Source organism: Hymenobacter terricola, from assembly GCF_017921975.2.
GTDB classification, from domain to species: Bacteria; Bacteroidota; Bacteroidia; order Cytophagales; family Hymenobacteraceae; genus Hymenobacter; species Hymenobacter terricola.
This window is the reverse complement of sequence record NZ_JAGEMO020000028.1, coordinates 1-47,939: the sequence shown is the minus strand read 5'-3', so window position 1 is coordinate 47,939 and position 47,939 is coordinate 1. Positions and strand designations below refer to the sequence as shown.

Genomic DNA, 47,939 nt, shown 5'->3' with positions numbered 1-47,939 from the left:
CTACCATCCGGCCCATTGCCTGGAAAAAGAAGTAGCCCCGACCAGTTGAGGGGCCGAGGCTACGCAGGATGAACCCAAAGGCTCTCCTTAAAGGCGCCTAAAGGTAAAAAAACTTGCTCACTTCCTTGCTTTTTAACACAGTATCTCCTGTACTCTGCCGGGCATGACAGTGCAGGTATGCATCGGGCGAAGCCGCCGGTACTTTTAGCCCATAAGCTCCTTTACACCCGCTCCGCCCCATGAAAAAAAGCTTCCTGGCTGCCGTTGCCACGGGCACATTGTTGGCTTCAGCCGCCGCCGCCCAGGCTCCCCAAACCACGTTTAAGTTCGATTTTGGCCCCGGCAAAGTTGCGCCCGGCTACCAGCAGGTGCTGCCCACGGCCGCGTACTCCGATGCCAGCGGCTATGGCTTCGATTTCGGCACCACCGTCACGGGCACCGACCGCGGCGGCAAAGATGCCCTGCGCAGCGACTTCGTGAGCAGCAAACAGCCCTTTTACTTCTCCGTCGATTTGCCCGAGGGCAACTACAACGTGACCGTGACCTTGGGCGATGCCAAAGGCGCTTCTTCCACGTTCCTCAAAGCCGAATCCCGCCGCCTGCTGCTCGAAACCACCGCCACCAAACCCGGCCAGCTCCTCACCCAAACCTTCACGCTCAACGTGAAGAGCCGCCGCATCAACGACACCGAGACGGTGAGCCTCAAGCCCCGCGAGCTGCACAAGCTGGACTGGGACGACAAGCTGACCCTGGAGTTCGACGGCGCCAATCCCTGCCTGGTCGCGCTGCAAATAGTGCCCGCCCCGCAAGCCGTAACGGTTTTCCTGGCCGGCAACTCCACCGTGGTGAACCAGGACGACGAGCCCTGGGCGGCCTGGGGCCAGATGCTGCCGCGCTTCCTCAAGCCCGGCGTGGCCGTGGCCAACCACGCCGAATCGGGCCTCACGCTGGGCAGCTTCCTGGGCTCGAAGCGCCTGGCCAAGGTGCTGCGCGTGATGAAGCCCGGCGACTACCTGTTCATCGAGTTCGGCCACAACGACCAGAAGGACAAGGGCGAGAACGACGGGGCCTGGAAATCCTACTCCGAGCGGTTGCACCTCTTCGTGCAGGAAGCCCGCAAGAAGGGCGGCATTCCGGTCCTCGTCACCTCCACCAGCCGCCGCACCTTCGGGGCCGATGGCCGGATTGAAAACAGCCTCGGCGACTTCCCCGCCGCCGCCCGCAAAGTGGCCGAAGAAGAGAAAGTGGCGTTGATTGACCTCAATGCGATGTCGGCGAAATTCTACGAAGCTTTGGGGCCGGAAGAATCGAAAAAGGCCTTCGTGCACTACCCCGCCAACACTTACCCCGGCCAACCCCAGGCGCTGGCCGACAACACCCATTTCAACCCCTACGGCGCCTACGAGCTGGCCAAATGCGTGGTCGAAGGCATCAAAGCCAACCAGCTGGGCCTGGTGAAATTCCTGAAAAACGACACGCCCGCCTTCGACCCCGCCCGGCCCGATGCGCTGGCCAACTGGGGTTGGCTGGACAGCCCGCGCAGCGCCGTGACCAAGCCGGACGGGAATTAAGAGCCAGCAATTCCGGCAGGTCATGCTTCGGCTGTGGAATGTGCTGCGTGACGGTCAAAATTTGGCTCAATGAAAATACTCCATCGTTTCCTGTGCCTTGCCCTGCTGCTTGCGCCCGGCTTGGCCGGGGCCCAAAAAACTGTTGCAGCAACAGCTTCAAAAGCTACTGTCTCCGCCAACGCTGCCGCTACTTTTCCGGCACCCAAGCCGCTGTTCCGCGACCCGATTTATGACGGGGCGGCCGACCCGGTACTCATCTGGAACACGCAGGCGAAGAAGTGGTGGATGTTCTACACCAACCGCCGCGCTACCGACACCACCGCCACCGGCGTAACCTGGGTGCACGGCACGCGCATCGGCATCGCCGAATCGGGCGACGGCGGCACCACCTGGACCTACCGCGACACGGCCAACATCGGCTACCGCCCCGACCCCGGCTACACGCATTGGGCCCCTGATATTGTGGAGGATAAGGACGCCTATTACATGTTCCTGACCTACGTGCCCGGCACGTTCACCGATTGGCAGCATCCGCGCGTCATCGTGCAGCTCACCAGCACCGATTTAACGAACTGGAAGTATGTGCAAACCATGCCGCTCGTCACCGATAAAGTTATTGATGCCAGCATCTTCAGGCTGCCCGATGGCACCTGGCGGCTGTGGTACAACAACGAGCGGGACCATAAATCCATCTACTACGCCGACAGCCCCGACCTGCGCCACTGGACCGACCTCGGCCGGGCCCTGAACGAGCGCGGTGAAGGCCCCAAAGTATTCCGCTGGCACGAGCAGTACTGGATGATAATCGACCAGTGGAAGGGCATGGCCGTCTACCATTCCGACGACCTGCTGCACTGGCAGCCCCAGCCTGAACGCATCCTCGAACTCCCCGGTCAGGGCCGCGACGACCAGGCCATCGGCGGGCATTGCGACGTGGTGGTGAGCGGCAGCCGTGCCTTTCTGTTCTACTTCACCCACCCCGGCCGCAGCAAGGCCAGCCCCGCGCCGGCCAACAGCATTGCCGCAAAACGCAGCGTGATTCAAGTGACGGAGCTGGAATTTAAGGACGGTAAACTGACCTGCTACCGAGATAAACCAACGTTTGTGCAGCTGCTGTCGCCGCCGAAAAAATAGTGCCGTCCTCAGGTGGTTTTGCGGTAGTTGAGCATGGCCCAGGTGTTGAGGACCACGGCGAAAATGGCCTCGTAGCCCAGCTGGTGCGACACGTCGCGCAGGCTGCTGCCCTTCAGAATAATCATGCGCACGACTTCGATAAAGTGCGTCACCGGCGAGCAGTAGGCGATGTAGCGCGCCCAGGGCGGCATGCTGTCGAGGGAAGTGAACAGACCGCTCATGAGGATGAAAATCATGATGAAGAAAAACGCCACGAACATGGCCTGCACCTGCGTTTCGCTGTAGGTCGAAATCAGCAGCCCGAAGCCCAGCAGCGCCACCAGGTACACGCCCGCAAACAGGTACAGCACCGGAATGCTGCCCACCGGAATGATGCCGTAGAGCACCCGCGCAATGGTGAGCCCAATGGTGAAAACCACCATGCCCAGCACCCAGAACGGAATCAGCTTGCCGAGAATAAACTGCCACTTCCGGATGGGCGACACGTTAATCTGCTCGATGGTGCCGATTTCCTTTTCGCGCACGATGTTGAGGGCCGTGAGGAAGCCGCCCACCATGGTGAGCAGCAGCACCAGAATGGCCGGCACCATGAAGAAGCGGTACTCGCCCAGCGGGTTGTACCAGTTCGAGGACGTGACGTCGATGGCGGCGGCCGGCGCGGGGCTCTGCCACTCCAGGCGCACGGCCTGGTTAAAATCGCCGATGATGCGCGTGAGGTAGGCGCCGCCCAGCCCGGCGCGGGTGCCGTTGATGGCGTCCACGGCCAGGGAAAGCTGCTGCGAGCCCTCGCGCACGAGGTTGCGCTCGAAGCCGGCCGGGATTTCCAGCACGAGGTCAGCGGTGTTGGCTTCCACCAGTCGCAGGCCCTGTTTGAACGACGGGCTGGCCGCCACAATGCGGAAATACCCCGACGAGCCCACCTTGGCAATCAGCCGGCGCGAGTAGCTGCTGTGGTCGTTGTCGACCACGGCCAGGTTGATGTTTTTGACGTCGTAGTTGGCCGCCTGGGGCATGATGACCAGCTGAATCGAGGGCAGGATAAAAATCACGGCCAGGATGCTTTTGTCGCGGAAAATCTGCCGGAACTCCTTACGCAGCAGGAAAAACAGGATTCTCATGCCAGTCGAATGTTAAAGTTGCGCAAGCTGATGCCCAGCAGGGCCACCGACATGCCCGCGAGGATGAGCGTTTCCTTCCAGATGGCCCCAAAGCCCAGGCCCTTCAGCATCACGGCTTTCACGATGAGGTAGTACCAGTGCGCGGGCACGACATTGGGCGCCCAGCGCAGAAAAACGGGCAGGTTTTCCAGCGGAAACATGTAGCCCGTGAACAGCAGTGTGGGCAGCATCATGCCCATCATCGAAAGCAGCATGGCCATTTGCTGCGTGGAGGTGACGTTGGAAATCAGCAGCCCCAGCGACAGGCAGGCGATGATGAAAACCGTGGTTTCGAGGTACAGCAGCAGCACGCTGCCCCGCACCGCCACGTCGAGCACGAACACCGACAGCAGCAAAATCAGCGTGAAATCGAGCAGCGAAAGCACCAGGTAAGGCACCGCTTTGGCAATGAGCACCAGCAGCGGCCGAAACGGCGACACGAGCAGCACCTCCATGGTACCCAGCTCTTTCTCCCGCACAATGGCCACCGACGTGAGCGTGGTGCACACTATCATCAGCACCAGCGCCAGCACGCCCGGAATGAAGTTCAGCGAGCCGTTCATGTCGGGGTTGTAGAGCATCCGCGTTTCGGGGATTATCTGGTAGGGGAGGGGCCCGGCGGCCTGGTTCAGCTCCTGTTGGTAGTCGCCGATGATGGCCGTGAGGTAGTTGGTAATGGTGGTGGCCGTGTTCGGGTCCGATGCGTCGGCGATGATTTGCAGCTGGCCGTGGCCGGTGTGCAGCAGGTCGACGTTGAAATTGGCCGGAAACACCAGCGCGGCCTTGATGGTATTGCGCCGAAAGGCCGTTTCCATTTCCGGGTAGCTCAGCACCGCGCGCTGCAACCGGAAGCGCGTGCTGCCCTGCAACTTGCTGATGAGCTGCTGCGAAGCATTGTCCCGCGCAAAATCCACCACCGCAATGTTGATGTCCTTCACCTCGCTGCTCAGCGCAAAGCCGAACAGCAGAATCTGCACCGTGGGCAGGCCGAAGAGAATAAGCAAAGTGCGCCGGTCGCGAAAGACGTGGTAAAATTCCTTGCGAATGAAGACGAGTAGCTGTTTCATGGTTTTGAATTCAGAACGTCGTGTTGAATGGCACATCAGTCCGTCATGCTGAGCGGGAACGTCATGCTTCGGCTGCGCTCAGCATGACGCGCGTTTTTCGTTCGGTTCTCGTTTGATTCTCATTCGTTCGTTTCCTTGACTTCTCTTCACTCCCCGCGCTGCGCCCCGCGCGCCAGCTGGTAAAACACCTCGTCCATCGAATCGGCGTGGTACTGAAGCTTCAGGTTGGCGGGCGAATCCAGGGCTTCCACGCGGCCATCGACCATGATGGACACGCGGTTGCAGTATTCGGCCTCGTCCATGTAGTGGGTCGTGACGAAGTTGGTGATGCCGCGGTCGGCCGCCGCGTAAATCAGGTCCCAGAACTGCCGGCGGGTCACGGGGTCCACGCCGCCGGTGGGCTCGTCCAGAAACACGATTTTGGGCTCGTGGATGATGGCCACCGAGAAGGCCAGCTTCTGTTTCCAGCCCAGCGGCAGGCTGCCTACCAGCTTCTTGGCTTCCTTGTGCAGGCCCAGCGTGGTTATCAGCTCTTCGCTTTTGGCCCGGAGCTGCTGGTTGGAAAGGCCATAAATGCCGCCGAAAAACTCGATGTTTTCGAGGATGGTCAGGTTCTCATACAGCGAGAATTTCTGGCTCATGTAGCCGATATTCTGCTTGATTTTTTCCTGTTGCCGGTACACATCAAACCCCGCCACCGTGGCCTGGCCCGCCGACGGGTACGACAGCCCGCAGAGCATGCGCATGGCCGTGGTTTTGCCTGCGCCATTGGCCCCCAGAAAGCCGAAAATCTCGCCCTGCGCCACGGAAAGCGTAATCTTATCCACGGCCCGAAAGTCGCCGAACTGCTTGGTCAGCTCGTGGCACACGATGGCCTGGGCGCTAGCGGGTGGCGGTTGCATGGGCGTTGGCCGGCGCGGCCGTCATTAAGTCGATGAATCGGTCCTCGATGCTGGGCGTAATTGGCTTTATCACGATGCCCGTGTGCTTTTTTCCGGCCAGATACTGGCGCAGCGCCTCATCATCATCCGCTTGGTCATCCCAAAAAGCAACGTGCACAAACTCGCCAAAAGCGTAGCTGCTGCGCGCCGCCGGATACGCCCGCAGGTGGTGCAGCAGCGGGTGCATGGCGTCGGCTTTCACCGCGTAAAGCTTGCCGGGATAGGCCTTTATAATATTGGCGGGCGTGTCGATGGAGAGAATTTTACCGCTCTGCATCAGCGCGATGCGCTCGCAGCGCGTGGCCTCGTCCATGTAGGGCGTCGACACCAGAATGGTGATGCCCTGCTGCTTAAGCCGCCCCAGCATGTCCCAGAATTCCTTGCGCGACACGGCATCCACGCCCGTCGTGGGCTCGTCCAGAAACAGCACCGTGGGCTTGTGAATCAGGGCGCAGCACAGGGCCAGCTTCTGCTTCATGCCGCCCGAAAGCTGGCCCGCCCGCCGCGTCTTGAAGGGCTCAATCTGCTCGTAAATCTCCTTTATCAGGTCATAGTTTGCTGCAATGGTCGTCTCGAAAAGCGTGGCGAAAAAGCTCAGATTTTCCTCCACCGTCAGGTCCTGGTACAGCGAAAACTTGCCCGGCATGTAGCCCACCGTGCTGCGAATGGCGCGGTAGTCCTTCCGCACGTCGTGCCCGTCCACGGTGGCCGTGCCGGAATCGGCCAGCAGCAGCGTGGTCAGAATGCGGAAAATGCTGGTTTTGCCCGCCCCATCGGGCCCAATCAACCCGAATAATTCCCCCGGCTCCACCGTGAACGAAACATCGTCCACGGCCAGCACGGTGCCTTTCTCGTAGGTCTTGCGGATGTTCTGCAGCGTTACGGCCCCCATGATTTCGAACGGTTACTTGATTCCAGCAGCTTGCAGCAGCACCTCGCCGTACATGCCGATTTTGAGGTAGCCGTCGTTCTTCACCCGGATGTTCACGGCGTACACCAGGTTGGCCCGCTCGTCCTTGGTCTGAATGGTTTTGGGCGTGAATTCGGCCTTGCTTGAAATCCAGGAAATGGTGCCCGGATATGCTTTAAAGCCATCTTTCCCGTCATCAATGCGCACCGTCACGGCCTGGGCCAGCCGCACCACCGGCAGCTGGTTGCCGGTGATGTAGGCGTGCAGCGTGAGCGTATCGGTGTTGGCGATGCGGTAGAGCGGCTTGCCCGGCATGGCCACCTCGCCGGCGAAGGCGTATTTGGTGAGCACAGTGCCCGTCACCGGGTTCACAATCTGACCCTTACGCACCTGCTCGGCAAACTGCGCGGCCGTTTTGCCCAGGGCGGTGCGGTTGCTGAGCACGGCGCGGTTCTGAGTGGCGGTGTTGCTCTCGGCCACGCTGATTTGCTGGCGCGTCACGGCCAGCTGGGCTTCCATCTGCGTGGTTTGGGCGTTGAGGTCGTCCAGCTGTTTTTGGGTGGCGGCATCGGCTCGCACCAGATTCTGAGTGCGGGCGCGCTCGTGGCGCAGCTGCTGGAGCTGGGCCTCCTGCACCACCAGCTGGCGGCGCGTGAGGGCCACCTGCGGCGCGGCGCTGCTGGTTTGCTGGCCCAGCGCCGCCATCGAGGCCTGGGCCTGTTCCTGCTGAAGCCGGGCCGTGGTCACGTCAATCCGGCCCACGGCGGCGCCGGCCTTCAGCACGTCGCCCTCCTTCAGGGTGAAAGCCAGAATCTGGCCGGACTGCTGGGCCGATACAATCACCTCGTCGGCTTCAAAATTGCCCGAGGCGTCGAAGTCGGGGCCGCTTTTCTGGCAGGCGGCCAGCGCCACGCAGGCAGCCGCCACAGCTAGGGTTGACAGGAATCTCATGACGAAAACGCGCTGGTTAATTGCCGGAAGTAGTTTGCTGATTGTATTGCGTCTGAAGCAGTTGCAGCTGGTGCAGCACCAGCGCCTGCCGCGCCTCGCTCTCGTTGTTCACCTGCACCACGTAGTCGTGGCTGGTGATGACGCCGTTTTGCAGCTGCGCGCTGGCCGAGGTTTTCACGGCGGCCCGCAGCGCCACCATCTGCTCGTCCTGCGCAATCAGCTCCTGGTAACGCTGCACGTCGGCGCTTTGCTGGGCCAGTGTCAGGCCGGTGTTGAACAGGAAGGTTTCGCGCTGCACGTCCACGTTCTGGCGGCTCAGGCCCAGCAGCTGCACGTCGTGGCGGTGCGTGGTGTAGAGGCTGCTCAGGTTCCAGCTCAGCCGCAGGCCCCCAATCCAGAAAAAGTCGAACTGGTTGCTGAGGAAATTGAACGTGGGCCGCCCGTAGTTTTCCTGAAAAAACGCGCTGAATTTGGGCCGGTACGCCGCCGCCAGCTGGTGCTCCTGGGCATCGAAAGTGCGCTTCTGGGCGTCGTACAGGCCTAGTTCGGGCCGGTTTATCTGCGGGGTTAGCGCCGCCACGGGCCGGGGCCGCGCCAGCGGGGTTTGCTCATCGAGCGGCTGGTTGATAAGCAGGCCCAGCATGGCGGCGTAGGCGCGGCGGATGGCGCGCAGGTTGGTCACGCTCTGGTCCACCCCCACCAGCTCGGCCTTCAGCTCGTTGAGGCTGCTGCGGAAGGCCACGCCATTGGCCAGCTGCGCCTGGGTCTTGTCCACGCCGCTCTGGATATCGGCCCGGCGCAGGGCCGTCTGCTTCAGCTGCTCCTCCACCAGTAGGATTCCGAAAAACAGCTGGTTCACCCGCTCGCGCAGGGCGTAGAGGCTCACGTCCAGGCTTTTTTCCTGCGCATCGGCATCGGCCTGGCGCACTTGCCGGGTGTAGTTGATGCCGCCGCCATCGTACAGCACCTGGTCAACCTGCCCGGAAATCCGGTACTGGTCCTTGCTGAGTTTGGGCAGCGCATCGCCCAGCGGCGAGCCGGCGGGCAGCACGCCACTGAAGTTCACCACCTCGTTCTGGTAGGTGGCCTGGCCCGAAATGCTCACCTGGGGCAGATAGCCCGTGGCTGCATTCGCCATCGAATAGTCGCGGGTCTTCTGAATCAGCGCCCGCTGCTTTATCAGCGGATAATTCTGCTGCGCCCGTGCCTGGCAGTCGGCCAGCGTCAGGGGCAGGCCGGTAGTCTGGGCCCGGCCCGCACCAGCCGAAACCAGCCATATGAGCAATGCAACTACTTTTTTCATGGGTGAAGCAAGTGTTGAAATACTATTTTAAAAACTTGTTTAACTACGGGTCAAAAAAACTACACCGCCTTCAGCATCGCCCCAAACCACTGCGGCAGCAAGCGCTTGCGCTCCTGCATCATCGCGGCAAACATGGCGTCCTCCAATCCGCCAATGACCTGAAGCAGGGGCCGCGCCACGAAAGGAAAAACCGCCAGGCCCATCAGGCTCATCACGAGCTGCAACGGGTTCGCGGGGTTGTGGTTCGCGGCCAGCTCGGCCCGCAGCTGCTCGGCGAACCGCGACTCCTGCACCACTTTTTTTACCCCAATCGTGCTCGCCAGCTTCTCGGGATTGGCCCGCAGCTCACTGAAAATGAAGAGCGGCAGCTCCGGCTGAGCCAGCAGCAAATCAATGTAAAAATCGGCAAAACGCGCCACTTTTTCCAGTAGCGAGGTCGTTTCTTCCTGCATAATATGGCGCAGCTCGCCGGCAAATTGCTGGAGCTTTTCCAGCATCACCAGGTCAAAAAGCTTCTCCTTGCTGCGGAAGTAATAGTTGAGCAAGGCAATGTTGATTCCAGCCTCCTGAGCAATGTCGCGCACCCGGGTAGCGGCGTAGCCTTTCTGCAAAAACATCTTTCGCGCCGCCTCCTTGATGCGTTCTTCGGTACTGATATCCAGGGCGGCAGCAGTAGGTTTTTTCATCGGTAAAACCAGTTGGAAAGCGTAAAGCCGCGCCGCTTGGCAGGCAGGTGACTGCAAAGATAAACGCCAGACCAACTCAATAGTTCGCCGATTTAAAAATTAATTTTAAACAGACATTTAATTTTTTTGACCTGCTACCAACGATGCTGTTTTCTTCTCTAAAATAAATCGTCCTTCGCCGGCGCGATGTAGGGCTGGGGCTTGCTGTCCGTCGGCGGCAGGCCGAAGTAGAAGTAGAGCGTGCGCTTTATTGGGCTGCCGGTGAGATGGTTGGGTTCGCTGTTGGGGCCGAGGTTTTTGGGATTGGGGTCGATGTTGAGGCCCAGCTTGGTGCCGATGGGCGGGATATTATCCAGAAAGGAAATGTCGCCGGTGGGCAGGCCCGGCGTAGGCCGGAGGCCGGTGAGGCCGTAGAAATTGAAGCGGCGGATGAACAGGCCGGGGTCGGGGCTGGCGACGAGAAAGGCGCCTTCCACGGTATTGAATTCCATCCAGGCGATGTCGGCGAAGTAGCCTTTGAACTCGGGATAAATCCAGGGCGCGGCCGCCGTTTGGGTGTTGTTGTTGGCGTTGCTCCACACGTTGAGCGTGGTGCCGGCGAGGCGATTTTTCCAGGCGCGGTAGGGGCCCTGGCCCAGCCACTTGGCCCCGATGACGAAGTTCTCGGGGTAGCTGAAGCTGAGGCCGGTGAAGGCGTGGTCGCCGGTGAGGGCATAGGCGTAATCCATTTGGAGCCAGCCGGAGGGGTGCATTTTCCAGCGCACGGTTTTGAGGTCGCCGGAGTAGGCGGCTTCCACCACTTCGCCGTCGGGCTCGGTGCGGTGCTTCAGGCCGGTGAAGGTGGCGGTGCCGGCCACCATAACCGGGCCGTTGGTGAAGGTGAGCTTGTCGCCGTTGTTGCCCTTCACGCCGCTGAGGTGGCCGTTGGCTTTGTTGAATGTGACGCTGATATTACTGGCTTTCAGGGTCAGCGTGCTGTCGATTTCGGTGACTTCCACGGCCGCTTTTTCTTTGGCTTCGAGGGCCAGCACGCCATCGAGCAGGCGGGCGTTGCCGCCGGTTTTCCAGGTCCATTTGTAGACCAGGTTTTTGGCGGGGTCGAAGGCGGAGAGGACCAGCCCGTCGTAATTCTTCCAGTCTGTGGGTAGCTCCAAATTCAGCCGGCCCGTGGCCAGCGGGGCCAGGTTGGGGCTTTTGATGCGGCTTTTCTTACCCGAAATGCTGCCCGCGAACGGGTCGCTCGGCTTGCGAAAATTCACCAGCTCCCACTGAAAAAAGCACTGGCTGAGGTTGGTGAAATGGTAACGGTTTTCGACTGCAATTTTCCCGTCGAACTTGGCGGGCAGTTCCTTCAGCGTGATGTGAATGGGCGAGAAAATCTCGCGGATGGCGAAGAAGCTGCCCTCCTTTTCGCGGTGCGGGCCCAGGAGGCCGTCGGGCGCGTTCACGCCGTTCACGTCGATGATGTTGTTCTCGTCGGTGCGCACGATGCCTTCGTCCAGCAGGGCCCACAGAAAGCCGCCGCCAGAGCGCTGGGACTTCCAGTGCAGCTCCCACATATCGGCCAGGCCGGCCCCGCCGCCGCCATCGTCCTGGCTGTGCAGGAATTCGGTGGGCATGTAAATGAGCGAATCGGCCAGAATTTTCCGGGTGCTGTAGTAGTCTTCGTAGTGGTTGCAGTCGATGCCGCGGTAGGCGTTGCCGGGCTTGTGGTGCGGGTGGATTACCGGGCGTTTCGTGAGGTCGTATTGGGTGAAAACGGCGTCCAGCTCCTTGTTGGTGCCGCCCTCGTTGCCGTTGTCCCAGAAGATGATGCTGGGGTGGTTCTGGTCCTTCTCCACCATGGCGCGCACCAGGGGAGTGCCGGCTTTGGTGCTGTAGAATTTCTGCCAGCCGGCCAGCTCATCAAGCACGTAGAGGCCCAGCGAATCGCAAAGGTGCAGGAACTCGGCATCGGGCGGGTAGTGCGACATGCGCACGGCGTTCATGTTCATCTCCTTCAGCAGCTTCACGTCCATCAGCTGGATGGAATCGTTGAGGGTGCGGCCGGTTTCGGGCCACCAGCTGTGGCGGTTGGTGCCCTTCATTTTCACCTGCGTGCCGTTCACGTAAATGCCCTTCCCGCGCCGCACCTCAATGGTGCGGAAGCCGAAGGTTTCGGTGGTCTGGAACTGGGTTTCGTTGCCAGCGCGCAGGCTGAGACGGGCGCGGTAGAGGTTCGGGGTTTCGGCCGTCCACTGGCGCGGGTTTTTGATGGTGGTAGTGAGGCGGGCGAGGGTGTCGCCGGCCGCTGCATTGGTGCTGGCGGTGCCCACGGTCTGGCCGGTTTGGTCGATAATATCAGCTTGCAGCTGGGCGGCCCGCTTCAGGTTGCGCACGTTGGCGCGGAGGGTAAACGCACCGTTGGCGCGAGCGTCAATAGCCACGTTGTCGGCGTATTGCTGCGGATGAGATTGCAGGTAAACGGGCCGGAAAATCCCGCCGAAAACCCAGTAGTCGGCCAGCCGCTCGGCGTTGTTCACCGATGGCTCGGCCGACATCTTGCTCACTTTTACTTCCAGTAAATTGGCCTCGTCAAACTTGAGCTTGTCCGTGATGTCGTATTTGAAGCGGTAGAACGCCCCCTGGTGAATGGGGCCGGCAATTTGGCCGTTCACCTTTACCTCGGTATCCGTCATGGAACCTTCGAACACGATTTCGACGCGCCGGCCGCGCCAGCTGGCGGGCACCGTGAAGCTGCGTTTGTAGAGTCCTTGCTCGTCGGCGAAACGGAAGTTTTTGCCGTAGGTTTTGTAGTCGCGGCCGTAGTTGTAGAGGCCGAAACCCTGCTGCTCCCAGCACGAGGGCACGGCGATGGTGGTCCAGAAGCCGCTTTTGCGCCCGCCGGTGCAGTAGAAATCCCAGCGTACGGTGGGATGGTTGTCGCGGCCGGAGAGGTATTGGATTTGGCGTTGAGTTGGGTGCTGGGCGCGGGTGGATTGGGCCAGCAGCAGCGTTAGGAGTAGGATGCAGAGGTATTTCATAGGCGGGTGTAGAGACGCAACATTTTGCGTCTCGTCGTTGCTGATGTGGTTATAACTGCGCAATTGGGAGCGGTACTGCGCGGTCTGGGCCGTTCAACGACGAGACGCAAAATGTTGCGTCTCTACCTCGTTCATGGTCGTTCGACGGGAGACGCGCAATTATGCGTCTCTACACGGCTAGTAATGCGTGTGGTTGACCACGGAATTCCGCAGGTACTCCACATCCTTCTTCAAATCCTTGCCGCTGTGGATGGCGCTGCGGCTGCCGAAAATGCTCAGCCGGCCCTGGCTCAGGGTGATGACTTCCTCGGCGCCCTGGCCCGTGAAATCGAATAGGTGAAAGACCATGTCCGGGAAATACAGCTCGCCGGTGCCGACGTCGTTCAGGCGGAATTTGTGCCAGAACAGCGTCGTGGAACCGTCGCCGCGCCAGTTGCCGCGCACGAAATCGGGATTGCCGTTGATGGGGTTGCCGGGCCATTTTTTTACCAAGTTGCCGGCGTTGTCAAACCAGTAGAGCTGGCTGGACAGGCCGGGCTCGTCGGCGGCGCGGTTGCCGTAGGTGCGGCCGCCGATGACGACCTGCGGGCCGGGTACGTTCTTCAGGAAATTGCCCACGGCGAGCTGCTGGCTGTGCTCGGCGGTGTTTTGCCAGATGATTTTGCCGGTCAGGGCTTCGTAGATGAACACGCCGGTTTCGCTGTTGGCGGTGGCGATGTCGAGCTTGCCGTCGCCGTTCATGTCGATGAATTTGTAGCTGTCGGCGTGGTCGTGGTTGTCGGGCAGCAGGTCGAAGCGGTTCCAGATTTCCTGGCCCTTGGTGTCGAGCAGCAGCGAGCCGACCAGGACCTCGTCGAGGCCGTCGCCATTCAAATCAACGGGATAGATGTAGTGGCCCAGGTTGTCCTTTTTGCGGTGTTCGGTGTGCTGCCAGAGGGGTTTGAGGTCGGCGGAGTAGGCGTTCACGTTTTCGGTGCCGCCCATGTCGGTGTAGGCCACCAGGTCGTTGGCGGGGCCGGCGTGCAGGTGGGCGATGGCCAGGCGGAAGTTGTTGTAGGCGTGCGGCAGGGCCTGGGTGGGCCAGGGGGTTTTGCGCAGGATGCGGCCGGTGCGGCCGTCGGCCACCACCAGCCACTCCTTGCCCTCGATGAGGCGCCAGTGCACCACTTCGGCCCGGCCGTCGTGGTCGAAATCCCAGAGCACGCCGGGGGCTTCAAATTCCGACCGCTCCTTCCCGTATTCGGTGGGGGCCTGGTAGGCCCACAATTCCTTGCCGCTGTTGTCGAAAACGTGGGCGGAAAAGTTGGGCTCCAGCACCATGAAATCGGTTTTGCCGTCGCCGTTCACGTCGCCGAATTTCACGGCGTTGGATTGCGGAATGGTGTATTGCTTCAGCAGCTGAACGTCTTCGGGCAGCTGGTAGGGCCGGATGTCTTCCTCCTTCAAACCGGCGTTTCTGCTCAGCACCAATACGTCCACCGCCGCGCCCATTTCAATGCGCGTGAGCTTGACGTAGGCCGGGCCGGCAGGTAGCTCAAACGTGCCGCCGGCCTGCCAGCTCAGCGGGCCCCGCCCAAAGTTTTCGGCCGTCACCTTATCGTTGATGGCCACTTTGAAGCCAGTGTTTTTCTCGCCCTGGCTGCGCACGAATAGCGTGTAGGTGCCCGCTGCTGGCACTTGCACGCGCACCTGCATATTGGTTTTGGATTTCAGGACCAGGGCCGTGTTGTTGAAAATCCAGGGGGCGTGGAGCTCATTGGCATCAGCAATGACGTTGCCCCGAGGAATTTCCTGGATAAAATCCGACGCCGGGATGATGACCGTGGCCGGCAGCGGCGCGGGCCGGGCGGCGGGCGTTTGGGCACCGGTAGCTAAGTTTCCAAAGCAGCACAGGAGTGCGGCCAAAACGGCAGGTTTCTTCATAAGCGGCAGCGCCTGGGGCGGCTGTTGAGGAATTAGCGGTGGACGTGAGCGCTGGAGCATCGAAGGAACGGCCGGGACCAGCGGCAAGCCTCCTGTACTGTGCTGCCAACGGTTCGCGCTACTTCTTTAAATACTTGCTCAGCGCCAGCCCCTTCGTTTCCTTAATGCCCTCCGCCACGGTGGCTGCGTTCAGCTGCGCACCGGCCTCGATGGTGTGGGTGTGGTCTTTGGAAGTGAAGTACACAGTGCCCACTTTGGCCTCGCCCTCGCGGTCGTATTTATCGGCCACCAGCTTGTTCAAGTCGATGAAATAGGCCCCGCCCTGCTGGGCGGCTTCGGCGGCCCATTTGGTGTAGCCGTTGGTGGCGCGGTTCACCTTGCCGTCCTTCCAGCCGTTGCGCGGAATGAGGGAACAGACCACGGGCGTGGCCCCTTTGGCCCTGGTTTCGGTGATGACTTTGCGCAGGTACCAGCCGTAGCTGTGCACCACTTCCGGCTGCCTGGTGAGGGGGTTGAAAATGTCCTGGCTTTCCTCGCCGTTGCTTTTGATGGTGCCGCGGGCGCGGGCGGTGTCGGCCAGCGCGCCGTCGTCGTTGTGGCCAAATTGCATGATGACGAAATCGCCGGGTTGAAGCTTGGTCCGCACGGCTTCCCACAGGCCCTTGGTCTGGAAGGTGCGGCTGCTGGTGCCGCCCAGCGCGTCGTTTTCCATGCGGATGCGGGTGGTGTCGAAGTGCGCGGGCAGGTAGTTGCCCCAGCCCCAGAGGCCGCCGTCGCCCTTGCCCTTGCCGTTTTTCACGGTCGAGTCGCCGATGAGGTAGAGGGTGGGTTTCCGGGGTGGGCGGCTGGTGAAGGCGGCTAGTAGCAGGGCCACCAGCAGCAGGCCGTAGGTGAGGCTGGCGCGGAGGGGCAGGGCGGGTTTGGAGGATTTCATGGGAGGGGGATTTATTAGCCCGTCATGCAGCGCGCAGCGAAGCATCTCGCATGTGGTAGTAATTCAATCGATTAGTTTACTGCTGCACGCGAGATGCTTTGCTGCGCGCTGCATGACGTTCTGATTGGTCGTTCAACCACGCGGACTCGCAGAGTCCACGCTACAGCTTCTTCAGGTACTTGTTCAGCGCCAGCTTCTTGTTGCTTTTGATGCCGTCCACCACCGATTCGGCGTTCAGCCGGGCACCGGCTTCGTTGGTGTGGGTGTGGTCGCCGGGGAAGAATTTCTTCACTTCGTCCGGCCCCAGCTTCTCGTATTTCAGGGCCGTGATGTCGTTCAAGTCAATGAAGGCCACGCCTTCCTGCTGGGCTACTTCGGCGGCCCACTTGCCGAAATCGTTGCTGGCCCGAATGACTTTTCCATCCTTCCACTCGTTGCGCGGAATCATGGAGCAGACCACCGGCGTGGCCCCTTTGGCCTTGGCTTCGCGGATGAATTTGCGCAGGTACCAGCCGTAGGTATTCACGGTTTCGGGGTGGCCGTCGGGCCAGACCAGACTTTTGGTGTCCTCGCCGGTGCCGCGCAGCACGCCGCGCCGGCCGGCCTTGCTGGTATCGGGCGGGCTGCCCTCGTTGTGGCCGAACTGCATCATCAGAAAATCGCCGGGCTTGATGGCGGCGATGGTTTTCTCCCAGCGGCCTTCCGTGATGAAGGTGCGGGTGCTGCGGCCGGCCTTGGCGTTGTTGCGCACCTTCAGCCGCGTGGTGTCGAAGTAGGTGCTAATGGCGTTGCCCCAGCCCAGCTGCGGCGGGGTGGGGTTGTTCACCGTCGAGTCGCCGATGAGGTAGAGGGTGGGCGGCGGACTGGGCTTGCCGAAGCTGGCGAGGAGGAAAAGCAGCGCTGCGCAGGCCAGCAGGGTTTTGGTTTTCATAGTTGAGGGAGTTCAGAACATCATGCAGAGCAGAGCGCAGCGGAGTCGAAGCATGACGTTCGGTTTTTGCGTGACGTTCTCAATTAACCTCGCCTTTCATGCCTTCGCCGAGGAAAAAACCGGGATGCGGCGGCTGGTTGTAGCCCACGTTCTCGCGGGCCACGCCGAGGCGGTAGGCACGGTCCTGCATGAGCGTCACCAAGCGGTGCGTGGTGGGAATGGTGGTGCTGAAAATGAGCAGGGCCGAGTTGTCGGCCGTGCGCCAGACGACCTCCTCGCGCCAGTCGCCCAGCAGGTCGGCGCTGAGGCAGGGCGTGGCTTTGCTGCCGTTGCAGGAGGCTGCGTTGAAGGTTTTGCCTTCCAATAAAGTCGAGAGCTGGCCGGCCTGGTAGTCCCACTTTTCCACGCGGGTGTCATTCAGCAGCTCGCGCAGCAAATCCCCGTCCCACCACAGGCCGAAATTGACCGAGCGCGGCGCGGGGCCGATGCGCTCGCCCTTGCAGCTGAGCAGGCCCAGCTCGGGGTTGCTCACCCATAGTTCCGCGCCGGGATAGCGCGGGTCGATGTCGGCGGCCAGGCCCCGGCCCACATCCTGGCCAGGCAATTGCGAGAAGAGGATTTTGCCCGTGCCGGCGGCGTAGAGGGCGGCGCCGGGGCCGGCTTCATAGCCGGGCACTTTCTCTTCGTTTTCGTGTACGCCCCAGGCTTCGAGGCCGGGCAGGCCGGGGTCGAAGTCGCTGACGTGCAGGGCGTCGCCGTGGCGCAGGTTGGTGGTGTAGCGGCCGGTGCCGTTGTCGTCGACCACCATCGCGCCGTACACGATTTCGTCCTTGCCGTCGCCGTCCACGTCGTTCACGCTCAGGCCGTGGTTGCCCATGCCGGAGAAGGGGTTCTGGCCATCTTGCGAGTCGAAGACCCAGCGCGAGGTGAGCAGGCCGCCGCGCCAGTCCCAGGCGGCGAGCACGGTGCGGCCGTAGTAGCCGCGGCACATCACCACGCTGGGGTGCTGGCCGTCGAGATAGGCCACAGCGGCCAGGAAGCGGTCGGCGCGGTTGCCGTAGCGGTCGTTGCCGCCATTGCCGCCGATGCCGCCCCAGGTGCCGATGTCGCCCCGGGCGGGCAGGTAGTCGGTGGTGGCCAGGGCCGCGCCGGTCCGGCCATTGAACACCGTGAAGTATTCCGGCCCGGCCAGGATGCGGCCGTACTTGCTGTCGCGGGCGGTGGGCACGCCGGGGCCGTCGCTGGGCACGGTGAGGGAGCGGTAATCCTTCTTCGCATCGCCAATGACTTTGCCCGCGCCGTCCACCGTGCCGTCGGCGGTTTTGCAGGCCATTTCGGCCTTGCCGTCGCCGTCGAGGTCGTACGCCATAAACTGGGTGTAGTGCGCCCCGGCGCGGATATTCCGGCCCAGGTTGATGCGCCACAGGCGGGTGCCGTCCAGCTTGTAGGCATCGAGGATGACGGGGCCGGTGAGGCCGCCCTGGCTGTTGTCGCGGGCGTTGGTGGGCTCCCATTTGAGCACGATTTCGTACTGGCCGTCGCCGTCGAGGTCGGCGGGGCTGGCGTCGTTGGCGGTGTAGGTGTAGGCGCTGGTTTCGGGGCCGCTGCTCACCGTGCCGCCGGGCGGCGGCTGGAGCGGCAGGCGCAGGTAGCCATCGGTCCAAACCTTGGCCGTAGCCGAGGCATCGGCAGCTGCTTTGGGGGCTAAAGTGCCGGCCACGCGCACGAAGTAGCTGGTGGACTGGCCCTTTTTGGCGCTGGCGTCAAGCCAGTTGGTGCCAGCGGTCAGGGGTTTGTCGTTCAGCTTGACGGGGGCGACGGTGTCGGCCTGGCGGTACACGTCGAAGGCTACGGTGGGCGCATCATTTGCCAGCAGCCGCCAGCTAATGAACACCCTTCCATCAGGTTGGGCAATGGCCACCACGCCGCGTCCTAAGGCTTCGGACTGGGCCTGGGGCGCGGCGGGGGGCGTAACTGGAAGGGCCGCTCCCAGTAGTCCGATAGCCAGTAGAAGCAACTGTAAACGGTGAGCCATAATACGCGGATGGAACGGGCTAATGTTTAGCATGCAGAGGGAATTGTTGCATCGGCGGCGCCAGTTGCCAGGACGCGTCCGCCTATTCCGTCGCGCTGACCGCCGCGGTGTCCTGGGCCGGCTGGCTGTGCTCGGGCGAGCCCAGGTAGTTGCCGTAGCCCACAATTACCGTGGAGAGCACCACCGCCACAATGCCCAGCGACACCGTGCGCATGGTGGTGCGGTTGGCCCCGCGCCACTCGTGCAGCAACAGGCCCCACATGCTGCTAAAGGCAATGATGAAGGCCATGTGCAGCGTCCAGCCCGAGAAGCGGTAGGCGCCCATCTGGCTGTCGCCCATGCCGTAAAAGAAGAACTGGAAGTACCACGTCGTGCCCGCCAGGGCGCAGAACATGATGTTGCGCAGGGCCGGGTAGGAGGGGTTCAGGTAGTCGGTGTAGGTGTTGTTCTTCAGGTTGAGGTACACGCACCAGATGGCATTAGTAGTGAGGCCGCCGGCCAGGATGATGACCAGGATGGCGTTGTTCACGAACAGCGGGTTGGTGCCGTGTTCGGCGGCCAGTTTGGCAATGGGCTGCCCGGCCGTGAGGCCGAACGAGAAGCAGGCACTCATGATACCCGAAAACACAGCCACCATCAGGCCCTTGCGCAGGTCAAACTCCGCGATGGATTCCTGCTTTTGCTCCGTGGTCAGCGTCTTTTCTTTCAACAGGCCCGCCCGGCCGCAAATCAGAATGCCCAGCACGCACACGCCCAGCCCCAGCATAATGTACCGGCCCGAGGCCGAGGCCACCAGCTCGCCCATCTTGCCCTCGTAAATAGGAGGAACCAGCGTGCCGAACACCGCGCACAGCCCCAGCGTGACGGCCATGCCCAGCGACAAGCCCAGATACCGCATGGCCAGCCCGAACGTGAGCCCGCCCGTGCCCCACAGTATTCCCCAGAAATACGCCCAGGCAATAGTAGAATTGGGTGCCTGGTGCAGCACCTCGAACAGGTGCGGCACGGTGAGGTAGCCCAGCACCCACGGCGCCACCAGCCAGCTCACGATGCCACCCACCAGCCAGTAGCTTTCCCAGGCCCAGCCGTTGATTTTCTTGTAGGGCAGGTAAAAACTGCCGGAGGCGAAGCCGCCGAGCGCATGAAGGATAACTCCCCAGATGACAGCCATAGTAGTTAGGATTTTAGGCAAAGCTGCCGGGTTAGTGAGTACAAACCTTCCTGTGCTCTCCTGAACGCGAAGTAACGGCCAAATCCTGCGGTGAAAACGCCCTCACGTTTCAGTTCTGCCCCGCGGCACAATAATTTTTATGGCAAGCAGGAGAGTGCAGGAGGTTGGCCCTGGCTCGCCCCGGCACCTTTGTAAAAAAAGCAACTATCCCGTTTTCTGGTTAACTGAAACCGAAGCATTATCATGGAAAAAACCCTCACTTTCCAGCACGTTAGCTACCTCTGGGACGAGGCCAAGGCTCTGGAAATCAGTGCCGACGAAGTCGCGCTGTTCCTCTACCGTTCGAACCTGCTCGGCGCCGACCTGCGCCTGACCAACTACGCCGGCGGCAACACTTCCTGCAAAATCACCGAAACCAACCCCGTCACCGGCGAAGCCGCCGAAGTCATGTGGGTAAAAGGCTCGGGCGGCGACATCGGCACGCTCACCAAAGCCGGCTGCGCCAACCTCTACGTGGAGAAGCTGCACCAACTCAAAGGCCGCTACCGGGGCCTGGAGTTCGAAGATGAAATGGTGGGCCTGTTCGAGTACTGCCTCTTCGACCCCAAGTGCGCCACGCCCAGCATTGATACCCCGCTGCACGGCCTGCTGCCCTTCAAGCACATCGACCACCTGCACCCCGATGCCCTGATTGCCATCGCGGCCAGCAAGGACGGCGAGGCCATCATGAAAGAAATCTGGGGCGACACCATGGGCTGGCTGCCCTGGCAGAAACCCGGCTTCGACCTGGGCCTGCAGCTGGAGAAAATCGTGGCCGACAACCCCGGCCTGCGCGGCGTTATCCTCGGCGGCCACGGCCTGTTTACCTGGGGCGATACCTCGTACGAGTCCTACCTCAATACGCTCGAAGTCATCGAGCAGGCGGCGACTTACCTCGAAGCCAACTACGGCAAGAAAGGGCCGGTTTTCGGCGGAGAGAAAAGCGCCCAAACCCTGGATGCCGCCGGCCGCCGCACCGCCGCGGCTGCCGTAATGCCCGTGCTGCGCGGCCTGGCATCGGGCCACCGCCGCATGCTGGGCCACTACACCGATGACAGCCGCGTGCTCGAATTCGTGAACTCGCACGACCTGGCCCGCCTCGCGGCCAAAGGTACCAGCTGCCCCGACCATTTCCTGCGCACCAAAATCCGCCCGCTCGTGCTTGATGCCGACGTGATGCAATCGGATGCCGCCAGCGTGAAAACCTACCTGGAAGGCCAGTTTGAAGCCTACCGGAAAGAGTACGCGGCTTACTACGAGCGCTGCAAGCACGCCAACTCACCCGCCATTCGCGACCCCAACCCGGTCATCATCCTGTGGCCCGGCGTGGGCATGTTCGCCTTCGCCAAGGACAAGCAGACCGCCCGTGTGGCCGCCGAATTCTACACCAACGCCATCAACGTGATGAAGGGCGCCGAGGCCGTGAGCACCTACCAGGGCCTGCCCGAGCAGGAAGCCTTCAACATCGAATACTGGCTGCTGGAAGAAGCCAAGCTCCAGCGCATGGCCCCGCCCAAAGCCCTCTCGGGCAAGGTGGCCTACGTGACGGGCGGCACCGGCGGCATCGGCAAAGCCATTTGCGAAGAGCTGCTCAAATTCGGCGCCTGCGTGGTGGCCGTGGACCGCGACCGCCTGGAAGAAACCCAGACCGACCTGCGCAGGCAGTTCGGCAAGGACAGCGCCATCACCGCGCCCATCGAAGTAACCAGCGCCGAGAGCATTGCTGAGTCGCTGAAAGCCGGCGTGCTGCAGTTCGGTGGCGTCGACATCATCGTGAACTGCGCCGGCCTGAGCATCAGCAAGCCCTTGGCCGAAACCACGCAAGCCGACTGGGACATCCTGAACGACGTGCTCGTGAAGGGCCAGTTCCTGGTGAGCCAGGCCGCTGTCACCATTCTGCGCCAGCAGGCGCTGGGCGGTGATATTGTGAACATCGCCAGCAAAAACGGCCTCGTGGCCGGCCCCAACAACGTGGCTTATGGCACGGCCAAAGCCGCCCAGCTGCACATGAGCCGCCTGCTGGCCGCCGAGCTGGGGGCCGACAAAATCCGCGTCAACACCGTGAATCCCGACGCCGTGCTGCGCGGCTCCAAAATCTGGGAAGGCGACTGGGCCGCCGGCCGCGCCAAAGCCTACGGCATCACGGTGGAAGAGCTGCCCCAGCACTACGCCAAGCGCACGCTGCTGGGCGAGGAGCTGCTGGCCGAAGACATCGCCAAAGCCGTGCGCGTGTTCGTGGACGGCTCGCTGAGCAAATCCACAGGCAACGTGCTGAACGTCGACGGTGGCGTGGCTATGGCCTTTGTTCGCTAGCCAGCAATGATTTATCAGCACGTCGTGCTGAGCTTGTTGAAGCTTCGCTACTGCTTAAGTAATTAATTACTATTGCAATAGAGCAGCTTCGGTAGGCCCGGCACGACGTGCTGTTTTATTATTGCCGGATTTATGCCCTGGACATTGCTGAAAAGGCTACATTTGAGGTAAGACCTGCGCGTACCGTCTTTTTGCCCACCTCCTTCCACCTTGCTGAATTCTGCCGCTGCCCATCGGGTTTACCTGAAGTAGCACGGCTGGAAATCACCTGACTTGCCCACCACCCGGGATGTACCAACTCCAACTAAAACCCCTTGATAAAACGCCGAAGTACAAGCAGATTGTGCAGTCGGTCATCATGGATATTGAGCGTGGCGTGCTGAAGAACGGCGACCACCTGCCGAGTATCAGCGAGCTGAGCGTGGAGCACTACCTGGCCCGCGACACCGTGGAGAAAGCCTACCGCGAGCTGCGCGAGCGCGGCTTCATCACCTCGGTGCAGGGCAAGGGCTACTACGTGGAAGCCAGCGATACGTCGAAGCTGAAAATCCTGCTGGTGTTCAACAAGCTGAGCTCCTACAAAAAAATCATCTACTACGCCTTCCTCGAAACCCTGGGCGACCGTGCCACGGTGGACTTGCAGATTCATCACTACAACGTGAACCTGTTCCAGGAAATTATTGCCAAAAACCTGGGCAAATACAACTACTACGTGGTGATGCCGCACTTCACGCTGGACACCGATAAGGCCATTTTCCGGGCCATTCTCAACACCATTCCCTCGCAGGAACTGGTGCTGCTCGACAAAGACATTCCGGAACTCACCCACGATTGCCTGCGCGTATTTCAGGACTTCGACAAGGACATTTTCACCGCCCTCGAAAACGCCGAGGACCTGCTCGAAAAATATTCCCGCCTCGTGCTGGTGCTGCCCTCCGATGCCAACCACCCGGAGGAATTGCCGTGGGGCTTCCGCTCCTTCTGTCTGATGCGGAACAAGGAGTTTTCGGTGGTCGAAAATGCCATGAATGAGGTGGTGACCGCCGGCACGGCCTACGTCGTAATCCGCGAAACGGACCTGGTGGAGCTGGTGAAAAAAATCCGCCAGACCAGCTACCTGCTGGGCCGCGAAGTGGGCATCATTTCCTTCAACGAAACGCCCCTCAAAGAGCTGCTCAACATGACGGTGATTACCACCGACTTCGAGGCCATGGGCCGCACCGCCGCCACCCTGCTGCTGGAAAAACAGCGGGTGAAGGTGAAAAACCCGTTCTATACGATTCGGCGCGGGTCGCTATAAGGCTTCTGAAAGAACGATAAAAGCCCGTCCTGCCGAGCGCTGCCGGGGCATCCCGCCCGGGGTAGTAACTCAATGATTTAATGGGTTTGATTACTGCTCCGAGCGGGATGCCCCGGCTGCGCTCGGCAGGACGTTCTGGTTCTTATCCGGGCCCTTTATCTCCAAATTTTCCGCGCAAACAGGAGAGCCCAGAACAGTTCCGGCTTAGGGGAACGGGTAATTTGTTCTACCCAACCAACCCCGGACTATTTTCCTTATTCCCACTTGACGCGCACCATGTTTACCGACCAACGCCTTGCCGACCTCAACCAGCCGTTGCTGGCCGAGCACCAAACGCAATTTCAGCACCTGGCCGATTCGCCGCGCCTGCGCCAACTGGACGTGCAAGCCGTGGTGCAAAAGCTGATTGCTTTTCAGGTGGCCATTCCGAGCTGGGCGCTGGGCACGGGCGGCACGCGGTTCGGCCGCTTCCCCCTGGGCGGCGAGCCGGCCACGCTGGAAGATAAAATCAGCGACGTGGGCATTCTGCAAGCCCTCAACCGCTCGTCGAACTCCATTTCGCTGCACATTCCCTGGGATATTCCGCAGGACATTCCCGGCCTCCAGCAATTGCTGAAGGAGCAGGGTTTGGTGATTGATTCGGTGAATTCCAACACCTTTCAGGACCAGAAAGACCAGCCGAATTCCTACAAATTCGGCTCGCTGAGCAACACCGAAAAAGCGGTGCGCGAGCAGGCCATTCAGCACAACATCGACTGCGTGCGCTACGGCCGCCAGCTCGACGCCAAAACGCTGACCGTGTGGCTGGCCGACGGCTCCAGCTTCCCCGGCCAGCAGCATTTGCGCCGCGCGTTTCTGCGCACGCAGGAGTCGCTGGCGGCCATCTACGAGGCCATGCCGAGCGACTGGACCATGCTCATCGAGTACAAGCCCTACGAGCCCAACTTCTACTCGATGGTGATTCCTGACTGGGGCACCTCGCTGGCCTTGTGCCAGGCCATTGGCCAGAACGCGCAGGTGCTGGTCGATTTGGGCCACCACCTGCCCAACACCAACATCGAGCAGATTGTGGGCCGCCTGCGGCAGTTCGGCCGCCTCGGCGGCTTCCACTTCAACGGCTCGATGTACGGCGACGATGACCTGACCACCGGCAGCTCCAAGCCCTTCCAGCTGTTCCTGATTTTCAACGAGCTGGTGGATAGTGCCCTCGACCAATCGGTGCCCGCCGAAGCGGTGGCTTACATGATTGATGCCAGCCACAACGTAAAAGACCCGCTGGAAGACCTGCTGCAATCCGTCGAAAACATCCTTTCGGCCTACGCCAAAGCCTTGCTGGTGGACCGTGACGCCCTCAGCGAAGCCCAGGAGGCCAACGACGTGGTGCGGGCCGAAGAAATCCTGCGCGACGCCTTCCTCACCGATGTACGGCCGCTGGTAGCCGAAGCCTACCGCCAGAGCGGCGGCGCGCTGAAACCCATCGCCGCCTACCGCGCCGAGGGCGTGCGCGAACAACTCATCCGCCAGCGCGGCAAGCACAGCGTATCCACCGGGCTATGAGCAAGAAGATGAAAAAGTCAGTCTACGCGGTTTTCGACATTGGCAAGACCAACAAGAAACTGATTCTCTTTGATGAGGACCAGCAAATTATCGACGAGGAGCTGCACGTCTGCACCGATGTGCTGGATGATGACGGCTACCCCTGCGACCACCTCCCGCGCCTCACCGAGTGGGTGCAGGCCCACTGGCACCGCCTGCGCCACCACCCGTACTACAGCGTAAAGGGCGTGAATTTCACGGCCTATGGCGCCAGTTTCGTGCACCTCGGGGCCGACGGCCAGCCCATGCTGCCGCTCTACAACTACCTCAAGCCGCTGCCGGCCGAGATTGAGGCAAAGTTCTACGCTGAGCTGGGCCAGTCGCCGGAAGAATTTGCGGCGGACACCTGCTCGCCGCGTTTGGGCATGCTCAATTCGGGCTTGCAGATGTATTGGCTGAAGTACGCCAAACCGGCGCTGTATGCCCAGATTCACACTTCGCTGCACCTGCCCAATTACCTCTCGTACTTGATTTCGGGCGAGAAATTCAGCGACTTTACTTCCATTGGCTGCCACACGGCACTGTGGGACTACAAGCGCAACCACTACCACGACTGGGTGCGCCGCGAGGGCATCGACGAGAAGCTGGCGCCGCTCACCCGCGACTCCATCGCCTCGGTGGTCGATGGCATTCTGGTGGGCGTGGGGCTGCACGACAGCACCGCCGCCGTGATGCCTTACCTGGCCGAAAACGACGAGCCGTTCGTGCTGATTTCCACCGGTACCTGGTCCGTCACCATCAACCCATTCAACAGCCACCCACTCACCCCGGCGCTGCTGCGCCGCGACTGCCTCAGCTTCATGACGCCCCGCGGCGAGGCCACCCGCGCCTCCCGCGTCTTTCTGGGCCGGGAGCACGACTTCCAGGTCGAGCGCATTGCGGCGCACTTCCACGTCAAGCCCGATTTTTACCGCTCCATCGTGTTGGCCCGGCCCTACGACGAAGCCTCCGCGGGCTTCCACCCAGCCTGCATGGCCGGCACCGGCCCGTTTCCCGATGAGCCCGCCGCCGAGTGGGAATTATCGGGGTTTCGCACGGCCAGCGACGCCTACCAGCACCTCATGCACGGGCTGATTACCATCCTGCTCGAATCCATTCACCTGGTGTGGCAGGGCGAAAAAACCATCTTTGTCGATGGTGGTTTTGCCCGCAACCCGCTCTTTATGCAAACCCTGAGCTGGAACTTTCCGAAGGCCGAAATCCGCACGCTGGAAGTGCCCCAGGCTACGGCGCTGGGCGCGCTGGTGCATCTGGAGCAAGGCGAGGCGCTGAAGAAAACCCAGCCGCTATTTACGGATGAGGATGATTTGCCGCTGGCGGTGGTGCAGAGCCGGTCGGTTTAGGCTGGAAATAGGTTTAGGTTGAAGAATAAAAGAACGTCATGTCTCGGCTCGGCTGCGCTCGACATGACGTTCTGTAGCAACGCGCCCCGAATACGCTAGAAAAATAAGAATGAAAGTTGCCCTATTCGTCCCGTGCTACATCGACCAGTTTTACCCGCAAGTAGGCGTGGCCACGCTGCAATTGCTCGAAAAACTGGGCGTAACCGCGCACTTTCCGGCCCAGCAAACCTGTTGCGGCCAGCCCCTGGCCAATAGCGGCTGCGAGCACGATGCGCTGCCCATTTACAAGCATTTCGTAGAAACGTTTCGCGATTACGACTACGTGGTGGCCCCGTCGGGCAGCTGCGTGTACCACGTCCGCAAGCACTTCGACAAGCTGGACCAAACGGCCGATGTGCAGCACGTGCGCGGCTCAGCATATGACCTGATTGACTTCATCAGCACCGTGCTGAAAGTGGAAGCTCTGCCGGGCGCCTTCCCGCACAAAGTGGGCCTGCACCTGAGCTGCCACGGCCAGCGCGGCCTGCACCAGGCCAACGAATCGGAGATGACGCCGGTGCGCGACGGCCAATTGCGCCGCCTGCTGGCCTCGCTCGACGGCATTGAGCTGACCAACCTGAACCGCAACGACGAATGCTGCGGCTTCGGCGGCACGTTCTGCGTGTCGGAGGCCGCCATTTCGGCCCGCATGGGCCAGGACCGCGTGGCCGACCACGTCCTCAACGGCACGCAGGTGCTCACTGGCAGCGACATGTCGTGCCTGATGCATCTTGAAGGCATTGTGCGCCGCGCCAGGCTGCCCATCAAAGTGATGCACGCCGCCGAAATTCTTAACGGACTCACCGCATGAACCACGCCACCCGCGCCGACAAGTTTTTGCTGGATGCCGACCGCACCACCTGGCACGACGAAACCCTCTGGTTTGTGCGCGAAAAGCGCGACCGCGCCGTGTATGCCGTGCCCGAATTCCAGGAGCTGCGCGAGCTGGCCTCCGGCATTAAAGACCACACCCTGAGCCGGCTCGACCTGTACTTGCGGGAGTTTGAAGCGGCCGCGCAGGCCAACGGCGTGCACGTGCACTGGGCCGCCGATGCGGCGGAGCACAACGCCATTATTCTGGACATCATCCGGCAGCAGGGGGCCACGCGCATCGTCAAAAGCAAGTCGATGCTGACCGAGGAATGCCACTTGAATCCGTACCTCATCAAGCACGGGATTGAGGTGGTGGATACCGATTTGGGCGAGCGGATTATTCAGTTTCGGGAGGAGGCGCCCAGCCACATTGTGCTGCCCGCCATCCACCTGAAAAAAGAGGATGTGGGCGAAACTTTCCACATTCATCTAGGCACTGAAAAAGGCGAAAGCGACCCGCAACGCCTCACCGAAGCGGCGCGGCAGCACCTGCGGGCCAAATTTCTGGCGGGGCAGGTGGCCATTTCGGGCGTCAACTTTGCCGTGGCCGAGACCGGCGGGGTGGTCGTTTGCACCAACGAGGGCAACGCCGATTTGGGCGTGAACCTGGCGGCGGTGCACATTGCCTGCATGGGCATCGAGAAGATTATTCCGCGCCTGACGGACCTCGGCGTGTTCACCCGGCTATTGGCGCGCAGCGCCACCGGCCAGCCGGTTACGACCTACACTTCGCACTTCACCAAGCCGCTGCCGGGCCGCGAAATGCACATCGTCATCGTGGACAATGGCCGGACGCAGCAGCTGGGCCGGCCCGATTTCCGCGCTTCGCTCAAGTGCATTCGCTGCGGGGCCTGCATGAACACCTGCCCGGTGTACCGGCGCAGCGGCGGCCACAGCTACGATTTTACCGTGCCGGGCCCGATTGGCGCTATTTTGTCGCCCAACATCGACATGAAGAAGCACAGCTCGCTGCCTTTTGCCAGCACGCTCTGCGGCTCGTGCACCGACGTGTGCCCGGTGAAAATTGACATTCATACCCAACTCTATAAGTGGCGGCAGGTGCTGGGCGAGGCCAACGAAATTCCGGCCTCGAAGAAGTGGAGCATGAAATTTATGGGCCGCGTGCTGGCCAGCACCCGCGTGTACGGGCTGGGCGGGCAGTTTGCGCGGCGGGCCCTGCGCCTGCTGCCCCACAGCCTCACCCACGCTAAATCGATGAACGCCTGGGCCGTGGCCCGCGAGCTGCCCGAAGCTCCCAGGCAAAGCTTCCGCGAGTGGTACGCCAAGCAGCCACAACCCGTTTCGTCGCCTCCGCAACCCAAGGTTCCCGCATGAGCACCGCATCCCGCGACCGTATTCTGGCCGCTACCAAGGCCAACAAGCCCACCGAAACCAGCCTGCCCACCGTGCCCGATTTCGGCGGTGAGGCTACGGCGGAGCGGTTCACTGCCGTGCTCACGGGCATTGGGGGCAGCGTGGTCTGGCTCGATGGGCTGGCGCAGCTGGAGCCCACGCTCCGGCAGCTTTTTCCGGCGGCCGGCCGCACCGTTTCGCCCCTGTTGGCGACCAGCGCGGCCGTTGATGCTCATACGCCTACTGAGGTGCTGGCCGGTATCGACCTGGCCGTACTACCAGGCGAAATTGGGGTGGCCGAGAACGGGGCCGTGTGGCTGCCGGAAGCCAATATGATGCACCGGGCCCTGCCCACCATCACCCAGCACCTGGTGCTGGTGCTCGACCATCGGCGCATTGTGGCCACCATGCACCAGGCCTACGCCCAGCTGCCGAATACCGGCGGTTACGGCGCATTTATCGCCGGGCCCTCCAAGACGGCGGATATTGAGCAGTCGCTGGTGATTGGGGCGCACGGCGCGCGCAGCCTGGTGGTGCTGCTTTACTAGGGGCCTTTTGGCCTGAGTAGGGGTAGTGGGCTGGCGCATTGGCGCTTATAGCGCAGCGTGCACGGCGGTTAAAAATTATAGTTAAAGCAACAAAATATGGGGGCGGCTTACGCGTCAGCAGGGTGTCCGGCTGCGCCAGCCGCGGGCGCAAAAACAGTATTGCTGCCCACGTGTTGTACCCGGCTGCGTGCACAGCCGCGCTTATCTTAATTATTGAACTATTGCGGCCGTCTAAACGGCCTGAGCCGACGGCTCTCCTTTATTTCCAACATGGCTTCCTTTCTGCAAATCCCACTGGGCCGGATGTTCCCGCTCATCAAGTATTTCGTCAAATCCAGTCAGCCCGCTCATTCAGCCAAAAACGCTTCCCAAACGGCTGGCCCGGACTCTTTTTATCAGCTCAGCAGCCGGCTCCATACCGGCCAGACTTTTTCCTTTGCTGACCTCAAGGGCAAGCAGGTGCTGCTGGTGAACACCGCCGCCAATGCTGCCGACAGCCCCCAGTATCGCGAGCTCCAGCAGCTAGCCGAGCAGTTTGCCGATGAGCTGGTGGTGCTGGCCTTCCCAACCAACGATTTTGTGGAGGCCACCCCCGCCCCCGCACCCTCGGCCCACCCGGCCAGCGCCGCCGCGCCCATTCCCCTCATGCAGCCAAGCGTGGTAGTTAAAGCAGCCCAGCAACACCCGGTGTTTCAGTGGCTGAGCAACGCCCGGCAAAACGGCTGGAACGAGCAGGCCCCGCCCCGCGACTTCACCAAATACCTCGTGGATTCCGATGGCCACCTCGCGCACTATTTCGGCCCCACGCTCTCGCCCTTGAGCGAAACCGTTATCGACAGCATCAAAAATCCGGCTTCCTGAAGCCGGGCCTGAACGTTGGCTTATGATGTTGACGAGGGCGGGCCACTTCGTAACTTACTCGACTACCAGCCGTTCTGCCGCGAGGCCGCAACGCACCACGTACATGCCGGTTGATAAGCCGGTCAGGTCCAGGGTAGCCTCGGTGGCATTGGCTGGCAGGGCCAGCGTTCGAATGGTCCGGCCCAGCGCGTCGATAAGTTGAACTGGCCGGGCCACGGCAGCCGCCGGCAGCGTGAGCACTACCGAATGATGGGCCGGGTTAGGATACAGGCTGATAGCTGTGTGCTGGGCAACCGAGGCTGATAACGGCGCCGTTGCAGGACCAAACACTAACTGGAAGCGGCCCGCTACGCGCCCTGCCTGGGCAATGCTGCTCACATAACGCGGCTGGATGCTCAGATTCTGGCGAGTGCCGGTTAGGGCATCGCGCAAGTACACGGCCAGCCCGGCCGGCAGGTTGCTCAACGAGGCTTCCATCGTCAATTGTCCCGCTTGCGGCACGTCCAGGGTGAGGGGCACCACGGTAGCCGCCGTGAAGGCCGGCAGTCCCTGAATGGCCATCGGCTCGCCCCCGGCGGCTACGGCAAATACCGAGGCTTCGCCAGGATTGAGCAGCTTGTGCGCGTCGAAAGCAGCATCGACGCCAGCCGTGGCCCCGGCTTCGGCGTAGAGAAATACGTTGTCGTCAGAGGTGCCGGTGGAGTGCAGGGTCAGACGTACCTGGGGGCGCAGGTCGACGGTGCGGCGGAAAGTGGGCTGGGCGGCATAGGTGGTGACGCGCCCGGAATTGGTCAGGCCAAAGGAAGCGGGCGGCCCGGCCGTGGTGGTGCGCACAAAAAATGCCTGACCCGCCGGCACCACGGCATTGGCACTACCCATGCCATTCACGTAGGCGCGGTAGGTGCCGGAGTAGGCCCCGGTGCTCTCGTAGAGGTACACGGCCGCGTCCACGTTGGTCCGGCTCACCGCGCCCGGCTCGCTTAGGTCGAAGGGGGACGGATAGGGGTTGCCGACCAGCGCCCAGCCGGCCTCGGCCTGTGGCCCACGAGCCAGCGCACTGGCAAAATTGCCATTGAAAAAGGCCGCACCCTCAAAGGTGAGCAGCGCGGTGGCGGGTACGTGCGCGGTGATGGCCCCGGCCGCCTCAAACGTGCTGCCGGCAGCGGGCACGGCCCAGCCCTTGTCAAAATCGAGGAGAAAGCTGGTGGCCGGGCTGGTAGTCAGCCGAGCCTGGTCGTAGGTGAATACCGTGGGGAAGGGAGTAGTGCTGCCCGGCGTTGCGCTGGAGTTGAAGGCGGTATTGAATTCCGGCGTGAAGCCCGGCGCGGCAAATGCCGAAAGCAGCATGTCCGGCACCGGCGAATAGTAGTGCCGGTAGCCCACGCCGGGGTTCAGCCCGGGGTCGATGTAGCGCTGCATCCGGCTCAGGCCCGGCCCGCTGGCAATGGTGCCGCCGGCGTTTTCAACCAAAGCCGTGCCCGCGGCCCCCGACAACAGGGTGATGCTGTGGCCGGCGCGAACCAACGACCAGGCCCGCAAGCGCAGCGCCTGCCGGATATTCACGTCCTGGTTCAGGGTTAGCGAAGGCGGCAGGTTGTTGATAATGCGGCGCAGGTTAACCTGTAGCTCGCGCACCGTGGTTGGCAGGCCCTGCCCGGTCACTTGAGCATCGGCGGCGGTGTAGCGGTAGCTGGCATCATCGGAATACGTGCGGGTTCCGGTTACCTGCACGGCTCCCGTGGGGCCGCTGGGGCTGATACCGGCCACGTCGCAAATGCCCAGGGTGCCGCCAGCTTCCAGCGCAAAGCTGCCCGTGCCGGTGAGTGGCTGGCACTCGGTGAGCAGCATGCCGCCGTCCTGAATGGTCAGGCTATTGAGCACCGTCAGGCTGCCGGTGAGGGTGCCCACGCCCGCGCCGCCGGTGGCCGGGCCAGTCACGAGGACGTTGTTGTAGGTGCCCTGCACGTTTTGGGGGGTGCTTACCACCAAATCGCCCACGAGGATAACAAATGGCGTGGCCGACGTGCCCACGCCTCCCACCGAAGTCACGGTAATGGGCCCGGTGGTGGCCCCGAACGGTACCGTCACGACAATGGTGGTGCCGCCGTTGCTCACCACGAAGCCCGGCGCGTTGGTGCCGTTGAATGCCACCGTGGCCGCGTCGGTAAAGCCCATGCCGGTGAGCGTGACGCTGGTGCCCGAGTTGCCGCTGCCCGGCGTGAAACTGCTGATGCCGGGCGGCGGCAGCAGGCGCGCCACCACGAAGGGGGTGGCGACGGGAGTATTTACGGGCGATTCGTAGCTACCGCCCATGGTCATGGTGCCCCCGGCATCAACCACCGCCAGGTTGCCCAGCAATGCGCCACTCACGTTCCCGGCCCAGGTCCAGGCCCCAGTGGCATCCAGCCGGGCCACGAAACGGCCGCTGCCCGCCAGCGTGGTGCTGCCGAAAGTGGCCGGGCCGGTGTAGGTACCGGCTACCACAATGCCGCCCATCTCGTCGGGGGCGATGAGGCCGGCCGGAACCGTGGCATTGGGCACCGCCACGGAGCGCAACAGGGTGCCCGTGGGGCTGTACTGCCGCAGCAACGGATAACCGGAACTATTGTAGGGCGCAGGCCAGTACACATTGCCGGCCGCATCTGCGGCTGCCACGGGTGGGAAGCCATCTATGTAATCGTAATAGGCATTATCCGTGTGCTGCCATTCCCACGTAGTACCGGCCGCATTCAGATGGGCTATGAAAGGAAAGTAGCGAAATACCATGTTGCTGCCCGGCAGGGCCAATCCGCCGAGTTGCGCGTCACCCTGCACCAGCCCGCCGATGGTGTAAGCACCGCTGGCATCCTGGCTCACCGAGTTAAAAACCAACCGGTTGTAGGCTGTGCCGTTGCCAATGCCGGTGCCGCCGCCCTGGCGCAGCCATTGCCACTGCCCGGCCGCGCTGATGCGGGCCGCAAAGCCGTCGTACTGGCCGGTGGCGGTGGCCGAGATGGTGCCCCCGCTGCTGACGGTGGCCGTGCCCGCGAAGGTGCCGGCAAGGGTCAGGTCGTCGGTGGCCGGGTCGCGGCTGAGGCCAAAGGCCTGGATGTCGTCGTTGCCCACCAGGCTGGTCAGCCAGCGCGGAGTGCCAGTAGCGGCATCGAACTGCGCCACGAAAACATCGTTGCCGGGCAAATTAACGACGTTGACAAGGCCGGTGGCGATGCTCAGCGAACCTGCCGCTGATAAGCTGCCGAAGCCAATGCGACTGTTCTGAAAGTAGCCCGTGACCGTGACGCGGCCCGCCGCATCCACGGCAATGCCCGTGCCGCTATCGCCCCAGTGGCCATTGCCGTTAGTAGTCCCTATTACCCAGAGCCATTGGCCAGCCGGGTCGAGTTTGCCCACAAAGGCATCGAAACGGCCCGTGCCAGTGAGGCGCGTGGGAGTTGGAGTATCCAATACCATATTGCCATTAAACTGCCCCGTTACGTAGGTATTGCCGGCCGCATCGTGAGCAGTGGCATTCACTTCTATGTTGATGCCGTTATCGGCCAGCAGGGGCTGGGCCCAGGTTCCCGCATCGGGATTAAGCTGGGCCGCGAACAGGTTATTCTGGTCGTAGGGGAGTCCATCGTTATAGCGAGGCAATCGGTAAAAAGCCGACGTTCGCCGCGCCGGGCCCAGGTTTATTGTATTGACATACTGCCCGGTTGTCATTATGGTCCCTCCCGGTCCCAGGGCTACGCCATGCGTTATCTGGGGAATGCTGCCTTCGCTCAACAGTATTATCGCATTGAGCCAGGTGCCGGTAGCACCCGCCGCCTGCGCTACAAAGCCCTGCGTGTTAGGGTCAGCCAGTGTCAGTTGGGCCGGCGCGGGGCCAAACGACTTCACGCCAGTGGCCAGCGTGCCGCCGGTAGTCACCCGCGTGCCGGCAGGGTCCACGGCCACGGTCAGGCCCTGGTCTTCGACATTGGAAACGACGCTGGTGCCGCTGCTGGCGGCCGACGTTCCGGCTTGGGTGGCCCATTGCCACGTGCCGGTGGGGCTCAGCCGGGCCAGTAGCACATCGGTTCCGGTTCCCTGCGCCGTGAGCACCGGCAGCGCCAGGCTGTCGCCAAAATCAATGCTTTCCCGGAAATAGCCACTGATGTACAGCGCTCCACTGGCATCGGTGGCCAGGGCCATCCCGGCATCCAGGCTACGGCCGCCGGCGCGGGTGGCCCACTGCCAGGCTCCGGTAGCAGCGTCGAGCTGCGCCACAAATACGTCCTGCGAACCGAAGTATCGGTCTACATCCCGGGTGCGGGAGCGCAGCCGGGGCAGGTTGTCGAAATCGATGCTGTCTTTGAAATAACCGGTAACGCTCACGCGCCCCGAGGCATCGGCCGTAATTCCCTGGCCGGCATCGAGGCTGCTTTGGCCGGCTCCTACGGCCCACTGCCAGGCATTGGCGGGGCTGAGGCGGGCCACCAGCACATTCGTATCGACACTGGAGCCGCTGGGCGTGGCCAGGGGCGGCAGCCCGGCGAAGGTGGCCGTTTGCAAAAATCGGCCGGTCACGAAGGCCGTACCGTCGGCCTGCACGGCCAGGCCGGCAAACTGGTCGGCCCCCGGCCCACCGGCCCGAACGGCCCCCAGCCACGCGCCACCCGCCGACAGCCGGGCCACAAAGCCATCGGTGCCCCCGGCACTGGTGAGGGTGGTGCTGCCAAACGCGGCCGTGCCCGTGAAGGAGCCCGCCACTACCGGCTGCCCGGTGCCGTCCAGTGCCAGGCCCAGGGGCGTGGCACCGGCACCGCCGCCGCGCAGGAGCCACAAAGGCTGGCCGGTGGGGTCGCGCTTCAGCACAAACATGCTGCCGGTGCCGCGCTGGGCCGCCGGGGCCAGGCCGTCGAACTCCACGCGGGCTCCGCCCGTGCCGGCGATGTAGGTATTGCCGGCGGCATCTACCACCACCTGGTAGCCCACGCTGACGCCCGCGAGCGGGTAGTTTTCAGACCTTTTGGCCCATTTCACGCCCTGGGCGTGGCCCATGCCGGCCCACAAAAAAGCAGTGAGTACCACGACCCAGCGAAGAGTAGCTGTTTTCATACGGTTGGTAGAAAAGGACGCTGAGCAACTGCTCGGTAGTGAGCGGCAGGTACAACGGGGCGGCAAGGTACTGTCGGAGCGGCTGGTATGTAGGGGCCTGACGCGGCACCAAAAAAAGAAGCGGCCCCAGTGGAGGCCGCCTCTTCAACTTGGGGTTTCACTAAAACTCACTAAAACCGTAAGACTTGATGTTCGGGCTGGTTTGCCGGGCCACGGCAATGGCTCTTTGCAGGCCTGGGTGGCGCAGGTTGTGTCATCAGCCACACCAGGCAATTGGCTGGGCGGGTAGAGCCAAAAAAGCAGTGCCACAACGCTGACGTGGCGCGCAGCGGAGGCTGAAGAGAGAGGACTCCCACCCATCTTTTCTCCATGCGGCTGCGCGCCAGTCAGGTTGTTTGCACCTACCATACAAAGCTGGGGATTGAGTACACACTAACCTTCCCGCACCCTCCTGCTCAAATAAAAAGACCGTCTTTTCCACCGGAATTACTTCTGATGAAATACACGCGCCAACTGCTTCACCACGGGCGAGTTATCCGGATTGGTTTCCATCAAGTCGCCCATGTAAGCCCACCAGCGCTGCATGATTTCCGTGGCCGGCAAATTACCGGTGGTATGGCCGGGCAGGCGCTTTTGCACGGCGAATAAGGTGCCGCTGGCCGCGTCCAGATAAATCGAATAATCCCGGATGCCCGCATCGTGTAATAGGGCCGTGAGCTCGGGCCAGATTTCGTCGTGGCGGCGCTGGTACTCGGCAGCCACACCGGGCCGGAGCTGCATCGTGAAAGCTATTTCTTCCATGGCTGTTTTAGTTGGCAGTTGCTCGTTGTCAGTTGCTTGTTTTGGTTGTTAGCACCAGCGCTTCCTAACAACCGACAACTGACAACGAACAGCTAAAATCTATTGAACCGGCGCGCCCACGGAGGCCGGCGTGAGGGTGACGGGACCGAGCAAGCCGGACTCTTTTGGCTCCCATTTTTCGGCGGTGAAGAGGCCGTCGGGGCCGCGGTTTTCCCGGAGCTTGGCGGGCATGTTGGTGTTGTAGAAAATCTTCCAGTCGACGTGGTTGCGGTCCATGTCGGCAATGCGGTTGGCCATCAGGTTGCTCACCGTCACGGTGAGGATGTTGCTGGCTTTGAGCTGGGATTTGGGCAAGAAAACCTGGTAGACCGGGCCGAGTAGGGTAGTGGCGGGCTGGCCGTTCACCTGCACGCGGGCGCTTTGGGCCACCCGGCCGAGGTCGAGCAGGAAGCCGTCGCCGCTACCCTGCGGCATGGGGAAAGTGGTGGTGTAGGCGGCGGTGCCGGAGAACTTTTTGCCTGCCTCGCCGGCCAGCGTGGTCCAGGACGTCAGCTCTTTGGCTTGGAGCCTGGCGGGCAACTCCGGACCGCCGGAGAGGAAGCTCAAATCCCAGGTGCCGGCAAGCGGCTGGGGCGCGGCGGCCACCGTCAGGTACGGGTAGGCGGGGCCGGTGAGCGGGCCCTCGTTGGTGTCGAGGATGCAGGTTTCGCCGGGCGCCAGCTGCACGTACACTTCGGGCAGACCTTTAGCCGTGACGCGGATTTTGGCCAGGCCGGTTTGCTCGGTCATGGGGTTGTAGAGGGCGGCGGCTTTGGCGGGCGTTTGCAAAGTAATGTAGCCGGTGTAGGGCTTTTCGCCCCAGTTGGCCAGGAAGTAGTAATGGCCTTTGTTGTGGCTGCGGCGCATGAATTGCAGGCCCTGGTCGGCCAGGGTTTCGCGGCGCACACCGGCCTGGGCCAGCAGCGTGGGCACGTCGTTGCCCAGCAAAATCCGGCCTTTGCCGAGGGTAGCCTGCTGCACCCCAGTTGTTTTGGTGGCGATAAATTTCAATTGGGCCAGCAGCTTCTTAAATTCGGTGCGGCGGGTATCGAGGGTGCCGAGGCCGGGCACGTCGGCGGGAGCTTCGTGCTGGAGGGCGATGGTCGCGCCGCCCTGGGCCAGCTTCAGCAGGCTTTCGAGCGTGGGCAGGGGCATGAGGTGGGCATCGGGCACGAGCAGGGTCTGGTAGCTGGCGCCGCCGCTGGTGGTGAGGGTGCCGCCCGTGTTTTTGATGGCCTGCACCTGCTTGTCGGAAATGAAATCGTAGCCGTAGCCCTTGGTGAGCAGCAGCTCGCTGGTGGCCTCAATGGGCAGGCCTTTGAAGCCGTGCTCGATGCCGTCGAAATGCTGGAGCAGCACCTTGCCGGGCCGGGTGTAGGCGTCCGAAATCGGCAGGTAGAGCAGCACGTCGGTGCTGGGCTGGCCGGCCTGCATAAACGACTGGGCGCGGGCCACGTACTGGTTCAGCTTGCCGAAATCGGTCCAGAACGGGTTTTGCGGGTTGAACTCCACCGCCGCGTAGAACAGCCAGCCGGGCCACTTGGCCGAGGGCGGCGAATAGGCGGTGCCGTGGTAAAAAACGTGGTTTACGCCGCCCAGCAGCATGCGGTCGATGGCCTTTTTCACATCGCTCAGCTTGGACAGAAAATGGTCATTCTCCCAGGTCGCCGTCTCGGCCGACGTCAGCGGCTTGCCCGAGACGTGCGCGGCGGAGGAGGCAAATTTGATGCGGGTGAGGTCTTCGCCTTCCGTTTCGGGAATGTCGGTGGCGGCGTACAAATCCAGGATATTAGCCGGCGAGCCGTGGGCCTGGTTGCGAATCAGGGCATCGTGGCCGTGGGCCCAGGTGCCCCAGGTTTTGGTGTAGTTTTCGAGCAGCAGCTCCGAAATCGTCTGGCGGTAGTCGGTGAGCACGCGCTGGTTCTCGTCCTCGCTGGCTTTGTTGAACAGGGCCGGCAGGTGCTGGCGCAAATCATAGCCGCGCCGCTGCTGGAATTCGGCAAACATCTGCGGGGTCCAGTTGGCCTCGCCCTGGGCATCGTCCACTTCGTACGAATCGTTGAAGAAGGCCCGGATGGGCTTTACGTCGTGGCCCGCGAAGGCCTTGTCGAAATAGGCCAGGTAGTGGTCGGTGGCCGTTTTGGAGAAGTGGTCGATGACGTCGCCCTCGCCGCCGGGGCCGGCACGCTCCACCTGCTTGCCGTGCCCGCCCTGGAACAGCGCGTAGAGCGTCCAGGAGCCGGCCGGGGCCGTCCAAGCTAGCTTGCCATCGGCCCCCACTTTGCTGGTCAAATCCAGCGTTTGGCCTTTGTCGGAATACGCCATCAACGTCTGGAGCGGCAGCGGCTTTTCGAAGCGTACCTGCTCCAGGGCCAGCGTTTGCATGTTCTGGTTGGTGGCCACCGGGTCGCTCAACTCCTTGATATCGACCTTGTGGTTGATGGCCGTGGCAATGGGCTTCTGCATGAAGCTGACCGGCTCGGCCAGCGTTGCGCCGCCCTTCACCGCGAAGGTTTTGTAGGTCACGTACTTCGACGCATCCACCGGCGCTACCCACGGCCCCCCGAAGGGCCACCCCGAGGCCTGCGCCATATCGATGCCCAGCCCGAGGCGCTGCCCTTCGGCGAGGGTGTGCGAGAGCATGTCCATCCACTTGGGCGAGAGGAAGTCGATGAACTGGCTTTCCGCGCCCTTCACGCCGTAGATGGTCGTGATTTCCATGCCGCCGAGGCCGGCTTTCTGGTACTCGGTCATCACGGTGGTGAGGTCGGCTTTGTTCACGGCGCTGCCTTCCCACCACCAGCGCGTCCAGGGCTTGGTTTGCTGGGTGATGGCGGGCCATTTGGGGGCTTGCGCCTGGGCCGTGAGGGAGGCGAGGAGGAGGAGGGCGAGGGGGCGTTTCATAGAAAAAAGAACGTCATGCAGAGCGTAGCGAAGCATCTCGCGTGCAATAGTGACTCAATCGATTGGTTTACTTCGGCACGCAGGATGCTTCGCTGCGCTCTGCATGACGGACTACTTCAGCTTATACACCTCGCTGCCCGCCAGCAGAAAGCAGCCCAGGCCGTAGTCTTCAAAGTCGGGTTGGTGGGTATAATTCACTGGCTGGCTGTCCTTGGGCTCCTTGCCGGTGCCCTGCACGTAGCCCAGAAAACCGTCTTTGTGGATGCAATCTGTCACCATGCCCTTCCAGGCTTTGGCGATAATGGGCTCGTATTTGGCGCGGTCAAGCATCCCATTATTCAGCCCCCAGGCCATGCCATACACGAACAGCGCCGTGCCGCTCATCTCCTTGCCGCCGAAATGCGTGGCGTCGTGCAGGCTCACGTTCCAGAAGCCGTCGGGGCGTTGCAGGGGCGGCAGGGCCTGCATCATGGCCAGGTACATTTGTTCGTATTCGGCGCGGTGCGGCGCGTCTTTGGGCATCACATCCAGCACGCGCACCATGGCGGCCACCACCCAGCCGTTGCCCCGGCTCCAGTAGCAGCCTTCGCCATTGGGCTCCTTGTAGGGCGGCACGAAGTCCTTGTCGCGCCACCACAATTTGTCCTGTGGGTTGTAGAGGCCATGGCCGCCATGCTGGGTTTTCGAGTAGTTGTAGATGCGGTACATCTTCTCGTAGTAGGCGGTATCCCTGGTTATTACGCCCAGCTTGGCATACACCGGCATGGCCATTTGCAGGGCATCAATCCAGTTCCAGTCGTCGATTTTCGGGCTCTGCACCATCAGGTCGATGCTGGCCTTGATGTCGTGCAGACGCTCCGGCTTGGGGTCGATTTGGTAGAGGTCGAGGTAGGTCTGGCCGGCGCAGTGGTCGTCGGCATTGCGGTCCGTAATGCCCTTGCGGATGCCCCACTGGTGCTTGGTGCCCCAGTCCACGGCGTAGTCGTAGTAGCGCGGCTGCTTGTCGGTCCGGTAGAGGGCCATCAGGCCTTCGTAGTACACGCCGCGCGTCCAGATGTGGCTGGGGCGGGCAATGTTGGTCACGATTTCCTTGCCGGGGTCGGGCCACTTCCGCAAGAAGTAGTCGTTGGTCAGCGTCATGCTTTTGAGCACGGCTTTTTTCTTGGGCAGCTTCTGCGCGGCGGCGGGCAGCGTGAGCAGCAGCGCGGCGCAGAAGAGGGATTTCAGGGTGGTGGCTATTGGCAGCATGGGGTGGGAAACTGGAACGTCATGCAGAGCGCAGCGAAGCATCTCGCGTGCTATTACTAATCAGGGACGTTTTCACGATTGAGTTACTACCGCACGCGAGATGCTTCGCTGCGCTCTGCATGATGTTTCACGACGCCGCTTTCGCGATTTCCACCGCATACACCTGCTCCTGGCCTTCAAAATTGGCCCGGAATACTATCCATTTCCCGTCGGGTGAGAAGTGGACGTTGGGCTCCAGCTTGTAGCCGTGGGTTTTCATGTTTACCAGGCGCTCGGTGCGGAATTTATCGCCTTCGGGCCGAAAGAGGTTAATCCACATGCCATCCGGGGCTTTGGCTACCTGGCCGGCGTCGCCGCCATCGCCGGCAAAGAGCTTTTGGTCGGGCGAGACGTTGAAGTGAATGGACCAGTCGTTGCGCTCCATCTGGTAGGCGCGTTCCTGGCCGGTTTTCACGTCGGTGCCGCCCAGGTAGAAGGTCACGCTGCGGGGCTTCTGCATATCGAACCAAATGGTTTTGCCATCGGGGCTGAAAAACTCGTGGCCCGCGATTTCGCCGTCCACCGTGCGCTTGTGCACCAGCTGCACCGCCTTGGTTTTGGTGTTGATGTGCCAGATGCGGTCCACCCTGCCCCAGGGCCCCTCGTGGCAAAACATCAGCAAATCGGGGTCGGTGGGCGAAAACTGGACGTGGTTAAGCCAGGCATTATCCGTGAACAACTTGCTGAGCTGGCCCTTGCCATCGGTGCTCACCACGAAGAGCGTGCGCGGCAGCTTGGCCTCGTAGATGCGGGTAAAAAAGTCGCTCTTGGCCGGGTACTGGCGGTAAATCTCCTTTTCCGCGTCGCTGCCCCAGGCCCCGCCGAGCTGGGTTTCGTCGGCATTCAGCGAAGTAATGTCGGCCTTAAAATCAGCTGGGAACACGAACACGCGCCGCGTCTTTTTGGTATCGACCTGGGTAGCGAACACCGTATCCTGCACCTGGTAAAATACTTCGCGGCGCTTGCGGCCCACAATCTCGCCCTTCACCTGCTTGAAGTAGCGCGTCAACGGCTCCGTGCGGCGGGTTTTCAGGTTCACCAGGCGCAGCTGGTGGCCCTGGGCGTCGGAGTGGTAAATCACCATCAGGTCGCCCTCGCTGCCCTTGCCTTTCAGAAACGGGTTGTTGTGAAAGTAAAAGCTGCCGTTGTCGCCATCCGGCTGCGTCAGGCGCACCACTTTGTGGCCCGTGTCGGCGTCAATCCACTCGGCGGCGGGCATGGGCTTCTGGCTGCCGGTGGCCATCTTGGTTTGGGCGTGGCTGCCGAAACTCAGCAGCAGTAAACCGCTGAAGGCGGCTAAAAAAGTGTTGGTTTTCATGGGTGGGGATGAAGTGGGACAGGAGATTTATTTCAGGTTTTCGTAGCGAGGCCGGAGGGTGCGCAGGGCTTCGGGCACATTCACGTAGCGGGCCAAATCGCGCAGGGCGATGACCTTATACTGGTGGTCGTGCAGGTAGCGCAGGTATTGCTCGAACAGCGCGGGCGGCGTCGTCACCCAGTCGTGGGCCACGTCGGGCACGCCGTGCACGGTCAGTATCACGATGCGGCCATCGCGCGCCTGCCGGATGGCGTTGAACACCTTCGCCGTATCGGGGCCCGAGATGCTGAAGCTTGGCAGCAGCATGGGGTGGTCCTGGGCGGGGGCGTAGGCGCGGCCGCCGCCGGCGCGGGCGAAAACGTAGCCGCGCTCCGGCAGCAGCGCGGTGGCCGGGGGCGCAGTATCGTAGCCGGGATAGGCGAAGGTGGTGGGCCGCGGAATGCGCCAGGCCCGGCAGCGCGCTTCAATGGAATCCAACTCGGCGCCCAGCTGCGCCCGGCTCATCTTGTTGACGTGCTGGTGGGTGAGCGTGTGGCTGGCTACCTCAAATCCCTGCTGGTGCAGGCCCTGAATCTGGGCCCAGGTCATGTACTTCGTCTTATCCGCAAACGGCGGTTCGCGGAACTCGCACACGAAAAACGTGCCGCCGAACCCGTATTTCTTCAGCAGCGGGGCCACGTAGGTGGCGTGGCTCACGGCCGCATCATCGAAGGTGAGGACGACGAGCTTATCCGGCACCGGCCGGCGCAGCACCTGGGCGTGGGCCACGTCGGCAGAGCCCAACCACCAAAGGGTCAGCAACAAAACCGGTCGAAAGCCAGCAGGTAAGGCCACGGGTGTTGGGTGGGAATGGGTGAATCGCCCCGCAAGAACTCCCCAACCGCAACGCGAACCTTCCTGTACTCTACGGCCCCTTAAGACACGCTTCTCCCTTTAAAACTCTTTCCAAAAAATCCCAAGCAGTTCTAAGCCGTGGCTGGCCGCAGCCGGAGCCGGGCCGTAAATACCCCCTCGATTTCCGTGAGCACCAGGGGTGTGCCGTGGAGCTCGGCAATGCGGTTGCTGAGCCAGAGGCCGAGGCCCGCGCCTTCGCTTAGCACATCGGCCTGGTAATAGGCGGTGGTGAGGCGGGTTAAATCACCCAGCGACTGCTGCACCGGGTTGGCAACTTCGGCGAATAGCCAGCCGGTGGCTGGCTCGCGGCCCAGCCGCAGGTTGACTTCGGCCCCCGGCGTGGCGTGGCGCAGGGCGTTTTCCAGCAGATTCAGCAGCACGGTAGTGAGCTTGTCGGCATCGCCGGCCACGGTGTAATCGGCCACCTGCTCGTCCACGGCCAGGTGCAGGGGCCGGCCCGCCGCCCGGAAGCGGGGCAGCAGCCGGTCGGCCACGCCGAGGGCCAGCTCAGCGAGCGGCACCGGGCGCAGCTGGAGCGGCAGGGCATCGGTGCGCAGCCGGCTCACGAGCAGGAAATCGTCCACCAAGCGGCTGAGGCGCTGCATTTCTTCGGCCTGAATTCCGAGCGGGCCGCGCAGATGGGCGGGCAGGGCGGGGTCCTGGCGCGTCACGGCCAGGCCGGCGTGCACCACGGCCAGAGGCGTGCGCAGCTCGTGCGCGGCGGCGGCCAGAAAGTTGTCCTGGAGCTGGGCACCGGCTTGCAGGCGGTCCAGCATCTGGTTGAGGGCGCGGGCCAGCTCCTGCACTTCGTCGCCGGTGGCGGGCTCGGTCAGGCGCTCATCGCCCGGTGCGTTGCCTATGCGCCGGGCCTGCTGACTGATGCGTCGCAACGGCCGCAGCACCCGCCCGCCCAGGCCCCAGGCCAACGCGGCGGCCAGCAGCAGGCTGCCCGCCAGGCCCCACCACAGCCCCTGCCGCACCCGCACCAAATCGGCGGCCAGGGGCGCTTCGGAGTGGCCCAGCCACAGCCGAATGCGCATTGTTTGGCCAGTTTCGCTGATTTGCTCGCGCTCCACTTCGGCTACGCGCAGCCCGGGTGCCGCGCCCTGGGCCGCGGTTTCGTCGAAGCCGGGAGAGTGGAATAATTCCCGCGCCGGCTGGCCGGGGCCTTCCTCCACTACCACGCGCAGCTGCTCGCCGCGGCCGGGCAGGGGCACGATGGGGTGGGGCTCAATCTCGATTTGTTCGAGCAAGCTGGCGGCCCGGTTGCGCAGGCGCTGGTCGTCGCTGCGGCGCAGCACCCGGCCCACCTGCCGGTATTGGTAGGAGCTGGCCAGCAGCGTAACCGCCCCGAACACAAGGGCAAACACCAGCGCCAGCTGCCCCCGCAGGCCCCGCAGCGCCTTCATCGGGCGGAAGCGGGGTCGTGCAGCCGGTAGCCGTGCCCGATAACGGTTTCGAGCAGCGGCGGCAAGTCGGGAAAAGCGCGGTCGACTTTGCGGCGCAGCTGCGAAAGGTGCACCTCAATCACATTCGAGCCCATGTCGAAATCCACTTCCCACACTTTCTCGGCGATGCGGGTTTTGGTGACCACGCGGTTGGGACTGCGCAAAAGCAGCTCCAGGAGCGCAAATTCGCGGTTGGTGAGGCTCAGGGGCTGGCCGGCGCGGGTCACGCGGCGTTGCACGAGGTCCAGCTCCAAATCGGCCAGCTGCAGCACGGTGACCCCGGCGGATGTGGCGGCTTTGCGCTGCAGAATGCGCAGGCGGGCCAGCAGCTCGTCAAACTCAAAGGGCTTGCGCAGGTAGTCTACCGCTCCGGCATCAAGTCCCCGAATGACGTGCTCGGTGCCGCTAAGCGCGCTCACGATGATGACCGGCGTGTGCAGGCCGAACTCGCGCAGGTTGCGCAACACGTCGAACCCGTTCTGGCCGGGCAGCATCAAATCGAGCAGAATGGCGTCGTAGGACATGGTAGCGGCCATTTCGAGACCGGTGGCGCCGTTGTCGGCTACGTCGGCGACGTGGCCGGCCTGCGCCAGGCCCTGCCGCACAAACCCGGCCAGTCGCGCTTCATCTTCGATTACCAGAATGCGCATCTGAAAAGGGGAAGTTGAAAATGAGTAAACGGAACCCCCACGCAAAAGGCCGGCTCCCCACCACAAGGTCGGGAGCCGGCGGATATTGGGCAGTTAAAAGGGTTAAAAGGTAAAAGTGAGGAGTTAAAAGGAACCTGCATTTTTACCTCTTCACTTTTAACTAAACCTAGTGCACCAGAAACTGCACGCCGTCGAGGGTGATGGTTTCGACGCGCAGGGAGCGGACGGGCTGGGCGGCCACTTCGCCGGGATGCACGGTGCGCAGCGTACCGGTAGCGGCCACCGTGGCCCCTGCTTTCAGCTTTTCGGCGAGCTGCTCGGCGGCGGCGGGGGGCAGGTGCAGCAGGGTCCCGTCGCTCACGACCACGCCGCTGGTACGGCCCCGCGGGTCCTGGCTGAGGCTGCGCACGGTGCCGCGCACGGTGGTGGCTTCCTCGGTGGGTGGGGTGGTGGGGCGGGCGGGGCGCTGGTCGTGCACGGTTTGCCCGCCGGCGGTGAGGCTCACCAAATGCAGGGCGCTGGTGCCGCCGGGGCGGCTGTCGCGGAAGCCGGTAACCGTGACGGTGCTGCCGGCTTTGGCGGCGGCCATCAGGCTTTGGGCGAGGTGGCGGGGGAAGCGCACGGTTTCGGTTCCGGTGCTGGTTTTCAGCGAGAAGCCGTCGTAGAGCTTGTCCTCGTTGTCGGCCGTGAAGGCAGTAAGAGTACCGCTGAAATCGGTGAGGGCCTGCACATGGCCCCGGCCTTTGCGTGGCCCATCCGGGCGACCGGGGCCACCATTAACGCCCCGGTGGTCGCCGCGCCGGCCAGGACCATCCGGGCCATCGCCGGGGCGGGGTGGGCGCGGGCCATCGGCGGGCGGGGCGGGCAGCTCGCCGGTAGGCGGGGTGGCGGCTACGTCGGTTGAGCGGGCAGCTTTGGTTTTAACCTTGGTCTTGGTGGTAGGGGTGGTAGTTTGCTGGGCCTGGGCCACCGTGCCGGCCAGGAGCAGGGCCACTAAAGCGGCAATGCTGGTTTTTGGGAACTTGCTCATATTAAATAAGAGGATGGAGCACAAGCGGTTTGTTCCGTTTGCTTGTCCCAAAGGTCCCGTCCCCTCCTGAAGGCCGCCTGAGGCGCAGATTAATTTTTCTTCAGCCGAAGATGAACTTGCCTGAAAGCGCTACCATAATCGGCTACCTGCTTAGCCTAGCCAAAGCCCGGCCCAATGGCGGCAGGAGCAGCAAGCCGCCGCAGAGAAACCCGAAAGAAAGCGCATTGCAAGGTTGCTGTGGACCTGCCAACAGCGAACTCCCGATGCTGCTAAAGCAGGTTGAAATGCGTTATTCCAGCCGCCGCAGACCCAGCACGCCCACGATAATCAGGCTGGTGTAAAACACGCTCATCCACGAAAACGGCTGCTTGAGGTAGAGCACATCTACGAGCTTGATGCCGACCACGGCCAGCGCCATCCAGGACGAATAGGCCGTGGCGGTGGGAATAGTGCGCATGGCCTGCGACAAAAACAGCACATTGGCCAGGCCGAATGCTACGTAGGCCAGCAGCGGCAGAACCGGCAGCAGCAGCGTGGGTTGCGAGAAGGTATGCAGCCACGCCACATCCTTGATGCGCTGCATGTTGAGGGCCTTGAGGCTATACGTCCAGCAAACCTCCATGAAAGAGGCCAGAAACAGGGAAAACCAGGGATTTATCAACGGGACGAAGCAGCGGTGGGCGTAAGGGAGGTTTCCGGCGCGTCAGATGGCGCGGGTGTCACCACAAAATTACCACCTGGACGCTGGGCCGGAATGGTGTCGGCGTATGGTTCGGGCACGGGCCAGCCCTGCAGCGGGCGCAACGCCGGCACCCGCTTGGCCAGCCTCGTGAGCAAGCGGAAACGTACGCCGTGGTAAGCCCGAAACAGCGACGACCGCCGGGCCAGGTCTTCTTCGTCGAAGCGCGCCACGGAAAAGACGTGCTGGCTGAAATAATCCTTCGGGAAAGCGTAGGGCAGGCCCCATTTCAGCGGCTTGTGGTCGGGCCGGTAGGCGGTGCCAAATATCCAGTCCCAGAAGGCAAATTTGGTCGAAAAGTTGGCGTAGAACACCTCCTCGTGGTCGGCGTGGTGCCAGAGGTGCATCTCGGGACCGTTGATAATGTATTGCAGCCAGCCCGATTTTACGTCGATGTTACAGTGAATCCAGATGCCCCACACGGCATCAATACAAGCCTTGATGGGCACCACCATGGGGTCGGCCCCGAGCAGGACGATGGGCGCAAACTCAATGGTTTGGTTGATGATGATTTCCAGCGCGTGCGAGCGGGAGCCCGCCAGCCAGTCCACCTGCTTGCCCGAGTGGTGCGCCTCGTGCGTGCGCCAGAACAGCGGGCTGTTGTGCTGAAACCGGTGAAACCAGTAGATGTAAAAGTCGTGCGTAACCACGAAAAACAGCACCTGCACCCACACTGGCCAGCCCGTCACAAAATGCAGCTTCGAGAACCCGAAATGGTGGTCGAGCGGCAGAATGATGTAGTCGAAAATGATGATTTTCAGCGCGTAGCTCTGCACGAAAGTATACAGCACCAAATCCGTCCAGAAGCCCTCCCGAAAAAACGGCAGCCCCTTGCGGTACGGAAAAAACCGCTCCAGCGTGATGACCACGGCTACCCAACTCAGCAGAATGGCCGTGGTGATGATTTCGACGTGTTGCATGGCTTTGGCAGAAGTTGATGTTAACAGAACGTCATGCTGAGCGAAGTCGAAGCATCTCTACCACGCAAGTAATTGATTTACTGCTGCGGTAGAGATGCTTCGACTTCGCTCAGCATGACGTTCTGAGTCTGTTCAAGAGTTCCAACCCGAACGCCTTAGCCGTTGTTCGGCGTCAGCTCGCGGCGCAGGCGGCGGCGGGGCTCCAGCTCGGAGTCGTACACCACTTTCACGCCATCGCCGAGGGCTTCTTCCACGTCGCGGATGTCGCGCACGAGCTTGGCCATGCCGCCGGGCTCTACGGAGGCGGCGTGGTCGGAGCCCCACATGGCGCGGTCCAGGGTGAAGTGGCGCTCCACGAAGCAGGCGCCCAGCGTGACGGCGGCCACGGTGGTGGCCAGCCCGGTTTCGTGGCCCGAGTAGCCGATGGGCGTGTTCGGGAACATGGCTTGCAGGGCGGGCACCATGCGCAGGTTCAACTCGGCGGGCGGGCAGGGGTAGGAGGAGGTGGAGTGCGCCACCATCAGCTTATCCAGCCCAACCCATTTCACGGCCTGCGTGATTTCGTCCAGCGTGCTCATGCCGGTGCTCAGCATGAGCGGGCGGCCGGTGGCGCGCACGCGGTCCAGCAGCGGCTTGTCGGTGAGGGAGGCGGAGGCCATCTTGTACAGCACGGGCGCAAATTGCTCCATGAAATCAACCGACGGCTCGTCCCAGCACGAGGCAAACCAATCGATGCCCAGGGCGCGGCAATAATCGTCGATGGCCGTGTATTCAGCCTGGCCGAACTCAGTTTTGCGCTTGTAGTCGATGTAGCTCATGCGGCCCCAG

General features: G+C 62.2%; 35 protein-coding genes. 10 read left to right on the top strand and 25 right to left on the bottom strand.

Annotated elements, in window-relative coordinates:
* Positions 1-239: 239 nt before the first annotated feature.
* Together J4G38_RS18265 and J4G38_RS18260 are read left to right on the top strand one after the other, a co-directional pair.
* A complete protein-coding gene (locus J4G38_RS18265; protein WP_210520284.1) occupies positions 240-1,571 on the top strand; it encodes a rhamnogalacturonan acetylesterase in 1,332 nt (443 codons plus the stop codon).
* Positions 1,572-1,640: 69 nt separating this feature from the next.
* On the top strand, positions 1,641-2,705 hold the full coding sequence (locus J4G38_RS18260; RefSeq protein WP_210520286.1) for a glycoside hydrolase family protein: 1,065 nt from the start codon (positions 1,641-1,643) through the stop codon (positions 2,703-2,705).
* Positions 2,706-2,713: 8 nt separating this feature from the next.
* Here the strand turns inward: J4G38_RS18260 and J4G38_RS18255 are convergent, their stop codons facing one another.
* From J4G38_RS18255 to rhaT, 13 genes are all read right to left on the bottom strand, one after another.
* Positions 2,714-3,823 (bottom strand): ABC transporter permease, encoded by a 1,110-nt coding sequence (locus J4G38_RS18255; RefSeq protein WP_210520287.1) that lies wholly within the window; start codon positions 3,821-3,823, stop codon positions 2,714-2,716.
* The gene (locus J4G38_RS18250; protein WP_210520288.1) at positions 3,820-4,929 is read right to left on the bottom strand and encodes an ABC transporter permease; all 1,110 of its coding nucleotides are present in this window, start codon (positions 4,927-4,929) and stop codon (positions 3,820-3,822) included. The genes J4G38_RS18255 and J4G38_RS18250 overlap by 4 nt, the downstream gene beginning before the upstream one ends.
* A gap of 146 nt (positions 4,930-5,075) precedes the next feature.
* The gene (locus J4G38_RS18245; RefSeq protein ID WP_210520290.1) at positions 5,076-5,831 is read right to left on the bottom strand and encodes an ABC transporter ATP-binding protein; all 756 of its coding nucleotides are present in this window, start codon (positions 5,829-5,831) and stop codon (positions 5,076-5,078) included.
* Positions 5,812-6,762 (bottom strand): ABC transporter ATP-binding protein, encoded by a 951-nt coding sequence (locus tag J4G38_RS18240; protein WP_210520292.1) that lies wholly within the window; start codon positions 6,760-6,762, stop codon positions 5,812-5,814. Before J4G38_RS18240 ends, J4G38_RS18245 begins: the two co-directional genes overlap by 20 nt.
* A gap of 12 nt (positions 6,763-6,774) precedes the next feature.
* Positions 6,775-7,731, bottom strand: a complete 957-nt coding sequence (locus tag J4G38_RS18235; RefSeq protein WP_210520293.1) for an HlyD family secretion protein — start codon at positions 7,729-7,731, stop codon at positions 6,775-6,777.
* A gap of 16 nt (positions 7,732-7,747) precedes the next feature.
* Positions 7,748-9,034, bottom strand: a complete 1,287-nt coding sequence (locus tag J4G38_RS18230) for a TolC family protein (RefSeq protein ID WP_210520295.1) — start codon at positions 9,032-9,034, stop codon at positions 7,748-7,750.
* Between the two features lie 59 nt (positions 9,035-9,093).
* Complete coding sequence (locus J4G38_RS18225) at positions 9,094-9,720, bottom strand: TetR/AcrR family transcriptional regulator (protein WP_210520297.1); 627 nt, start codon at positions 9,718-9,720, stop codon at positions 9,094-9,096.
* A gap of 158 nt (positions 9,721-9,878) precedes the next feature.
* Complete coding sequence (locus tag J4G38_RS18220; RefSeq protein ID WP_210520299.1) at positions 9,879-12,743, bottom strand: glycoside hydrolase family 2 protein; 2,865 nt, start codon at positions 12,741-12,743, stop codon at positions 9,879-9,881.
* Positions 12,744-12,920: 177 nt separating this feature from the next.
* Entirely contained in the window at positions 12,921-14,666 is a 1,746-nt protein-coding gene (locus J4G38_RS18215; protein WP_210520301.1) for a hypothetical protein, read from the bottom strand.
* A gap of 118 nt (positions 14,667-14,784) precedes the next feature.
* Positions 14,785-15,600 carry a GDSL-type esterase/lipase family protein gene (locus J4G38_RS18210; protein WP_226163542.1) on the bottom strand — a complete coding sequence of 272 codons (816 nt, stop codon included), beginning with the start codon at positions 15,598-15,600 and terminating at the stop codon, positions 14,785-14,787.
* Positions 15,601-15,760: 160 nt separating this feature from the next.
* Entirely contained in the window at positions 15,761-16,531 is a 771-nt protein-coding gene (locus tag J4G38_RS18205) for a rhamnogalacturonan acetylesterase (protein WP_210520305.1), read from the bottom strand.
* A gap of 79 nt (positions 16,532-16,610) precedes the next feature.
* Positions 16,611-18,566 (bottom strand): rhamnogalacturonan lyase, encoded by a 1,956-nt coding sequence (locus J4G38_RS18200; RefSeq protein WP_210520307.1) that lies wholly within the window; start codon positions 18,564-18,566, stop codon positions 16,611-16,613.
* Positions 18,567-18,648: 82 nt separating this feature from the next.
* Entirely contained in the window at positions 18,649-19,737 is a 1,089-nt protein-coding gene (rhaT, locus tag J4G38_RS18195) for an L-rhamnose/proton symporter RhaT (RefSeq protein ID WP_210520309.1), read from the bottom strand.
* 243 nt (positions 19,738-19,980) lie between these two features.
* Here rhaT and J4G38_RS18190 point away from each other — a divergent pair, with 243 nt between their 5' ends.
* The 8 genes from J4G38_RS18190 (at position 19,981) to J4G38_RS18155 (ending at position 30,002) form a co-directional block, all read left to right on the top strand.
* Positions 19,981-22,089, top strand: a complete 2,109-nt coding sequence (locus J4G38_RS18190) for a bifunctional aldolase/short-chain dehydrogenase (RefSeq protein WP_210520311.1) — start codon at positions 19,981-19,983, stop codon at positions 22,087-22,089.
* Positions 22,090-22,378: 289 nt separating this feature from the next.
* Positions 22,379-23,389 (top strand): GntR family transcriptional regulator, encoded by a 1,011-nt coding sequence (locus J4G38_RS18185; protein WP_210520314.1) that lies wholly within the window; start codon positions 22,379-22,381, stop codon positions 23,387-23,389.
* A 276-nt stretch (positions 23,390-23,665) separates the two neighbouring features.
* Positions 23,666-24,946: a TIM barrel protein gene (locus J4G38_RS18180; RefSeq protein WP_210520316.1), complete on the top strand. Its 1,281-nt coding sequence runs from the start codon at positions 23,666-23,668 to the stop codon at positions 24,944-24,946.
* On the top strand, positions 24,943-26,328 hold the full coding sequence (locus tag J4G38_RS18175; RefSeq protein ID WP_226163541.1) for an FGGY-family carbohydrate kinase: 1,386 nt from the start codon (positions 24,943-24,945) through the stop codon (positions 26,326-26,328). The genes J4G38_RS18180 and J4G38_RS18175 overlap by 4 nt, the downstream gene beginning before the upstream one ends.
* 109 nt (positions 26,329-26,437) lie before the next feature.
* Positions 26,438-27,178 carry a (Fe-S)-binding protein gene (locus tag J4G38_RS18170; RefSeq protein WP_210520320.1) on the top strand — a complete coding sequence of 247 codons (741 nt, stop codon included), beginning with the start codon at positions 26,438-26,440 and terminating at the stop codon, positions 27,176-27,178.
* Positions 27,175-28,575 carry a lactate utilization protein B gene (locus J4G38_RS18165; RefSeq protein WP_210520322.1) on the top strand — a complete coding sequence of 467 codons (1,401 nt, stop codon included), beginning with the start codon at positions 27,175-27,177 and terminating at the stop codon, positions 28,573-28,575. The genes J4G38_RS18170 and J4G38_RS18165 overlap by 4 nt, the downstream gene beginning before the upstream one ends.
* A complete protein-coding gene (locus J4G38_RS18160; RefSeq protein WP_210520324.1) occupies positions 28,572-29,141 on the top strand; it encodes a LutC/YkgG family protein in 570 nt (189 codons plus the stop codon). The genes J4G38_RS18165 and J4G38_RS18160 overlap by 4 nt, the downstream gene beginning before the upstream one ends.
* Before the next feature lie 270 nt (positions 29,142-29,411).
* Positions 29,412-30,002 carry a glutathione peroxidase gene (locus J4G38_RS18155; RefSeq protein ID WP_210520326.1) on the top strand — a complete coding sequence of 197 codons (591 nt, stop codon included), beginning with the start codon at positions 29,412-29,414 and terminating at the stop codon, positions 30,000-30,002.
* A 54-nt stretch (positions 30,003-30,056) separates the two neighbouring features.
* Here the strand turns inward: J4G38_RS18155 and J4G38_RS18150 are convergent, their stop codons facing one another.
* The 12 genes from J4G38_RS18150 to J4G38_RS18095 all read right to left on the bottom strand — a co-directional run.
* Complete coding sequence (locus J4G38_RS18150) at positions 30,057-35,081, bottom strand: T9SS type A sorting domain-containing protein (RefSeq protein WP_210520328.1); 5,025 nt, start codon at positions 35,079-35,081, stop codon at positions 30,057-30,059.
* Positions 35,082-35,567: 486 nt separating this feature from the next.
* Positions 35,568-35,882, bottom strand: coding sequence for an L-rhamnose mutarotase (gene rhaM, locus J4G38_RS18145; RefSeq protein WP_210520330.1), 315 nt, complete (start codon positions 35,880-35,882; stop codon positions 35,568-35,570).
* A 99-nt stretch (positions 35,883-35,981) separates the two neighbouring features.
* Positions 35,982-38,825 (bottom strand): glycosyl hydrolase, encoded by a 2,844-nt coding sequence (locus J4G38_RS18140; protein ID WP_210520332.1) that lies wholly within the window; start codon positions 38,823-38,825, stop codon positions 35,982-35,984.
* Positions 38,826-38,936: 111 nt separating this feature from the next.
* The gene (locus J4G38_RS18135) at positions 38,937-40,073 is read right to left on the bottom strand and encodes a glycoside hydrolase family 88/105 protein (RefSeq protein WP_210520334.1); all 1,137 of its coding nucleotides are present in this window, start codon (positions 40,071-40,073) and stop codon (positions 38,937-38,939) included.
* Positions 40,074-40,200: 127 nt separating this feature from the next.
* Positions 40,201-41,430, bottom strand: coding sequence for an oligogalacturonate lyase family protein (locus J4G38_RS18130; protein ID WP_210520336.1), 1,230 nt, complete (start codon positions 41,428-41,430; stop codon positions 40,201-40,203).
* A 27-nt stretch (positions 41,431-41,457) separates the two neighbouring features.
* Entirely contained in the window at positions 41,458-42,264 is an 807-nt protein-coding gene (locus tag J4G38_RS18125; protein ID WP_226163540.1) for a polysaccharide deacetylase family protein, read from the bottom strand.
* 131 nt (positions 42,265-42,395) lie between these two features.
* A complete protein-coding gene (locus tag J4G38_RS18120) occupies positions 42,396-43,733 on the bottom strand; it encodes a sensor histidine kinase (RefSeq protein ID WP_210520338.1) in 1,338 nt (445 codons plus the stop codon).
* Positions 43,730-44,422 carry a response regulator transcription factor gene (locus J4G38_RS18115; RefSeq protein ID WP_210520340.1) on the bottom strand — a complete coding sequence of 231 codons (693 nt, stop codon included), beginning with the start codon at positions 44,420-44,422 and terminating at the stop codon, positions 43,730-43,732. Before J4G38_RS18115 ends, J4G38_RS18120 begins: the two co-directional genes overlap by 4 nt.
* Positions 44,423-44,588: 166 nt before the next feature.
* Complete coding sequence (locus J4G38_RS18110) at positions 44,589-45,452, bottom strand: hypothetical protein (protein WP_210520342.1); 864 nt, start codon at positions 45,450-45,452, stop codon at positions 44,589-44,591.
* Between the two features lie 289 nt (positions 45,453-45,741).
* Complete coding sequence (locus J4G38_RS18105; protein ID WP_210520344.1) at positions 45,742-46,113, bottom strand: DMT family transporter; 372 nt, start codon at positions 46,111-46,113, stop codon at positions 45,742-45,744.
* Complete coding sequence (locus tag J4G38_RS18100; protein ID WP_210520347.1) at positions 46,110-47,111, bottom strand: sterol desaturase family protein; 1,002 nt, start codon at positions 47,109-47,111, stop codon at positions 46,110-46,112. Before J4G38_RS18100 ends, J4G38_RS18105 begins: the two co-directional genes overlap by 4 nt.
* 155 nt (positions 47,112-47,266) lie before the next feature.
* On the bottom strand, positions 47,267-47,939 hold a 673-nt coding region (locus J4G38_RS18095; RefSeq protein WP_226163539.1), incomplete at its 5' end, for an N-acetylneuraminate synthase family protein.

Coding starts and splice junctions, on each gene's coding strand:
- J4G38_RS18265 (WP_210520284.1), top strand. CDS start 240: ATGAAAAAAAGCTTCCTGGCTGCCGTTGCCACGGGCACATTGTTGGCT.
- J4G38_RS18260 (WP_210520286.1), top strand. CDS start 1,641: ATGAAAATACTCCATCGTTTCCTGTGCCTTGCCCTGCTGCTTGCGCCC.
- J4G38_RS18255 (WP_210520287.1), bottom strand. CDS start 3,823: ATGAGAATCCTGTTTTTCCTGCTGCGTAAGGAGTTCCGGCAGATTTTC.
- J4G38_RS18250 (WP_210520288.1), bottom strand. CDS start 4,929: ATGAAACAGCTACTCGTCTTCATTCGCAAGGAATTTTACCACGTCTTT.
- J4G38_RS18245 (WP_210520290.1), bottom strand. CDS start 5,831: ATGCAACCGCCACCCGCTAGCGCCCAGGCCATCGTGTGCCACGAGCTG.
- J4G38_RS18240 (WP_210520292.1), bottom strand. CDS start 6,762: ATGGGGGCCGTAACGCTGCAGAACATCCGCAAGACCTACGAGAAAGGC.
- J4G38_RS18235 (WP_210520293.1), bottom strand. CDS start 7,731: ATGAGATTCCTGTCAACCCTAGCTGTGGCGGCTGCCTGCGTGGCGCTG.
- J4G38_RS18230 (WP_210520295.1), bottom strand. CDS start 9,034: ATGAAAAAAGTAGTTGCATTGCTCATATGGCTGGTTTCGGCTGGTGCG.
- J4G38_RS18225 (WP_210520297.1), bottom strand. CDS start 9,720: ATGAAAAAACCTACTGCTGCCGCCCTGGATATCAGTACCGAAGAACGC.
- J4G38_RS18220 (WP_210520299.1), bottom strand. CDS start 12,743: ATGAAATACCTCTGCATCCTACTCCTAACGCTGCTGCTGGCCCAATCC.
- J4G38_RS18215 (WP_210520301.1), bottom strand. CDS start 14,666: ATGAAGAAACCTGCCGTTTTGGCCGCACTCCTGTGCTGCTTTGGAAAC.
- J4G38_RS18210 (WP_226163542.1), bottom strand. CDS start 15,600: ATGAAATCCTCCAAACCCGCCCTGCCCCTCCGCGCCAGCCTCACCTAC.
- J4G38_RS18205 (WP_210520305.1), bottom strand. CDS start 16,531: ATGAAAACCAAAACCCTGCTGGCCTGCGCAGCGCTGCTTTTCCTCCTC.
- J4G38_RS18200 (WP_210520307.1), bottom strand. CDS start 18,566: ATGGCTCACCGTTTACAGTTGCTTCTACTGGCTATCGGACTACTGGGA.
- rhaT (WP_210520309.1), bottom strand. CDS start 19,737: ATGGCTGTCATCTGGGGAGTTATCCTTCATGCGCTCGGCGGCTTCGCC.
- J4G38_RS18190 (WP_210520311.1), top strand. CDS start 19,981: ATGGAAAAAACCCTCACTTTCCAGCACGTTAGCTACCTCTGGGACGAG.
- J4G38_RS18185 (WP_210520314.1), top strand. CDS start 22,379: ATGTACCAACTCCAACTAAAACCCCTTGATAAAACGCCGAAGTACAAG.
- J4G38_RS18180 (WP_210520316.1), top strand. CDS start 23,666: ATGTTTACCGACCAACGCCTTGCCGACCTCAACCAGCCGTTGCTGGCC.
- J4G38_RS18175 (WP_226163541.1), top strand. CDS start 24,943: ATGAGCAAGAAGATGAAAAAGTCAGTCTACGCGGTTTTCGACATTGGC.
- J4G38_RS18170 (WP_210520320.1), top strand. CDS start 26,438: ATGAAAGTTGCCCTATTCGTCCCGTGCTACATCGACCAGTTTTACCCG.
- J4G38_RS18165 (WP_210520322.1), top strand. CDS start 27,175: ATGAACCACGCCACCCGCGCCGACAAGTTTTTGCTGGATGCCGACCGC.
- J4G38_RS18160 (WP_210520324.1), top strand. CDS start 28,572: ATGAGCACCGCATCCCGCGACCGTATTCTGGCCGCTACCAAGGCCAAC.
- J4G38_RS18155 (WP_210520326.1), top strand. CDS start 29,412: ATGGCTTCCTTTCTGCAAATCCCACTGGGCCGGATGTTCCCGCTCATC.
- J4G38_RS18150 (WP_210520328.1), bottom strand. CDS start 35,081: ATGAAAACAGCTACTCTTCGCTGGGTCGTGGTACTCACTGCTTTTTTG.
- rhaM (WP_210520330.1), bottom strand. CDS start 35,882: ATGGAAGAAATAGCTTTCACGATGCAGCTCCGGCCCGGTGTGGCTGCC.
- J4G38_RS18140 (WP_210520332.1), bottom strand. CDS start 38,825: ATGAAACGCCCCCTCGCCCTCCTCCTCCTCGCCTCCCTCACGGCCCAG.
- J4G38_RS18135 (WP_210520334.1), bottom strand. CDS start 40,073: ATGCTGCCAATAGCCACCACCCTGAAATCCCTCTTCTGCGCCGCGCTG.
- J4G38_RS18130 (WP_210520336.1), bottom strand. CDS start 41,430: ATGAAAACCAACACTTTTTTAGCCGCCTTCAGCGGTTTACTGCTGCTG.
- J4G38_RS18120 (WP_210520338.1), bottom strand. CDS start 43,733: ATGAAGGCGCTGCGGGGCCTGCGGGGGCAGCTGGCGCTGGTGTTTGCC.
- J4G38_RS18115 (WP_210520340.1), bottom strand. CDS start 44,422: ATGCGCATTCTGGTAATCGAAGATGAAGCGCGACTGGCCGGGTTTGTG.
- J4G38_RS18110 (WP_210520342.1), bottom strand. CDS start 45,452: ATGAGCAAGTTCCCAAAAACCAGCATTGCCGCTTTAGTGGCCCTGCTC.
- J4G38_RS18100 (WP_210520347.1), bottom strand. CDS start 47,111: ATGCAACACGTCGAAATCATCACCACGGCCATTCTGCTGAGTTGGGTA.